Source organism: Moraxella boevrei DSM 14165, assembly GCF_000379845.1.
GTDB classification, from domain to species: Bacteria; Pseudomonadota; Gammaproteobacteria; order Pseudomonadales; family Moraxellaceae; genus Faucicola; species Faucicola boevrei.
This window is the reverse complement of the sequence record NZ_KB903771.1, coordinates 57,225-114,145: the sequence shown is the minus strand read 5'-3', so window position 1 is coordinate 114,145 and position 56,921 is coordinate 57,225. Positions and strand designations below refer to the sequence as shown.

Annotated in this window: 60 protein-coding genes and 1 pseudogene (2 of these 61 cut by a window edge); 38 read left to right on the top strand and 23 right to left on the bottom strand. The window is 40.1% G+C overall.

Annotated elements, in window-relative coordinates:
- The 3 genes and pseudogenes from A3G3_RS12935 to A3G3_RS0101755 all read right to left on the bottom strand — a co-directional run.
- Nucleotides 1-689: pseudogene (locus A3G3_RS12935) on the bottom strand (Rpn family recombination-promoting nuclease/putative transposase); it reaches 120 nt to the left of the window's first position.
- Nucleotides 690-799: 110 nt separating this feature from the next.
- Nucleotides 800-1,741 (bottom strand): pirin family protein, encoded by a 942-nt coding sequence (locus tag A3G3_RS0101760; protein WP_019518828.1) that lies wholly within the window; start codon nucleotides 1,739-1,741, stop codon nucleotides 800-802.
- A 208-nt stretch (nucleotides 1,742-1,949) separates the two neighbouring features.
- A complete protein-coding gene (locus tag A3G3_RS0101755; protein ID WP_228702695.1) occupies nucleotides 1,950-2,744 on the bottom strand; it encodes a MipA/OmpV family protein in 795 nt (264 codons plus the stop codon).
- Nucleotides 2,745-2,971: 227 nt separating this feature from the next.
- Between A3G3_RS0101755 and A3G3_RS12930 the strand changes: the two genes are divergently transcribed.
- From A3G3_RS12930 to A3G3_RS0101740, 3 genes are all read left to right on the top strand, one after another.
- Entirely contained in the window at nucleotides 2,972-4,123 is a 1,152-nt protein-coding gene (locus tag A3G3_RS12930; RefSeq protein ID WP_019518826.1) for a metal ABC transporter solute-binding protein, Zn/Mn family, read from the top strand.
- 56 nt (nucleotides 4,124-4,179) lie between these two features.
- Nucleotides 4,180-4,971 (top strand): metal ABC transporter ATP-binding protein, encoded by a 792-nt coding sequence (locus tag A3G3_RS0101745; RefSeq protein WP_019518825.1) that lies wholly within the window; start codon nucleotides 4,180-4,182, stop codon nucleotides 4,969-4,971.
- A 181-nt stretch (nucleotides 4,972-5,152) separates the two neighbouring features.
- A complete protein-coding gene (locus A3G3_RS0101740) occupies nucleotides 5,153-6,067 on the top strand; it encodes a metal ABC transporter permease (protein ID WP_019518824.1) in 915 nt (304 codons plus the stop codon).
- 192 nt (nucleotides 6,068-6,259) lie between these two features.
- Here the strand turns inward: A3G3_RS0101740 and A3G3_RS0101735 are convergent, their stop codons facing one another.
- Nucleotides 6,260-6,601, bottom strand: coding sequence for a YbeD family protein (locus A3G3_RS0101735; RefSeq protein WP_019518823.1), 342 nt, complete (start codon nucleotides 6,599-6,601; stop codon nucleotides 6,260-6,262).
- Between the two features lie 128 nt (nucleotides 6,602-6,729).
- Nucleotides 6,730-7,311 (bottom strand): FxsA family protein, encoded by a 582-nt coding sequence (locus tag A3G3_RS0101725; RefSeq protein WP_019518821.1) that lies wholly within the window; start codon nucleotides 7,309-7,311, stop codon nucleotides 6,730-6,732.
- A 173-nt stretch (nucleotides 7,312-7,484) separates the two neighbouring features.
- Between A3G3_RS0101725 and ruvC the strand changes: the two genes are divergently transcribed.
- The 12 genes from ruvC to A3G3_RS0101660 all read left to right on the top strand — a co-directional run bounded on the left by ruvC (nucleotide 7,485) and on the right by A3G3_RS0101660 (nucleotide 19,301).
- The gene (gene ruvC, locus A3G3_RS0101720; RefSeq protein WP_019518820.1) at nucleotides 7,485-8,084 is read left to right on the top strand and encodes a crossover junction endodeoxyribonuclease RuvC; all 600 of its coding nucleotides are present in this window, start codon (nucleotides 7,485-7,487) and stop codon (nucleotides 8,082-8,084) included.
- On the top strand, nucleotides 8,081-9,436 hold the full coding sequence (locus tag A3G3_RS0101715; RefSeq protein WP_019518819.1) for an MFS transporter: 1,356 nt from the start codon (nucleotides 8,081-8,083) through the stop codon (nucleotides 9,434-9,436). The genes ruvC and A3G3_RS0101715 overlap by 4 nt, the downstream gene beginning before the upstream one ends.
- 119 nt (nucleotides 9,437-9,555) lie before the next feature.
- Entirely contained in the window at nucleotides 9,556-10,659 is a 1,104-nt protein-coding gene (locus A3G3_RS0101710; RefSeq protein ID WP_019518818.1) for a calcium:proton antiporter, read from the top strand.
- A 164-nt stretch (nucleotides 10,660-10,823) separates the two neighbouring features.
- Nucleotides 10,824-11,321, top strand: a complete 498-nt coding sequence (lysM, locus tag A3G3_RS0101705) for a peptidoglycan-binding protein LysM (RefSeq protein WP_019518817.1) — start codon at nucleotides 10,824-10,826, stop codon at nucleotides 11,319-11,321.
- Nucleotides 11,322-11,554: 233 nt separating this feature from the next.
- A complete protein-coding gene (locus tag A3G3_RS0101700; protein WP_019518816.1) occupies nucleotides 11,555-12,061 on the top strand; it encodes a hypothetical protein in 507 nt (168 codons plus the stop codon).
- Between the two features lie 31 nt (nucleotides 12,062-12,092).
- On the top strand, nucleotides 12,093-14,786 hold the full coding sequence (gene topA / locus A3G3_RS0101695; RefSeq protein ID WP_019518815.1) for a type I DNA topoisomerase: 2,694 nt from the start codon (nucleotides 12,093-12,095) through the stop codon (nucleotides 14,784-14,786).
- Complete coding sequence (locus tag A3G3_RS0101690; RefSeq protein WP_019518814.1) at nucleotides 14,779-15,636, top strand: NgoPII family restriction endonuclease; 858 nt, start codon at nucleotides 14,779-14,781, stop codon at nucleotides 15,634-15,636. Before topA ends, A3G3_RS0101690 begins: the two co-directional genes overlap by 8 nt.
- Nucleotides 15,633-16,613, top strand: coding sequence for a DNA cytosine methyltransferase (locus A3G3_RS0101685; RefSeq protein ID WP_019518813.1), 981 nt, complete (start codon nucleotides 15,633-15,635; stop codon nucleotides 16,611-16,613). The genes A3G3_RS0101690 and A3G3_RS0101685 overlap by 4 nt, the downstream gene beginning before the upstream one ends.
- Before the next feature lie 9 nt (nucleotides 16,614-16,622).
- Nucleotides 16,623-16,922 (top strand): DUF3817 domain-containing protein, encoded by a 300-nt coding sequence (locus A3G3_RS0101680; RefSeq protein WP_019518812.1) that lies wholly within the window; start codon nucleotides 16,623-16,625, stop codon nucleotides 16,920-16,922.
- A gap of 34 nt (nucleotides 16,923-16,956) precedes the next feature.
- Nucleotides 16,957-17,535, top strand: coding sequence for a hypothetical protein (locus tag A3G3_RS0101675; protein WP_019518811.1), 579 nt, complete (start codon nucleotides 16,957-16,959; stop codon nucleotides 17,533-17,535).
- A 23-nt stretch (nucleotides 17,536-17,558) separates the two neighbouring features.
- Nucleotides 17,559-18,608, top strand: coding sequence for a tRNA (adenosine(37)-N6)-threonylcarbamoyltransferase complex transferase subunit TsaD (tsaD, locus tag A3G3_RS0101670; protein WP_019518810.1), 1,050 nt, complete (start codon nucleotides 17,559-17,561; stop codon nucleotides 18,606-18,608).
- 195 nt (nucleotides 18,609-18,803) lie between these two features.
- Nucleotides 18,804-19,301, top strand: coding sequence for a hypothetical protein (locus A3G3_RS0101660; protein ID WP_019518808.1), 498 nt, complete (start codon nucleotides 18,804-18,806; stop codon nucleotides 19,299-19,301).
- A gap of 63 nt (nucleotides 19,302-19,364) precedes the next feature.
- Here the strand turns inward: A3G3_RS0101660 and A3G3_RS0101655 are convergent, their stop codons facing one another.
- The 5 genes from A3G3_RS0101655 to A3G3_RS12925 are packed head-to-tail and all read right to left on the bottom strand — an operon-like array spanning nucleotide 19,365 to nucleotide 22,893.
- Nucleotides 19,365-19,889: a hypothetical protein gene (locus A3G3_RS0101655; RefSeq protein ID WP_019518807.1), complete on the bottom strand. Its 525-nt coding sequence runs from the start codon at nucleotides 19,887-19,889 to the stop codon at nucleotides 19,365-19,367.
- A 39-nt stretch (nucleotides 19,890-19,928) separates the two neighbouring features.
- Complete coding sequence (locus A3G3_RS0101650; RefSeq protein WP_019518806.1) at nucleotides 19,929-21,287, bottom strand: DUF2868 domain-containing protein; 1,359 nt, start codon at nucleotides 21,285-21,287, stop codon at nucleotides 19,929-19,931.
- 14 nt (nucleotides 21,288-21,301) lie between these two features.
- Nucleotides 21,302-21,709 (bottom strand): type II toxin-antitoxin system VapC family toxin, encoded by a 408-nt coding sequence (locus tag A3G3_RS0101645; protein WP_019518805.1) that lies wholly within the window; start codon nucleotides 21,707-21,709, stop codon nucleotides 21,302-21,304.
- A gap of 9 nt (nucleotides 21,710-21,718) precedes the next feature.
- Nucleotides 21,719-22,003 carry an AbrB/MazE/SpoVT family DNA-binding domain-containing protein gene (locus A3G3_RS0101640; RefSeq protein WP_019518804.1) on the bottom strand — a complete coding sequence of 95 codons (285 nt, stop codon included), beginning with the start codon at nucleotides 22,001-22,003 and terminating at the stop codon, nucleotides 21,719-21,721.
- The gene (locus A3G3_RS12925) at nucleotides 22,000-22,893 is read right to left on the bottom strand and encodes an ATP-binding protein (protein ID WP_051076908.1); all 894 of its coding nucleotides are present in this window, start codon (nucleotides 22,891-22,893) and stop codon (nucleotides 22,000-22,002) included. The genes A3G3_RS0101640 and A3G3_RS12925 overlap by 4 nt, the downstream gene beginning before the upstream one ends.
- 320 nt (nucleotides 22,894-23,213) lie before the next feature.
- On the opposite strand from A3G3_RS12925, the gene modA reads away from it, so the two are divergent.
- Nucleotides 23,214-24,140, top strand: a complete 927-nt coding sequence (modA, locus tag A3G3_RS0101625) for a molybdate ABC transporter substrate-binding protein (protein ID WP_228702694.1) — start codon at nucleotides 23,214-23,216, stop codon at nucleotides 24,138-24,140.
- Nucleotides 24,141-24,172: 32 nt separating this feature from the next.
- Here modA and A3G3_RS0101620 read toward each other — a convergent pair whose 3' ends face one another.
- Entirely contained in the window at nucleotides 24,173-24,595 is a 423-nt protein-coding gene (locus A3G3_RS0101620) for an HIT domain-containing protein (protein WP_019518800.1), read from the bottom strand.
- A 127-nt stretch (nucleotides 24,596-24,722) separates the two neighbouring features.
- Here A3G3_RS0101620 and xthA point away from each other — a divergent pair, with 127 nt between their 5' ends.
- Entirely contained in the window at nucleotides 24,723-25,535 is an 813-nt protein-coding gene (gene xthA / locus A3G3_RS0101610) for an exodeoxyribonuclease III (protein WP_019518798.1), read from the top strand.
- Nucleotides 25,536-25,553: 18 nt separating this feature from the next.
- Here the strand turns inward: xthA and A3G3_RS0101605 are convergent, their stop codons facing one another.
- On the bottom strand, nucleotides 25,554-25,961 hold the full coding sequence (locus A3G3_RS0101605; protein ID WP_019518797.1) for a hypothetical protein: 408 nt from the start codon (nucleotides 25,959-25,961) through the stop codon (nucleotides 25,554-25,556).
- A gap of 203 nt (nucleotides 25,962-26,164) precedes the next feature.
- Here A3G3_RS0101605 and hemE point away from each other — a divergent pair, with 203 nt between their 5' ends.
- Together hemE and argC are read left to right on the top strand one after the other, a co-directional pair.
- Nucleotides 26,165-27,250 carry a uroporphyrinogen decarboxylase gene (gene hemE, locus A3G3_RS0101600; RefSeq protein WP_019518796.1) on the top strand — a complete coding sequence of 362 codons (1,086 nt, stop codon included), beginning with the start codon at nucleotides 26,165-26,167 and terminating at the stop codon, nucleotides 27,248-27,250.
- Nucleotides 27,251-27,273: 23 nt separating this feature from the next.
- Nucleotides 27,274-28,350, top strand: a complete 1,077-nt coding sequence (argC, locus tag A3G3_RS0101595; protein ID WP_019518795.1) for an N-acetyl-gamma-glutamyl-phosphate reductase — start codon at nucleotides 27,274-27,276, stop codon at nucleotides 28,348-28,350.
- A gap of 53 nt (nucleotides 28,351-28,403) precedes the next feature.
- Here the strand turns inward: argC and rsmA are convergent, their stop codons facing one another.
- The gene (rsmA, locus tag A3G3_RS0101590) at nucleotides 28,404-29,243 is read right to left on the bottom strand and encodes a 16S rRNA (adenine(1518)-N(6)/adenine(1519)-N(6))-dimethyltransferase RsmA (RefSeq protein WP_019518794.1); all 840 of its coding nucleotides are present in this window, start codon (nucleotides 29,241-29,243) and stop codon (nucleotides 28,404-28,406) included.
- 286 nt (nucleotides 29,244-29,529) lie between these two features.
- Here rsmA and ychF point away from each other — a divergent pair, with 286 nt between their 5' ends.
- From ychF to A3G3_RS0101540, 9 genes are all read left to right on the top strand, one after another.
- Nucleotides 29,530-30,621, top strand: coding sequence for a redox-regulated ATPase YchF (ychF, locus tag A3G3_RS0101580; RefSeq protein WP_019518792.1), 1,092 nt, complete (start codon nucleotides 29,530-29,532; stop codon nucleotides 30,619-30,621).
- A 9-nt stretch (nucleotides 30,622-30,630) separates the two neighbouring features.
- Nucleotides 30,631-31,308: a lipoprotein-releasing ABC transporter ATP-binding protein LolD gene (lolD, locus tag A3G3_RS0101575; protein ID WP_026212782.1), complete on the top strand. Its 678-nt coding sequence runs from the start codon at nucleotides 30,631-30,633 to the stop codon at nucleotides 31,306-31,308.
- 117 nt (nucleotides 31,309-31,425) lie between these two features.
- Nucleotides 31,426-31,812 carry an SCP2 sterol-binding domain-containing protein gene (locus tag A3G3_RS0101570; protein WP_019518790.1) on the top strand — a complete coding sequence of 129 codons (387 nt, stop codon included), beginning with the start codon at nucleotides 31,426-31,428 and terminating at the stop codon, nucleotides 31,810-31,812.
- Between the two features lie 28 nt (nucleotides 31,813-31,840).
- Nucleotides 31,841-32,197, top strand: a complete 357-nt coding sequence (locus A3G3_RS0101565; RefSeq protein WP_019518789.1) for a hypothetical protein — start codon at nucleotides 31,841-31,843, stop codon at nucleotides 32,195-32,197.
- A 164-nt stretch (nucleotides 32,198-32,361) separates the two neighbouring features.
- Nucleotides 32,362-32,919, top strand: a complete 558-nt coding sequence (locus A3G3_RS0101560; protein WP_040631063.1) for an LPS-assembly lipoprotein LptE — start codon at nucleotides 32,362-32,364, stop codon at nucleotides 32,917-32,919.
- Between the two features lie 38 nt (nucleotides 32,920-32,957).
- Nucleotides 32,958-34,007 carry a DNA polymerase III subunit delta gene (gene holA, locus A3G3_RS0101555; protein WP_019518787.1) on the top strand — a complete coding sequence of 350 codons (1,050 nt, stop codon included), beginning with the start codon at nucleotides 32,958-32,960 and terminating at the stop codon, nucleotides 34,005-34,007.
- 245 nt (nucleotides 34,008-34,252) lie between these two features.
- Complete coding sequence (gene putP / locus A3G3_RS0101550) at nucleotides 34,253-35,764, top strand: sodium/proline symporter PutP (RefSeq protein WP_019518786.1); 1,512 nt, start codon at nucleotides 34,253-34,255, stop codon at nucleotides 35,762-35,764.
- 8 nt (nucleotides 35,765-35,772) lie between these two features.
- Nucleotides 35,773-36,813, top strand: coding sequence for a tetraacyldisaccharide 4'-kinase (gene lpxK, locus A3G3_RS0101545; protein WP_019518785.1), 1,041 nt, complete (start codon nucleotides 35,773-35,775; stop codon nucleotides 36,811-36,813).
- Nucleotides 36,814-36,863: 50 nt separating this feature from the next.
- Nucleotides 36,864-37,916, top strand: a complete 1,053-nt coding sequence (locus tag A3G3_RS0101540) for a threonine aldolase family protein (RefSeq protein WP_019518784.1) — start codon at nucleotides 36,864-36,866, stop codon at nucleotides 37,914-37,916.
- Between the two features lie 37 nt (nucleotides 37,917-37,953).
- Here the strand turns inward: A3G3_RS0101540 and A3G3_RS0101535 are convergent, their stop codons facing one another.
- Nucleotides 37,954-39,246, bottom strand: coding sequence for a glutamate-5-semialdehyde dehydrogenase (locus A3G3_RS0101535; RefSeq protein WP_019518783.1), 1,293 nt, complete (start codon nucleotides 39,244-39,246; stop codon nucleotides 37,954-37,956).
- A gap of 159 nt (nucleotides 39,247-39,405) precedes the next feature.
- Nucleotides 39,406-39,618 carry a PspC domain-containing protein gene (locus A3G3_RS0101530; protein WP_019518782.1) on the bottom strand — a complete coding sequence of 71 codons (213 nt, stop codon included), beginning with the start codon at nucleotides 39,616-39,618 and terminating at the stop codon, nucleotides 39,406-39,408.
- A gap of 255 nt (nucleotides 39,619-39,873) precedes the next feature.
- Between A3G3_RS0101530 and nadR the strand changes: the two genes are divergently transcribed.
- The 3 genes from nadR to A3G3_RS0101515 all read left to right on the top strand — a co-directional run bounded on the left by nadR (nucleotide 39,874) and on the right by A3G3_RS0101515 (nucleotide 43,001).
- Nucleotides 39,874-40,965: a multifunctional transcriptional regulator/nicotinamide-nucleotide adenylyltransferase/ribosylnicotinamide kinase NadR gene (gene nadR / locus A3G3_RS0101525; RefSeq protein ID WP_323806851.1), complete on the top strand. Its 1,092-nt coding sequence runs from the start codon at nucleotides 39,874-39,876 to the stop codon at nucleotides 40,963-40,965.
- A 226-nt stretch (nucleotides 40,966-41,191) separates the two neighbouring features.
- The gene (gene adk / locus A3G3_RS0101520) at nucleotides 41,192-41,848 is read left to right on the top strand and encodes an adenylate kinase (protein ID WP_019518780.1); all 657 of its coding nucleotides are present in this window, start codon (nucleotides 41,192-41,194) and stop codon (nucleotides 41,846-41,848) included.
- Between the two features lie 109 nt (nucleotides 41,849-41,957).
- Entirely contained in the window at nucleotides 41,958-43,001 is a 1,044-nt protein-coding gene (locus tag A3G3_RS0101515) for a type I glyceraldehyde-3-phosphate dehydrogenase (RefSeq protein ID WP_019518779.1), read from the top strand.
- Nucleotides 43,002-43,071: 70 nt separating this feature from the next.
- On the opposite strand, the gene A3G3_RS0101510 is transcribed toward A3G3_RS0101515, so the two are convergent.
- Both A3G3_RS0101510 and A3G3_RS0101505 read right to left on the bottom strand, forming a co-directional pair.
- Nucleotides 43,072-44,283 (bottom strand): HmuY family protein, encoded by a 1,212-nt coding sequence (locus tag A3G3_RS0101510; RefSeq protein ID WP_019518778.1) that lies wholly within the window; start codon nucleotides 44,281-44,283, stop codon nucleotides 43,072-43,074.
- A gap of 25 nt (nucleotides 44,284-44,308) precedes the next feature.
- Nucleotides 44,309-46,390, bottom strand: coding sequence for a TonB-dependent receptor plug domain-containing protein (locus A3G3_RS0101505; protein WP_019518777.1), 2,082 nt, complete (start codon nucleotides 46,388-46,390; stop codon nucleotides 44,309-44,311).
- A gap of 216 nt (nucleotides 46,391-46,606) precedes the next feature.
- Here A3G3_RS0101505 and mfd point away from each other — a divergent pair, with 216 nt between their 5' ends.
- From mfd to A3G3_RS0101480, 5 genes are all read left to right on the top strand, one after another.
- Complete coding sequence (gene mfd / locus A3G3_RS0101500) at nucleotides 46,607-50,206, top strand: transcription-repair coupling factor (protein WP_019518776.1); 3,600 nt, start codon at nucleotides 46,607-46,609, stop codon at nucleotides 50,204-50,206.
- Between the two features lie 75 nt (nucleotides 50,207-50,281).
- On the top strand, nucleotides 50,282-50,440 hold the full coding sequence (locus A3G3_RS14430; protein WP_019518775.1) for a hypothetical protein: 159 nt from the start codon (nucleotides 50,282-50,284) through the stop codon (nucleotides 50,438-50,440).
- A 171-nt stretch (nucleotides 50,441-50,611) separates the two neighbouring features.
- Complete coding sequence (locus A3G3_RS0101490) at nucleotides 50,612-50,944, top strand: WG repeat-containing protein (protein WP_019518774.1); 333 nt, start codon at nucleotides 50,612-50,614, stop codon at nucleotides 50,942-50,944.
- Complete coding sequence (locus A3G3_RS0101485) at nucleotides 50,944-51,132, top strand: oxidoreductase-like domain-containing protein (protein ID WP_019518773.1); 189 nt, start codon at nucleotides 50,944-50,946, stop codon at nucleotides 51,130-51,132. Before A3G3_RS0101490 ends, A3G3_RS0101485 begins: the two co-directional genes overlap by 1 nt.
- Nucleotides 51,133-51,189: 57 nt before the next feature.
- Nucleotides 51,190-51,558 (top strand): 5-carboxymethyl-2-hydroxymuconate Delta-isomerase, encoded by a 369-nt coding sequence (locus A3G3_RS0101480; RefSeq protein ID WP_019518772.1) that lies wholly within the window; start codon nucleotides 51,190-51,192, stop codon nucleotides 51,556-51,558.
- Nucleotides 51,559-51,575: 17 nt separating this feature from the next.
- Here the strand turns inward: A3G3_RS0101480 and A3G3_RS0101475 are convergent, their stop codons facing one another.
- Together A3G3_RS0101475 and ccoS are read right to left on the bottom strand one after the other, a co-directional pair.
- Nucleotides 51,576-52,412 carry a sulfite exporter TauE/SafE family protein gene (locus tag A3G3_RS0101475; protein WP_019518771.1) on the bottom strand — a complete coding sequence of 279 codons (837 nt, stop codon included), beginning with the start codon at nucleotides 52,410-52,412 and terminating at the stop codon, nucleotides 51,576-51,578.
- 50 nt (nucleotides 52,413-52,462) lie between these two features.
- A complete protein-coding gene (ccoS, locus tag A3G3_RS12920; protein ID WP_019518770.1) occupies nucleotides 52,463-52,687 on the bottom strand; it encodes a cbb3-type cytochrome oxidase assembly protein CcoS in 225 nt (74 codons plus the stop codon).
- Nucleotides 52,688-52,968: 281 nt separating this feature from the next.
- Between ccoS and A3G3_RS0101465 the strand changes: the two genes are divergently transcribed.
- Nucleotides 52,969-53,286, top strand: coding sequence for a rhodanese-like domain-containing protein (locus tag A3G3_RS0101465; protein ID WP_019518769.1), 318 nt, complete (start codon nucleotides 52,969-52,971; stop codon nucleotides 53,284-53,286).
- A gap of 40 nt (nucleotides 53,287-53,326) precedes the next feature.
- On the opposite strand, the gene A3G3_RS0101460 is transcribed toward A3G3_RS0101465, so the two are convergent.
- Complete coding sequence (locus tag A3G3_RS0101460; protein WP_019518768.1) at nucleotides 53,327-53,935, bottom strand: AAA family ATPase; 609 nt, start codon at nucleotides 53,933-53,935, stop codon at nucleotides 53,327-53,329.
- Complete coding sequence (pnuC, locus tag A3G3_RS0101455; protein WP_019518767.1) at nucleotides 53,881-54,573, bottom strand: nicotinamide riboside transporter PnuC; 693 nt, start codon at nucleotides 54,571-54,573, stop codon at nucleotides 53,881-53,883. The genes A3G3_RS0101460 and pnuC overlap by 55 nt, the downstream gene beginning before the upstream one ends.
- A gap of 230 nt (nucleotides 54,574-54,803) precedes the next feature.
- Here pnuC and prfA point away from each other — a divergent pair, with 230 nt between their 5' ends.
- Nucleotides 54,804-55,886 (top strand): peptide chain release factor 1, encoded by a 1,083-nt coding sequence (gene prfA / locus A3G3_RS0101445; protein ID WP_026212778.1) that lies wholly within the window; start codon nucleotides 54,804-54,806, stop codon nucleotides 55,884-55,886.
- A gap of 425 nt (nucleotides 55,887-56,311) precedes the next feature.
- Here the strand turns inward: prfA and A3G3_RS0101435 are convergent, their stop codons facing one another.
- A complete protein-coding gene (locus tag A3G3_RS0101435) occupies nucleotides 56,312-56,515 on the bottom strand; it encodes a helix-turn-helix transcriptional regulator (protein ID WP_019518763.1) in 204 nt (67 codons plus the stop codon).
- Between the two features lie 280 nt (nucleotides 56,516-56,795).
- Nucleotides 56,796-56,921: the 3' portion of a hypothetical protein gene (locus tag A3G3_RS0101430; RefSeq protein WP_019518762.1), read on the bottom strand. It continues 165 nt past the right edge of the window; 126 of the gene's 291 nt are visible here — the last part of the coding sequence; its start codon lies off the right edge, out of view; it ends in the stop codon at nucleotides 56,796-56,798.

Below are 56,921 nucleotides of genomic sequence, written 5' to 3'. Positions count from 1 at the left end.
ATATCTATCCGTTGCTAAATTATCTCTATAAGTCTTTAAACTGTATTCATACTTTTGCCATTCTTCACGGTTCATGTTGGCGATTTGGGCGGTTTTAAAGGCTTGTTCAAACACTTCGTTGCCTTGAAATACTTGCGGTATCATCTGTAAATCCTTTAGGTTCTTGATATAAAATAACCATTTGTCAAGATTGGTTTGTAGTTCATTTTCGCTCTTGTCAAATTTTGGCATTTCAAAATAGACAAGGGTAAATTTATCATAAAAAATCTGATTGTTTTGGTCTTTGAGTTGTACTTTGTGAATGACTTCGTTGTCATCACTAAAGCAAAAATCCAAAATACTGATACAGTAAACCGCTTTTAATTCATAGTTCCAGTTGCCTTTTTGGGCTTGTTCGTTAATGGGAAAACTTGAGTAAAAAAGCGTTCTGTCTTTAAAATAATCTTGTTTGGTGCGTTGTAGTTCTACGATAAGTTTTTCGCCTGTGATGCTTTCGCAAAAAATGTCATATATTGCTTTTGTGTCTTGGTCGGTTTGTCCGAGTTTTTTGGTATTTTTAAAGCTTAAATCCGATATTTGGTGATGGCTTGGTAATATGCTGTTGAGAAAATCAATTAGCAAGGGTTTATTGACTGCTTCGCCAAAGGTTTTTTTCCGTAATCGGTAAATAGGTTGATAAAGGTTTGCATAGAGTTAAACTGTGATAAACGTGAATACTTTTATGATAAAACAAAACCGATAATTTTGCAATTATCGGTTTTGGGATTGAGTTAGTGTGGTATTTATCAAACATATTGGATTAAGCCACTTGCCCAAATTTACCTGCGTTAAAATCCATAATTGCTTGATGGATTTCTTGTTCAGTATTCATGACAAATGGTCCATAGCCCACGATTGGCTCGTTTAACGGCACGCCACTCATTAACAATAATTCCACGCTATTATCCGCCGTGATAAAACGCACATAATCCACGCCTTGACTGCCTTTTTCGGTTTCAAAACATACCAATTCACAGGCGTGAGCTTGATATTGCACTTGGTTAATGCCCACTGAACCTTGACGCACAAGCACCAATAAATTATGCGTGCGTGGAATTGCCAACTCAACCTGTGCATGGGCGTTTAGCTGAATATCCCACAGGTTAATCGGGGTAAATGTTGTACCAAGTCCTTGTGTGGTTTTGGCTTGTGTTTGTTGAGTTTGTTGGGTGAATTCACCTGCGATTAGCCGAGCTTTTCCCACGTTTTCATGTGTATCATTTTGCAATGCCACGACAGGAATATCCGCATTGGCAAGGTGTTGATATTTGGCAGACGTGCCTTTGTCTTTGGTAGGTAAATTTATCCAAAGTTGCACCATTTCAAAATCACCACCTGTTTCGCTAAAGGTTTTGGAATGAAATTCTTCGTGAATAACGCCGTTACCTGCGGTCATCCATTGTACATCGCCTGTACCGATCGTGCCACCACCACCGCTTGAATCACGGTGTGTCACTTCGCCCATGTAGGCAATGGTGACGGTTTCAAAACCTTTGTGCGGATGTTGTCCCACGCCACGAGGCTCGGCTTGGTTGGGAGCAAAATACTGTGGTGAAGCGTAATCTAACATCAAAAATGGGTCAGTACGTTTGTCAGCGACCATGTGGTTAAACATCGGATTGACATGAAAACCGTCGCCAACCCAATGTGGGCTTGGGGCGTTGTGGATTTGGCTGACTTGGCGATAAGTTTTGTTGTTCATAGGATAGTTCCTTATTTATGCTTGGTATGATAACTATCATGGGGTTTTGATTTCTATTTTCAAGTTATTTTTATGATAAAAGTGTAATTGTTAATTTTTGCTAAATTTTAAGCGTGGTTTCAATGGTTGATTATTTGTTGCATACGTAAAAAAATGTGCAAATCATTATTCTTTACACATTTTATTTTTTTATTAAAAATTTATTTAATTAAAATTGATAATTAAACCCAATTTTCGTTTTACTTTCCACATCATCGTTAACCAGCGGACTGTTTTTTTGTTCACTGCTCAAAAACGCCAATGATTGACTGACAAAACCGCTAATTTTTGGATGAAAGGCATAGCTTGCACTCACATTCACATAAGGATTAACGCTACTATCCACTTGATAGGCAGTAACGAGCGTTCGGCGACTTTCATCGGCAGATACGCCATAATAGTATTGGTTATAATCACCATTATTCCATTGCACGCCCACTTCAGGATACACAGTCAATTTATCATCAGCAAATTTAAATCGGCTTAAATGAGCGAGTTTCACGGTTGTGCCGTCATTGCGACCGAGCAAATCGGTTTCAGCGTGGACTTTAAAACCGCCATACGGCGTAATTCGCATGTAACTTGAACCCAGCATGACCGACCAATCTCGCTCATTCATGCCTTTTAATTGGGTGTTTTCGCTGTTGGCAGGGTCAAAATGACGGCTGTCATAACCGAGCGTGGCACGCCATTCGTTTTTGGCATCCTTGTAGGCGTACACACCTGCTTCCGCCCCTTCAATGTACACACGGTTATTATCATAAAACGCCTGTGGCATCACGGTAATTTCGTGGTCTTGGTCATATGCGTATTGGTTAAATGACGCATTTGCCCCAACTTTTAACGTGGCATTACGATTAATTGGTAATGAATTGTTAAAAAAACTTTGAGCAAAGCTCGGATTGCTCAGCAACATCGCAACACTTGCGGTCGTGTTGATGAAAATCAATTTCAAAGTTGGCATCATGCAGTTACCTTTTATGTTAAGTTACCTTTTATTTAAAAAATGTTAAAAATCTTCGCTATTATCGCATAATTTTCACAAAACAGTTGTAAATTTTTGCGATGTTTTTGGGTTTGCTTAAGAGGATTTGGCAAAATTTTGGTTGAGCCTTTGAATAAAATGTTATATTATAACGAAATAATTTTTTAACTAATTTGTTATTTTTAAATAAATTAAAAGGTACTATAATGAAAATTAATCAGACTGTAAATTTTGGTAAAATTTTTGGCATGACTATTGGTATGAGTATGGGCTTGCTAACCTTGACCGCTTGTCAACAAAATGCCACACAAGCGACTGATGCTGATGAAAATGCAAGCACCGCAAGCGTAGCAACGGCAACCCAAAGCACCAATAACGCCGATAAAATCAACGTCTATACATCAACCAATGTGTGGGGTTCTATCTTAAAAAATGTCGGTGGTGAACACGTCAATGTTATCGTTGCGGTGAATGATGCCAGTCAAGACCCACATGATTACCAAGCCACCGCCCAAGACAAACTCAACATTAGTCAGGCAAAATTGGTGTTAGTCAATGGGGGTGGTTATGATGATTGGGCAACGAGTTTGGCAAAATCGGTGGAACATCAGCCTGTGATTATCAATGCGGTGGATTTATCAGGGTTAAAACCTGCCAATGCTGATAAACACGAGCATGAACACGATCACCAAGACGAGCATGACGACCACGACCATGCAGGGCATCAACATCATCATGGCGAATTTAACGAACACGTCTTTTTTTCATTAGACACTGCCAAAAAAGTCGCCGAAGCAGTCGCCAATCAGCTTGCCCAAACTGACCCAAGCCACCAATCAAGCTATGAACAAAATGCCAAAGACTTTATCGGACAGCTAAACCAACTGCAAGCCACCGCCCAAACTATTGGTAAAAACAAAACCTTATCTGCTTTTGCAACCGAGTCTGTGATTGGTTATTTGCTAAATGATATGGGCATCAAAAACGCCACGCCACCTGACTATATTAAACAATCGGAAACTGATGCAGGTGTATCGGTAAAAATACTAGACGACAGCAAAAATTTGTTGAAAAACAAACAAGTATCGGTGTTAATCGTCAACGCCCAAACCGAAGATGCGACCGCAAAACAGTTGGTAGAAATTGCCAAACAAGCAGGATTGCCGACCGTTTCGGTAAACGAAACTTTCCCAACAGGCGTGGATAATTATGTGGATTTTATGCAAAAAACCATTGACGATTTTGCTAAAGCAGTTAATATGCCAACAACGGCTGTCGCATCTACCGCACCAACGATTGAACATCGACATGACAATCATGAGCATGAACACAATCATGAGCATGACCATAAACATTAAACATTTATTAAAAAATAGGTTAAAATGTGAAAAAAATTTGATAAAAAAGTGAATTTATGACCCAAGTCAATGTTGCAATGCCGTTAACGCCTGTTAATCAAGGGGTTAAGTCGCCTTTAATCCTGCAAAAACCTGACTGCCAAAAAATCATGACTGCCCAAAATGCTACCATGCACTTTGGGCGACGTGTGCTTTGGCAAGCGGTGAATTTTGAAATTTTAACAGGGGAATTTGTGGCATTGTTAGGGGCGAATGGCACAGGAAAAACCACGTTTTTTCACAGTATTTTGGGCTTAAATCGTTTAACTCAAGGTAACATTCATCTAACAGACGGTGTAAAAATCGGCTACGTGCCACAGCTAAAAAATTTTGACCCAAAACTGCCCATTCGTGGGCGAGATTTGGTGCGGTTAGGATTGGATGGCGAAAATTACTTGTTTGGCAAATTTAGCCGAAAAAAACTGTTTGGCACGCATTGGCTTTCTAACAAACAAAAAAATTATCGTGTCAATAAAGCCATTGACGAAGTGGGCGGTCATGCCTTTGCCGATGCCCCTTTACACCTATTATCGGGCGGTGAACAACAGCGAATGCGGATTGCACAAGCGTTGGTGGCTGAGCCTGATTTGTTATTACTGGATGAACCGTTGTTAAGTTTAGACGTGGCAAGTCAATATGTGGTGTGTGATATTTTATCGCACCGCAAAACCTTTCACCATACCGCTATTTTGATGATTAGTCATGAATTAGTACCAATTAAACCCTTGATTGATAAAGTAATTTTGTTAAAAGATAGCACTGCCCAAGTGGGTGATGTGGCATTATTACAGCTTTATCAGGGTTTTTAACGTAAAAAAAATTGGCAAAATATTAAATTTTATTAAAAATTATTAATTATTTAAGCAAAATTATTTGATAACCTGAAATCTTGTAGGGTGGGTTAGCTTGAGTCAACCACTAAAAATCAGATTATAATTTAAATCTATTCAACTACTTGGTTTTTTATTTGATTAAAAAAGTAGAATATTCATGTTGCTAATGACAGGGCTAGACCTGATTATAAATTTTGACAATTTTTGGCAATTATTACCACTCGTGTATTCGTCTATCGTTGCCGCCATGATTTTGGGCGTGTTGGCAGGGTTAATCGGTCCGATGATACAGGCTCGTGATATGGCATTTGCGGTACATGGTACGGCGGAATTGTCGTTTGCAGGAGCGGCGTGTGCGTTGTGGCTTGGCAGTTCGGTAACGCTTGGAGCGGTAATCGGCTCAATGTTGGCAGGCACAATATTGGCAATCATGGGTTTGGACGGTAAAAATCGCAATGCGTTAATTGGTATTATGTTGCCGTTTGGGTTGGGGCTTGGTGTATTGTTTTTATCGCTGTATCAGGGGCGTTCCTCCAATAAATTTGGGTTGTTAACAGGGCAAATCGTGGCAGTTACCCCTGCAGATTTGCAAGCGATGCTCGTGGTGGCAGGGATTGTGCTTTTGGTCATGGCAATTTTTGGCAGGCGGATGTTTTTTTCGGCAATTGACCCCCAAATTGCCCAAGCTCAGCATATCTCCTTACGTTGGCTTTCGTTGTTATTTATGTTGGTGTTAAGCCTTGTGGTGGCAGTGAGTGTGCAGTTAGTGGGGGCGTTGTTGTTGTTATCGTTGTTAATTACCCCAACGGCGGCAGCATCACAGATTACGGCTAGACCGTTGTTTTTATACGGATTTTCTATGTTGTTTGCCATGATTGCAGGGGTCGGTGGGATTTTGTTATCACTTGGGCCAGGTTTACCGATTTCACCCTATATTACCACGATTTCGTTTTTGATTTATTTACTTTGTTTGGGGATTGGTTTGTTGCGTAAAAAATCAGGCTGGCAACATCGTATTAGCCAAGCGGGTAATCAGTTGACTTATCAAATGGATAAAAAAGCAAAGGGATAAAAAATTTGACCCACCAAAAATCCCACATTGGTAGGATTTTTTGGTTCAAAATATCACATTTCTTTCTAAATTAGAGTTTACGTTCGTGGTGAGCCTGTCGAACCATAATCCAAACCCAGAAAACCGACCCTTCGACAAGCTCAGGGCGAACGGTTTTCTTTAAAATTAACCGTTTAGAAAGAGGTCTATTGATTAAAAAACGGTTCTTACTGTTTCTGCTTTATCCAACATTTCATAAAGTTGGTTAATTTGCTTGGCTTCGGTCGCGTACACATTGGCACGCACCGAATGAAAACGCCCTGTTTTTGACGCATTGACTGTCAAAGTCGCCAAATCAAATTCAGGAAATAACGTTCCTAAAATTAATTTGACTTCGTTTAACAACGTTTCTTTATGTCCTTCATGTCCGATAATGCTCATCGGATAATCCATTGGAAAATTCCATAATTCAGGATTTTGGATATCGGTGCGTTTGCCGATAATAGGTTTGGCAAGACTGGCATCAAGCGGATTTACATTAATGGTTTTTGTCATGATTATTCCTTATGATAAACGTTTACTCATCTGTAAAAAATTGTCTGTTGGGAACAATGGGGGGCAAATGCGGTGTTTTCAAGCCAATCAATATGACCCATTTTGTCATTTAAAATAAATGTGAAATATTAGTCATCATTTGCTGATTTGATTTTTTTCACATCTTTAACAGTTTTTGCTGTACCATCAACCGTTGTGCCACCGCCCATACCCCCAAAACCGCCGAACGGATTATTGGTGCCAAAGGGATTTTGCCCACCGAACGGATTAGCCCCACCGAACGGATTTTGACCAGCCATACCGCCCATTTTGCTTGTCATCATTTGCATAAGTTTTTCAGGGTTTTTGGTGGCATAGTCTTTGGCATAATTTTTGGCTTTGTTCTGTAAGGCAGGTAACATCACAAGTAACGCCACCAAGTCGCTTAAAATCCCCGGTAATGCCAATAATAAGCCCGCAAACATTAACGCCACCGCTTTGACAACGGTGTTTTCTTGGGGACGTAGGGCAGGATTTAACATACTGGCTTGGGCTTGTCCTGCTAAGGGTTTTAGAATGCTTGTGCCTTTTTTCATCAAGGCAATGCCAATCACCCCTGCCAAAATAAACCAGCCAAACACCCACCAACCGCTCACAAATTGGGCAATCAGATACCATAGCAACATTTCAATGATAAACCACACAATCGCAATGCCGAGAATATTTCCCATAATCGTCAAACCTTTTATTCAAAATCTTGCAAAAATGCTAAAAAAATGGTTAAAAATAATACATCCCATTGTAAAGGATTTCGGTATATAATGGGGAACTTTTTTGCAAAAAAAACGCTGATTTGACAATTTTTTGCAATTTTTCTAAAAAATTTAAAAAAAATGGTTGCTTTATGACAATTTTTATTGGGATTGACCCAGGTTCTCGTATGACTGGCTATGGCATTATTCGCCATGTGGGGGATAAGTTAGCGTTTTTGGATGCAGGGACAATACACACGCAGTTGAATTATGAGAGCGAAACCATGCCAGAGCGGTTAAAGCGGATTTTTCAGGGGGTAACTCGGATTGTGGAGCATTATCAAAAATATACCGATGAGCCGATAACAACAGCGATTGAGCAGGTATTTATGGCGACAAACCCCGACTCAGCGTTAAAACTGGGGCAGGCTCGTGGGGCGGCGATTACGGCATTGGTTGCCAAAGATTTAGAAGTAGCGGAATATACCGCACGTCAGATTAAGCAGGCGGTGTGTGGCTACGGGGCGGCGGATAAAGAGCAAGTGCAAGCAATGGTGATGCGGTTACTTAATCTGTCGGTATGTCCCCAAGCGGATGCGGCGGATGGTTTGGCGTGTGCGATTTGTCATGCCTATCACCACCATAGCTTAAATAAAATATTAAATAATTTAAACAAAAACAGTGCGACGGCTTTATCTCGTAGTAAGAAAAAAGGGCGTTGGCGGTTAAGCGAAACGGATATTTTTAAATGAAACTTTCCGCCAGTCATTCCAAAAGTCTTGCTTTATTACTCACGTTATATCTAGCACAAGGCTTGCCTGCAGGTTTTATCACCCAAGCCTTGCCTGCCATTTTACGCCAATATCAGGTATCTTTGGTAGCGATTGGTTGGTCGGGTTTGATTTTGGCACCGTGGGCAATAAAATTTTTGTGGGCGACTGTGGTAGATAGCCATTATAACGAGCGTATGGGGCGTTCTCGTACATGGATTTTACCATTGCAACTGTTTTCTTGCGGTGTATTAATCGTTATTGGGCTATTTGACCCCAATCAATTATCGCAATCTACATCGGTCTTTCGTTTGTACGTCTTGTTGTTTTGTTTAAGCATGATAGGGGCGACCCACGATATTGCTACGGACGGTTTGGCAACTCGTTTGTTAAAATCATATTTTTCTCAAAATAGCCTAAGTAATAATACTGGTGGTAATTCTAAACACTTTCAACAACAAAATCAACACCAACAAAGCCAAGGCAACGCCATTCAAGTGATTGGCTATCGGCTGGGTTTGATTTTGGGGGGTGGCGTGTTGCTAATGTCGTTAGAAAATTTGGGTTGGCGGTATAGCTTTTTGGCAATGGCGATGTTAATTTTTGTCAATACCTTACCGATTATTTTTTATCAAGAACCAACATTTGTCAGAGCACATCTAGTCAAAAAAGATAACCCACAAAAATCCGATAATTTTTCCCAAAAGACGCTTACTTATATCAAAAAACATTACCAATATTTTTGGCAAACGCCTGAAATGCTCGCTTGGTTAGCAGTTTTACTCAGTTTTAAATTAGCAGACGGCTTATCAAGTGGTATGGTAAAGCCGATGATGGTAGATTTGGGCATTGGTTTGGAGAAAATTGGGTTTTGGGCAACGATTTTAGGGTCAGGGGCATCGTTATTTGGGGCATGGGTGGCGACTTTGTTTCTCAAAAAAATCAGCCGTTTTGTGGCGTTAATCGTATTTAGTACCTTACAAGCCTTAACAACAGGGCTATATGGTGTGGTGTTTTATGGTTTTGAGCATCAGCGATTACACAGTTTTGGGTGGGTATATGCGGTGAATGCGTTAGAGCATTTTTGTTCAGCGTTAGCGTTGATTGCGATGATGACAACCATCATGCACTACGCACGCCACGAGCAGGCGGGTAGTGATTATACTTTTCAGATGTGTTTGCTCACCGTAGTGAGTGGCTCACTACATTTTGCCAGTGGTTATTCGGTGGATATTTGGGGTTATACCACGCATTTTTTTGTGAGTATGGCGTTAGGCACGATAAGCTTGTTTACGATAATTTATTGGAGAAAAAGCTTTTTTTATGAAAAATAATTTCATTATTATTAATAATATAAAAAAATATTGCGTTTTTAGATATTTTTATGCTATTATTGCTTTTTCACAAATACAAACATCATTTTGAAAAAATTTTGTAATATAAAGGGGTGTTTATGGAAAAAACAATTTTTCTTAAACAAAAGTTTAATCTTAATTTGCCTGTATGGACGGTGGTCGCCCCATTGTTGGCATTACTGTTGCTTGCAGGGCATTTAGCAGTCCACCCAACAGGTATGGTGGTAGAAGCCTTGACAGGGTTTGGGCTGATTGGGGCGGTTTTTTCAGCGGTATATCATGCCGAAGTAATTGCCCATAAGGTGGGTGAGCCGTTTGGGACATTGGTATTGGCGGTAGCGGTAACGATTATTGAAGTCGCCTTAATCGTGGTGCTGATGAATAGCAGTTCGCCAGAAGATAGAGCGGTATTGGCACGAGACACGGTGTATTCGGCGGTGATGGTGGTATGTAATGCGATTGTGGGGTTGTGTTTGCTAACAGGGGGCTTACGCAATTATATTCAAGACTTTGAATTAGAAGGCGTTAAAAAAGCCGTTAGCGTATTGTTAATTTTGGCATTAATGGTCTTTATGTTGCCCAATTTCACCACGTCCTTAGGTGGTGGTAGTATGCTAAATTCCCAGCTAATTTTTGTGGCGATTTGTTGTTTGGTGATGTACGGGGCGTTTATTTTTACCCAAACCATTCGGCACCGTAATTATTTTGTCACTGAAACCGAAACCCAAAGCCATCATAGCGATAATCTCTTAACGGTTGCCAGTAGTGGGGTTTTGTTGTTAATTGGCTTGGTAACGGTGGTTGGTTTAGCAAAAATGTTATCGCCACTTATTGAAAGCACGCTTGTCATGTGGGGTTTGCCAAAGGTGATGTTAGGGATTATTATTGCTAGTTTGGTATTATTGCCTGAGTCTATTGCAGCGGTGAAAGCGTCGTTTAACAACCAACTGCAGAACAGCCTAAATTTAGCACTTGGTTCAGCATTAGCGAGTATTTCACTCACTATTCCTGTGATTGCAATCTATGGGGTGATGACAGGGAGCGAGCTAATTTTAGGGCTTTCGCCAAAAGATGACATGATGCTTATGGTAACACTGTTGTTACTCATGAATACCCTTAGTACGGGTAAAAGTACCTTTTTGCAAGGCGTAATGCATTTGGTGATGTTTGCCACCTTTATCTTCTTTTCAATTGTGCCTTGACAATATGATTGCAAAAATTAACAGATTTTAACGTAATTTTTCCAAAGATTTTGCTATACTGATGTCAACTTACCAAGCTGGTTGTTAAAATTTTATCAGAACAAAGTTTTAAGTTTTAACAACTGTGATAAATTATGCCAATCGAAATAAAAGTGAGAAAATATATGGGAATTTTTAGTTTTGCTAAAGATATTGGTGACAAAATATTTAACCGTGACAAAAAAGAAGAAACCCCTGCTTCTACCCTAGCCCCAGTTGCACCGACTGCACCTGTTGAACCATCAGCTCAAGAAATCGCTAACTTGCTATTGGCTCGTATCCAAGCCAATGCCAAGATTGATGGCTTGAGTGTTAACTACAATGGTGACACCGATACCGTGAATGTATCAGGCACAGCAAGCAACCAAGCAGAACGTGAAAAAGCAATCTTGGCAGCAGGTAATGTGCAACATGTTGCCACAGTCGTTGACAACATCAGCGTGGTAGTACCAGAGCCAGAATCTCGTATGTACACGGTAAAATCAGGTGACACCTTGTCAAAAATTGCCAAAGAAATGTATGGCAATGCCAATGACTACAACAAAATCTTTGAAGCCAATCAGCCATTGTTGAGTCACCCTGACAAAATTTATGTCGGTCAAGTATTGCGTATCCCTGCCTAATATTTTATTTTTATAAAAGTATTTTGTACGAATTACATATATTTACTTAATAAAATCATTAATTAATGTCATAAAAACGCATCAAGTCGGTGCGTTTTTTTATGGGGTTTTGTTAAACTTTTGTATTATCAAAAATTTTTATCATTACTTTTACTTTACATTAAAAAATAAAATGATTATGATAACCGCCATTTTATCGCAATCGCATTGCTTAACATAAAATTGGTAAGATTATGGCAACTTGGATTATCATTGGTACGATTTTATTTATTGTAGGTGGGATTATGGGCTTAAAGCCGTCCGCCAAAGAGACCCGCCTTGACAACTTACGCATGACGGCACGTAAAGTTGGCTTGATGCCAAAGTTGGTGGCTTGCCCTGCTTGGCTGACAGGCAAAACGGGTGAGCGTGGTAAAGGCATGATAGCTCAATATGGGTTGATTTTGGAAGACGGCACATTGCCACCTTGTGATTTTCAAATTATTGATGGTGAATGGCGACCAATGACAGATAATTTTGCAGCCAATTTTGCTCTTGATAAGAAAGTGGTAGATTTTGGCGAAAATATCACGCCCACTGTTCAGGGTTTAAGTTGCAAGGCGAATTTTATCTGTGTCTATTGGTATGAAAATGGCAATATGGGCAATCCTGCAATCCTTGAAAATACCGAAAAAGACCTAATTTTATTAAAAAACACATTGCAAAATCTAGCCGATTTGGTGCAAAATAGCAAAATTTAATCAAATTCATTTAACCTTTTTTGAGTAACTTATGGCAAAAACACCTGCAACAAAAACCACAAAACAAACTGCAAAAGCAACCAAAAAAAACACTGGAAAAACAACGGAAAACACTGCTAAAACTGGTAAGGCAAAAGCCCTTGTCATCGTAGAATCCCCTGCCAAAGCCAAAACCATCAATAAATATCTAGGCAATGATTATATCGTGCGGTCTAGCGTGGGGCATATTCGTGATTTGCCAGTCTCTTCACAAACAGCAGGCGGTGCGGACAAATCCAAAAAATCCACCCAAGCTGATGGCGAAAAACTGTCTCGTGAACAAAAAGCCCAACTAGCCTTAGTGAGAAGAATGGGCGTGGACCCAGAACACGACTGGCAAGCGGTGTATGAAATTTTGCCTAATAAAACCAAAGTTATCAAAGAGTTAAAAGCACTTGCCAAAGACGCCGATGTCATTTATTTGGCGACCGACCTTGACCGTGAAGGCGAGGCGATTGCGTGGCATTTGCGTGAGGTCATCGGTGGCAAAGACGACAAATACCGCCGTGTGGTGTTCAATGAAATCACCAAAAACGCCATCAAAGACGCCTTTGACAATCCGTCCGATTTGAATATGGACAGGGTAAACGCCCAGCAAGCACGCCGTTTTCTTGACCGTGTCGTAGGCTTTATGGTTTCACCGCTTTTGTGGGCGAAAGTAGCAAGGGGTTTGTCGGCAGGGCGTGTGCAAAGCGTGGCAACTCGCCTTGTGGTGGAGCGTGAGCATGAAATCCGTGCCTTTGTGCCAACCGAATTTTGGCAAATTCACGCTGACACGCATACCCAAGACAAGCATACCCAAGATACGCACCCCATTTACCTAGAAGCGGTCAAAAATAATGACAAAGACTTGATATTGGCAAACGAAACACAAGCCCTTGATATTGTAAAAATTCTAAACAATAATCCCTTTATCGTGGCGGACATTGAACAAAAACCCACCCAATCTAAGCCATCTGCTCCTTTTATTACTTCTACGCTACAACAATCAGCCAGCACTCGGCTTGGCTTTAATGTCAAAAAAACCATGATGCTTGCCCAGCGTCTGTATGAAGCAGGGTACATCACTTATATGCGTACCGATTCTACTTTTTTGAGTAAAGATGCGGTGGATAGCGTGCGTGGCTATATTTTGGACAACTTTGGCGAAAAATATCTGCCCAAAACGCCCAATGTTTATGGCAACAAACAAAACGCCCAAGAAGCCCACGAAGCGATACGCCCAAGCGATGTCAATTTGACAGCCAATCGCCTAAACGATATGGAGCAAGACGCCAAACGCTTGTACGACTTGATTTATAAGCAGTTTGTGGCGTGTCAAATGACCCCTGCCAAATACCAATCGGCAACGCTTAGCGTCAAGTCTGGCACGGTACAACTCAAAGCAAAAGGGCGTGTGATGGTGTTTGACGGCTACACTCGGGTCAATCCCCCTGCCAAAACTGACGATGTGCTTTTGCCTGATGTCAAAGTGGGCGATGTCTTAACGGTCAATGAAATTATCCCAAGCCAGCATTTTACCAAACCGCCTGCTCGCTACACCGAAGCCAGTCTTGTCAAAGAGCTTGAAAAACAGGGCATCGGGCGGCCGTCCACCTATGCGTCTATCATCTCCACCATTCAAGAGCGTGGCTATGTCAAAACCGAAAACAAACGGCTGTTTGCCGAAAAAATGGGCGACATTGTTACCGACCGCTTGACCCAAAGTTTTCCTGATTTGATGGATTATAGTTTTACCGCAAGCCTTGAAGATAAACTGGACGATGTGGCAAATGGCGAACAAAATTACAAAAAAGTGCTGGACAACTTTTATAAAGATTTTAAAGAAAAACTAAATAATGCCAAAAGCACAATGCGACCCAATGACCCCACCAATGTGCCAGATGTGCATTGCGATTTGTGTGCTCGCCCAATGCAAATTCGCACAGGCGGAACAGGGGTGTTTTTGGGCTGTACAGGGTACAGTTTGCCCCCAAAAGAACGCTGTAAAGGTACCAAAAATCTGATGCCAGTAGAAGCCTTTGCCAGCCAAACGGCAGACGATGAGACTTTTGAAGTACAAGCCTTATTAGAAAAAAAGCGTTGCCCTAAATGCCACACAGCGATGGACGGCTACATTGTGGACGGCGGATTAAAATTGCACATTTGTGGCAATAATCCAGATTGCGATGGCTATGTATTAGAAAAAGGCGTGTTTGAGACCGCCAAAGATGACGCTCCCCACATTGATTGCGACAAATGCGACGGACAAATGACTCTAAAAACAGGCAGATTTGGGGCGTATTTTGCTTGCAACCAGTGCGACAACACCAGAAAAGTACTCAAAAATGGACAACCTGCACCGCCTAGAATGACCCCCATTCATATGCCAAGTTTACGCTCACAAAAATTTGACGATTATTATATTTTGCGTGAAGGAGCGGCAGGACTGTTTTTGGCGGCAAGCAAATTCCCCAAAGTGCGAGAAACTCGCCCGCCCAAGGTGAGTGAATTAAAAACCGTGCAAGGGGAGCTTGACCCCAAATTTCATTATTTGCTACAAGCCCCAGAGGCTGATACAGACGGCAATCCGACCATTGTACGCTGGTCTCGCAAAAATAGCGAGCAATACATCGGCTCAGAAAAAGACGGCAAAGCGACTAAGTTTGCCTTGGTGTACAATGGGCAGGGGTGGGTGAATGGGTAATAATATCATCAACGCCATTATCCATTTAATCCAAAACCCAGTGATTGATTTGCAAAATAGCTATTTGGGTAAAAATCGCATCAATAATGTGGGCGATGCCTTAGAACGCTATGTGCAAGATTTATTTATTGACGGTTTTGATTTGGATGAAAATGACAGAAACATTCAAATATCAAAGCATTTTTCTTATTTGGGAAATTCTAGCAATCCGCCTGATATGATGCTAAAAGGGGGCGACGCCATAGAAGTTAAAAAAATAGAAAGTAAAAATTCGGATTTGGCATTAAATTCTAGTTATCCCAAAAACAAATTATTTGTCGACAATCCAATGCTGACAACCGCTTGTAAATTGTCCGAAAATTGGATAGCCAAAGATATGTTGTATGCTGTGGGCGTGGTGAATAAAAATAAATTGACCGATTTAATTTTTGTCTATGGCGATGATTATTGTGCAGATAATGCGATTTATGAAACCATTAAAAACAGAATTAAAACAGGCGTAGAAACCATTGAAGGTGTAGAATTTACTCCAACCAAAGAGCTTGGCAAAATTAAAAAAATAGACCCACTGGGCATTACCAATTTGCGAGTGCGTGGAATGTGGCACATTGAAAATCCTTTTAAGGTTTTTTCTTATATATATCAAAGAGATTTTAGTTATTTGTTTAATCTTATCGCAATTATCAATGATGAAAAATGGCAATCATTGAATAATAAAAATGAATTGATTGAGGTGGCTAAAAATAATCAAAATATTCAGATTTTAAATATTAAAATAAAAAATCCGAATAATCCTGCAAGATTAAAGCCTGCCAAACTTATCCAGTTCTTTATTGGAGAGAATGAATGAATGTCATTAGTTTGTTTGCAGGGGCAGGGGGAATGGATTTGGGTTTTCAAAAGGCAGGATTTGATATTGTGATTGCCAACGAATACGACAAATCCATTTGGGCAACTTATGAAAAAAACCATCAAAACCCATTATTAAAAGGCGATATTCGCAAATTTAGTGCCGATGATTTTCCTGATTGTGATGGCATTATCGGTGGGCCACCTTGTCAAAGTTGGAGTGAGGCAGGTTCGCTTCGTGGCATTGACGATGAACGGGGGCAATTATTTTTTGATTATATCCGTGTTCTAAAATCCAAACAACCCAAATTTTTTGTGGCAGAAAATGTCTCTGGAATGCTTGCCAAACGCCATAATCAAGCGGTGCAAAATATTATGGCGTGTTTTGAAAATGCAGGTTATGATGTTTTTATAAAAATGCTTGATGCTTATGATTACGGCGTGGCTCAAAATCGCAAGAGAGTGTTTTATGTCGGTTTTAGAAAAGATTTAATGGTTGATGATTTTAAATTTCCTTTGCCACTAGACCATAAATTTGTTTTGCAAGATGTGATTTTTGATTTAAAAGACAATGCAATACCTGCTTTAATCAATAACAAAACCAATGGCGATAATTGTATCATTGCCAATCACGAATATTTTGTTGGTGGTTATTCGCCTATTTATATGAGCCGTAATCGTGTGCGTGCGTGGAATGAGCCGTCTTTTACCATTCAAGCCAGCGGACGCCAAGCCCCACAACATCCCAATGCCCCAAAAATGACCAAAATTGGCGAAAATGTATTTGCATTTGATAAGCACAGCCCATATCGGCGGTTGTCGGTGCGAGAATGTGCTAGAATTCAAGGCTTTGATGATGATTTTGAATTTGTCTATGACAATCTTAATGACGGTTATAAAATGATTGGCAATGCCGTGCCTGTCAATTTGGCTTATGCGGTGGCAAAAGAGATTTATCAAGTGTTAAATAATTTATAAGGCAAAACAATGACCCCGACTCACCTACGCATTATCAGCTTTTTAGAAGGACTATCCTTTATTTTACTAGGTATGGCGATGTATATCCGCTACACTAACTACGACTACAGCTATCTGGTACGCTATGCTGGTATGACGCACGGTATTTTGTTTATGGCTTTTATGGTGATTTTGCTCATCGTTTGTCAGCGTCAAAAATGGTCGCTTGTGGTATTTTTACTAGGATTAGTGGCATCCGTCATTCCATTTATGCCGTTTATGTTTGAACGCTACATTTATAAAAAAGAAATTAGCGAAAATAAGCTTTAATCACAATAATTCACTTGAAAGACTTGGGGCTTTTATGTTAAAAAAACAACCAATGATTTGGCTTATTAGCTTATCAATAATGACATTATCTGCTTGCCAAAAAAATGAGCAATCTCAATCCGTTAGCACAAATATAGCGAGCCCTGCTGAAGCCATTTCTTCATCACCACAAACCGTACAAACTACCCAAACGCCACGAAAAGTTGATTGGCAATTATTAGCCAATGATGTTGTGTCCGTGACTGAAGAAAAATTTAATTATCCGTTTAAATTAGATAGTGAACCTGTCAAAATTTATGCAAAATCCTATCAATTAGACCTACAATCTGCAAGACATCAAATGACAGTTGGGATGGCGAGCAATGAACTTTTGTCAAAATTACTTGACCAATTAGGCGAAGATTATGTGTCGCACGAAATAACCACCGATAAAAACCCAGTTTTTATCGTACATACCACGCCAAACGTTGAGCCAAGTCAAGGTAAATACACTTTTAGCGACCCATTTGCCGAGGGATTGAGCATTGATGTGAGCGTTATCAATGACGGCATCAAAACACCGTCAATCAATCCGCACACAATGGATGAAAATTTAACCGATATTAAACAATAAATAACAACACGCTTAGGAAAAATATGAAAGTATTGGGCTTAGAAACTTCTTGTGATGAAACAGGTTTGGCGATTTTTGACAGTGAACAACGCCACAGCGACAATCAAGGTTTAATCGGACAAGTGCTATACAGCCAAACTGAACTGCACGCCACTTATGGTGGTGTTGTCCCAGAATTGGCAAGCCGAGATCATATTCGCAAACTTATTCCCTTGTTAAATCAGTTGCTTAGCGAATGTCAATTGCAAAAAACTGACATTGATGCGGTGGCCTTTACCAAGGGGCCGGGCTTGGTTGGGGCATTGATGACAGGGGCGTTATTTGGTCGCTCGCTCGCCTTTGCCTTGGATATTCCTGCGATTGGCGTGCATCACATGGAAGGGCATTTACTTGCACCCTTGCTTGGTCGTGACGCTCCTGAATTTCCGTTTGTTGGCTTATTGGTGTCTGGCGGGCATACCTTATTGGTGGCAGTGCAAGGTATTGGACGATATGAGATTTTGGGAGAAAGTATTGATGATGCGGTGGGTGAATGTTTTGACAAAACCGCAAAAATGTTAGGTCTTGCTTATCCGGGTGGACCTAACGTTGCCAACCTTGCCGAAAATGGTAATCCACACGCCTTTGATTTGCCCCGCCCAATGCTCGGCAAAGGTTTGGATTTTTCCTTTAGTGGCATGAAAACCGCCGTGCATAACTTGATTAAAGATAATCCGACCGACATTGATAACCCTGACCACGCCCAAACACGAGCTGATATTGCGTCTAGTTTTCAGTTTGCAGTGGTGGATACGCTTGCTAAAAAATGCGTGAAAGCTTTGCAACAAACGGGTTTTAAACGGCTTGTCATTGCGGGGGGTGTGAGTGCCAATCTTGAATTACGCCAAATTTTGGCAACCCAATTGGCAAAAATCGGTGCAACCGTGCATTACGCACCGCCCGCCTTGTGTACCGACAATGGGGCGATGATTGCGTTTGCAGGCTGGCAACGGCTGAACGCAGGGCAAAGTGATGATTTGGCAGTGAGTTGTCTGCCACGTTGGACGATGTCGGAATTGCCAAAAGTCAGTTAAAGTCAGCTAAATTTTGGTAAAATTTCACAATTTTGTAAAAAAAATCTTAAAAATTACCAAAAAAGCTACAAAAAATTACCCGTTTTTGCAAAAAATACTTATACAAGTTGCCAAAAACACGTTAAAATATTGTTAAATTTTTTGATTATTTATCAATCATTGTTTATTTTACCATTAAATTTACAGGAAAATCCTATGTCAAACGTAGAACAGTTGCCAAAAAGCATTGACCCAAATTTAAATCTTGAAAAAGTCAGAGTAGAATGCGAAGAGTTGGTTAAAAAACAAGCTAAAATCTCAGCAGGCGTGGCGATTATTCCTGTCCCAATGTTGGATGTCGCGGTGGACGCAGGGCTTTTAACAAAACTGTTACCAGAAATTTCAGCACGCTTTGGATTGGAAGAAAAATCTGAACAATCAACCACAAGCTCAAACTTTGAGCAGTATAAAGACCGTGCGGTGGAATTTGCAGGCTTAGTAGCAACACGTAGTATTGCGAAAAAGACTTTCCAAGGTTTTGGGAGTCGTATCATCGCCAAGCAAGTAACAAAATTCGTCCCCTTTGGCGGTCAGATTGTGGCAGGTACGATTGGCTATTTTATGTTTAAGAAAATTGCTGATGAGCATATTGACAAATGCTACCAAACTGCCAAAAAGTTACAACGTGAGCATCATGCAAAAACTGTTAATTAATCATTAATGATAGTTTAAACGAACTTAAAAAAAGTTGGGCGACAAACCCAACTTTTTTATCATTTACTCAGCTGTTTTCGCCAACGCTACTTTAATAATATTAAAACTTTGTTCGGTTTCTGGATAGGCTAACCAGTCTTCATAAGTAGTTGTTTCGCCGAGTCGTGCTTCGGCTTTTTCATCAAAATGGGTTAATAAACAAAGGCTTGTGGAAAAAGTTAGCTGATTGCTATTATCGTCTTTTTGCTCAAGCTTGCTTAATGCCAACCAATAATCCAACATCTCCATGATAAGCAAAATCTCATCGCTGGTAGTATGCGGATAGTTTTCACCCATTGCCCACATAATATCGTCAAGTTTTGCTAAGGCGTCATCAATCACATCAGTTTGCCAAAGATTGTCATTAATTTGATTAAAAATCGTTTGGTAGTGTGCTTTTTCGCTGTCAAGTTCACTATCAAGCCAGTTATTTGCTAAATTTTTGCTAAATTGATAAATTAGATTTTTAACAAAATAAAGCTGTTGGTTTAACGTTAATTTAGCGATTTTTGCATGGATAAAATTGGTAACTTGGTCATAACTTTGCATAGTTTTTCTTGTATTTTTCTAAAATTTTATCGTTTTTTGTTAACGAATAAGCGGAATTTGTCGCTCGGCGAGAGCGGTTTCCCATTGCTCTTTACGCTGTTTTAATTGAGCGAGTTCGCTTGGATTTGGTAAAAAATCTTGTTTAAAATCTAATAGTTGTACAACTAAACCACCTTTGGCAAGGCTTGCGATTTGGTCAAGTTTTCGCATCGTACCACGGTCAGGCAGGGATTGTGGTGGGATACCGATAAGCACTTGGACGTGATGGTTTTGTAGATAGTTGTTTAGTTTTGCCATATCATCACGGTCATCTAGCACGCCAAAATTTTCTAAATGGTTGGCATTATTGGCACTGTCGGTTAAATTATCTCCAACTGCAAATTGATACCAAAACTCATCATTATAAGGATATTCCATCAACGCCACGAGTTTTTTGGCTTGGCTGATTTCGGCAGGCGGAGCGACAGGTTTTTGCTCGGTGGGACTGTTGTCAGGGTCAATGATTTGTCGTTGCCAAAACTGAACAATTTTTTGGTAATAAGGATTATTAAGGTCTAATTTTAAGCGTTTGGATTTGAACATTGTCAAACACAATAGCCATAATGCCAAACGGGGCAAAATCCCATACATCAACACGCAACCGATTAAAAACATCGCCCAACGATAGGCAGTAGTAGGATTGGCGGTGGTTTGCAAAATGTCTTGTTCGGTGGGAATGGGAAAGCCGACAAGATTTGGCAAATAAGCCATGATGTTTACGATATTGGCAACTTGATATTGGCTTAATAGCGTGGATTGCCAAACAAAATTATAATTTTTTACCAAAAATAATGCTACTAACGCCAATAGCATTCCCATTAAACTCGCTAACCAAAATTGGTGTGTTAATCGTCCAAAAAACCATTTTTTGCCTGTGCGGTTGAGTTGGTCTTGATAGAGTTCAACGCTGGTTAGGCTGATGATATCGGCGTTTCGCATTAGGGTTTTGGGTTGCAAAAAGTTGCTAAATAACGGTGTTTTGTCCTGTGGGGCGAACATTAGCCAAAGTAACCAAACGACTAACATCACGCTATTGATACCCAAAATACTGGCTAACACATAAAAAAAGTTGATGGTTTGGTTTTGCATAATGCCGAATAAACCGACAAAACCAACCAATAACCACACCAAGGTTAACGACCAAATCACGCTATTCATGCGATTGGCGAGTATGGCTAAGCGCTTAGCAAGTTTGCCGTTACTGTCAATGCGGTTGGCTCGGTGGGAAAGTTTGGTGCGTGGGTCGCTCGGTTCTTTTTGTAGTTTTTCGGTGATGAGTAGCGGGTCAGCGGTGAAGATGTGGTTTTTTTCTTCAAGTCGGCGGACAAGTTCGGTGAGTTGGTCTTGCGGTGTGTACATTTTGGATTTTCTTTTTATGCAGGTTCTTTGGCAGTTAAATGCGGTGATAATAATGCAGATTTTTTAATAAGATTTTTATCAAATGTATAAAAATTATCGCATTGTTGGGTTTTTAACAGATGAATTGTATCGGCAAAATCCATACCTTGGGCATATAAACGAATTGGCAAATAAACTATTTCAGGGCTTTCAAATGTAACTGTGCGTAAATTATGAAGCGTGGTTAAAATCGTAATAATATCTTCTTTTGGTAATTGATAAACTTTTTTTATTATCCAAAAAAATTCCATGATAACTGTTAAAGCAATGTAGCTTGGTTGTATGAGTAATTTTTTTGCAATTAATGGCTGTTTTTGGGCTTCTTTATCATTATTATCCTCAATAAAAAAGCGGGCTAAAATATTAGTATCCAAGGTATTCATTATAATTTCCTATTCATCTTCATCAAAAAGTGGTACATAATCTGCGATATCAATATCAAGTAGGTTAAAGCCTTTTGGTATATTAACTTTTACCATGCCAAATGCTTCATTGATTTGTTGTTCAATTAAATCTTGTTTTTGAGTGTTAAATAATGCTACTTTTTTTGGCAATAACATAACCCCTTGATTTAATTCTACAAGGTCAACTTCACCGCCGTGTTTTACCCCCAAAGATTGTAAAATCGTTGGCGGTAAATCCATTTGACCTGTTTTAGATATATTCAATGTTATCATAATTTATTCTTAATATTTCCCAAACCTTTTAAGCCAATAAAATGCCGACTAAACTGATACGCCACCCGTCCCGACCGTCCACCACGCTCGCTTGCAAAACGCAGGGCCGTTGCTTTAGCATCATCATCAAACGCCAAATTTGCCTTTGTCAAATAATGTTCACAAATTTGCAAATAAATCGGCTGTGACATCGGATAAAAAGCCACCCATAAGCCAAAACGGTCGGACAACGATACCGTTTCATCAATCGTTTCATATGGATTGACTTCATCGGTTTGCCCATTATAAATACTCACATTATCTTTCATCAACTGGGGCAACAAATGTCGGCGATTGCTCGTGGCATATACCAATAGCTTGTCCTGCTCGCTGTCTAATGCCCCGTCAAGCGCACTTTTGAGCGTACGATAATTCTCATCTTGCCCATTAAATGCCAAATCATCGCAATAGATCACATAATGACACCCATGATTTGGCAAACGTTCCTGCAACACTCGCACCGCTTGGCGGATACTGTCAAGCATCACCAAATCATCACGAGCCACTTCAATAATGCGTAAACCGTCATCTTTAAATGTCGTTAACAATGCCCGAATTAGTGATGATTTGCCCGCTCCACGCGTGCCTGTCATCAACACATGATTGGCAGGTAAATTTGCCAAATATTGCCGAGTATTTTGTACGATTTTGGCTTTTTGTGTGTCAATGCCGATTAAATCATCTAAGCCCAACCGCAAATCCACCGTTAACGGCAACAGCTCTCCGCCACTTGTATGGTTGTTAGATTGCCAACGATATGCCAATACTGTTGGGTCAAGCTCTATCGGTTTTGGTAAAGATTGGCTTAAAAATCTTTCTAATAAATCTTGTAGATTTGGGTTTAAAGTCAGTTCGTTCATCATTGTTTTTTGTTTGATTGATAAAGGATTAAAGGCACATTTTAGCATAAATATTCATGGATTGATGGGCGGTTTGGTGGTATTTTGTTAATAAAAACATAACCAATTATTTACACTTTGCTACAAACTTTTTTGGTTATTCGTATTATCATATTTGCTAGATTTATGGCTAAGTGGTTGCATTTATTGATTTTTTTGACAATTAAATTTGAAAGCTTGTTAGAAAAATTAAAATGTGGGCTTGGTCTTTTTATGTCTTTGCAAAATTAAATTTTATTTTACAATTATTTTTTAACAAATTTTGATTGGTTATGATGTATCGTTTTTCTTTAAAGATGTGCTGTGGATTGTTAGGTGGGGCGTTGTTAACCGCGTGCCAACCTAATCCGATTGCCCCTGAAGAAAACCAATCAACCCCAAAAAGCCAGCCCCAAGTCGCAAGCCAACTTGCACCGCCGAAACCAAGCTATCATCTGCACCTTGCAGTAACGCCAAATTTAAAACTGGCGTTGCCTGTGATTGTCAATGAATTTCAGAAAAATAATCCTGATGTAAATATTACCTATAAATTTGACATAACGGTAAATATTTTTAACGAAATTGTGCAAAATAACGACCGTTATGATATTTTTTTGGCGGGTAATCAAAAATATCCGTATGAATTATCCAGACAAACAGCTAGTAAACCGAATGAGCGTAAATATGGACAACCGTTCACTTACACACGGGGGCAACTGGTGGTGTATAGCAAAAAATATGATATGAATAGCAATCCGACGGTGATGTTTGATGATTTGGTGTTGGAAAATAAACCATTTAGCATTGCGGTGGGTAATATGGAAACCTTGGCATACGGCATGGCGACCAAAGAATGGCTGATTAACCAAAATCTGTATCAGAATGTTGAGCCATACTTAATAGAAGTGGATAATTTTGAAGAAACGCTTGGTATGGTGGATAAAGGCGAAGCGGATTTTGGTATTGCCAGCCTTGGGCAAGTGCTTGACGATACGCACGCCTTAAGCCTAAAAACCGTGCAACAACAACATAGCTATGCGATTTTACCTGAACATAGCTATCCTGCGATTTACCAAGACGGCATTGTCTTGCGTCCTTCTGAACCCAGTCAACGTTTTGTTGACTATTTACAATCGGCAAAAGCCCAAGATATCTTAAGTGATGTAGGGTTTTTGCCAATTTGTCAAACCAGTAATTTATTACCTGCCTGCAAAAACTGATTTAGTCATATTAATTTAGCAAGTTTTACCAATTAATTGGCAATATTTTGAGCGATTGTACTCGCTAATCGTGCCAATTTTTCATGGTCTGCTTTCCCTGTTTCGTGTTCGCCCAATGCTTTGATATGGGTGGGGATTAGATGTACATGGTAATGAAAAACCGTTTGCCCTGCCTCTGGGTGATTGAGTTGCATTTGTACGATGCCTTGGGTATTTAGGGCGATACGTTGGGCTTGCATGACTTTTTGGGCGGTACTAAAAACGGCAGTCAAATACTCGCTTGGCATGGTGCTAAGTTCTACCGCTTCGCATTTTGGAATGACCAACACATGACCTATCGCCATCGGCATGATGTCCATAAATGCAAGGGTTTTGTCATCTTCATATACTTTATGGCAAGGGATTTCACCACGGATGATTTTGGCAAAAATATTGTGGCTATCGTAGTTTGTCATTGAGTTCTCCTTTGGCTAATGGTGGGTTTTATTGTACTATATTTTTTTGATTATGGGGTTTTTATTTGGTATTTTGCCAAAAAAATGCTATCATTTCGCCAAATTTTTTGTAAAAACAGAGTAAATTATGTCACGTTTTGTCAGCTTTAATATTAACGGTATTCGTGCCAGACAACACCAATTAGAAGCCCTCACCGACGTTATCGCCCCTGATATTATCGGATTACAAGAAACCAAAGTGCATGATGATGCCTTTCCGCTTGCTGATGTGGAAAAACTTGGTTATCATGTGGAATTTTTTGGGCAAAAATCGCATTACGGCGTGGCGTTATTGTCAAAAACTACCCCGATTTTTGTACAAAAAGGTTTTATCGGTGCGAGTGACGATGAGCAAAAACGCCTAATCCACGCTCGTTATGATTTTAATGGGACCCAAATTGATGTGTTAAATGGCTATTTTCCGCAAGGTGAAAACCGTTCGCATCCGACCAAATTTCCGATGAAACAATATTTTTATCAGCGTTTAACTGATTATATTTTGGCATTAAAGGATGAAAATCGCCAACTTATCGTTATGGGCGATATGAATATTGCCCCACAAGACAACGATGTGGGCATTGGTGAAAAAAATGCCAAACGCTGGTTATCGCAAGGCACTTGCTCGTTTTTACCCGAAGAACGTGAATGGTACAAAACTTTACTCAATACCGATTTGCACGACACCTATCGGCATTTGCATGCAGACGGCGATGCGTTGAGTTGGTTTGATTATCGTTCCAAAGGTTTTGACGATACACCAAAACGGGGCTTACGCATTGACCATATTTTATGTTCGTCAGATCTTTTACCAAGCGTGAAAGCATCAGGGGTCAGCTATGAATTGCGTGGCATGGAAAAGCCGTCCGACCATGCCCCTGTTTGGGTGGATTTGGCGGTTTAATTATTTAGATTGGTTAACTTATCGGTTCATTTTTGGCAAACGTTTTAATAAAATAAATAAAAAAATGTTTGCCAACATAATCAAGCAAAAATCAATCAGCCAAGCCAACATTCCCCACCAAAACCCTGCAAAACCGTGTAAAAACACCATAAAACCGCTTGCTCCTGCATAAACTAACAGCAAAATACTGACAAAAAGTAGGGCGTAGGGGCTTTTGCCTTTGATGATAAATTGTGTACAACATAGGGCAGGTACGAGCCAAATCGTTTGCCAAAACATAATGGCGACAAGTGATGTGGGTTTTTCTGCCAAACCAAAATATAAGAGAAGTGCGATGCCAAAACTGCGAAAAATTAACCATGTGATATAGCTGATGCTTAGGGATTTATGAATGGGGTAAATCGGTTTGGCGGTGGATTGTTGCATAATTGTTGCCATGTTTTAAAAATCAAGCTAACTATGATAGCATATATCCTAGCAAAATTCGTGGTATTTTTGCGGTAAAATCTGAGTAATAACACATAATAAATTCACTTGATTATTTAACTTAATTGATTGCAAATATGTTAAAATAGATTAATTTTTAAAATTAACAAAAACTTTTACCAAAAATTTTATAGGAAAGCACCATGTCAACGTCAACCCAAAATTTCCCAACCCTAAAAAATGACCGTTTGCTAAAAGCCATTCGCTTTGAAAAAGTGGACACCACACCTGTGTGGATGATGCGACAAGCGGGGCGATATTTGCCAGAGTACAAGCAAACCCGCAGTGAAGCGGGGGATTTTCTGAGTTTGTGCAAAGACGTTGACAAGGCGACCGAAGTTACGTTACAGCCATTTCGCCGATTTGATTTGGATTGTGCGATTTTGTTTAGTGATATTTTGACCGTGCCTGATGCGTTGGGATTGGGCTTATATTTTGAAACAGGCGAAGGTCCAAAATTCAAAAAAACCGTACGTAGTCGTGCCGATGTAGAAGCCTTGCCAACAGTGAATATGGCGACCGACCTGGATTATGTGATGAAAGCGGTAACCAGTATTCGCTATGCGTTAAATGGGATTGCCCCTTTGTTTGGTTTTTCGGGCAGTGCCTGGACGTTAGCGACTTACATGGTGGAAGGTGGTAGTTCCAAAGAATTTCGTCATATCAAAGGCATGATGTACAGCGAGCCTGAGACGTTGCATGTGTTGCTTAATAAACTTACTGATGCGGTGATTGATTATTTGGTTGCCCAAATTGATGCAGGAGCCCAGTTAGTACAAGTGTTTGACAGTTGGGGTGGGGCGTTGGCACACCGTGAATTTGTGGCGTTTTCGCATCAATATAACCAAAAAGTCGTGCAAGGTGTCAAAGCCAAATACCCCGACGTACCAGTGGTGGTGTTTACCAAGGGTGGCGGTCTGTGGTTAGACACGCAAGTGCAAAATGGGGCTGATATGCTGGGTTTGGATTGGACGATATCGTTGGCAGACGCTCGCAAAATCGCCCTTGCATCATCAAAACCGATTGCACTACAAGGTAATCTTGACCCTGCGACTTTGTACGCAAGCCCTGAAAACATTCGCAAACACACACATTTGATGTTAAATGATGCTTACAGCGTGGGTGAAAAAACGGGCTATGTGGCAAACCTTGGACATGGCATTCAGCAATGGGTTAATCCTGAGCACGCCAAGGCTTTTATTGATGCGGTGCATGAGTTTCAGCTTTAGGTTTCAGTTTAAAAAGGAAAAACATGAAAAAAATTAAAGTCGCTATCGTTGGCGGAACAGGCTACACAGGTGTTGAGCTTATCCGTTTGCTTAGTCAACACCCATATGCTGATATTCAATATTTAACGTCTCGCACCGAAGCTGGCAAGCGAGTGGACGAATTTTTTCCAAGTTTGCGTGGTGTGGTGGGCGATTTGGCATTTAGTGATTTAGATGAACAAAAATTGGTAGAATGCGATGTGGTATTTTTTGCCACGCCACACGGTGTCGCCATGCAACACGCTAAATATTTAATCGAAAAAGGCGTGAAAATCATTGACTTAGCATCCGATTTTCGTTTGCAAAATTTGGTAGAATTTGAAAAATGGTATCGGCTTCCCCATACTTGTCCAAATTTGCTACAACAAGCGGTGTACGGCTTGCCAGAGATTAACCGTGAACAGATTAAAACCGCGAATATTATTGGCAATCCAGGTTGTTATCCAACCACGGCAATTTTAGGTTTAGCCCCCATCATTAGCCAACAAAATTTGACCAATCAGCCAATGATTGACCCTTATATCGTGATTGATGCCAAATCGGGTATTTCAGGGGCAGGTCGTCAAGGCAAGCTAAATTTAATTTTTAGTGAAACAGCGGATAGTTTTTCTGCTTATGGTGTGGCAGGGCATCGGCATTTACCCGAAATTGAGCAAGGGATTGATAAATTAATCAATAAAAACAACCAAGTACAACAGCACTATATCCGTTTTGTACCTCACTTAGTGCCGATGATACGGGGAATGTTTAGCACTATTCATTTGCGTTTGACCGATGTTGGGCAAGCGAGTGATTTGCAACAATTATACACTGATTTTTATCAAAACGCATATTTTGTGGACGTGTTGCCGAGCGGTCAATACCCTGATACTCGCGGTGTGCGTGGCAGTAATCATTTACGTATTGCGGTGCAAACATTTACCGATAGTCCAATTGCAACGATTTTGGTGGTGCAAGACAATCTTGTAAAAGGGGCATCAGGGCAAGCGGTGCAAAATATGAATATCATGTTTGGCTTAGATGAAACAGCAGGTCTAACGTTTGTGCCAATTTCACCATGAGGTTAAATATCATTTTAATGTTTATTAAAAAATTAATAAATAATGGTGTCGCTTTAGGTTAAATTGGCGATACCATTGCTCAATTTGACGAAATCTGCCACGCTTAACGTTTCTGGGCGTGCGGTAGGATTCATTTGCCAGTCTATCAAATTTTGTTCGCTAATTGGTGGTAATAAAGCGTGTTTTTTGAAAATCGCACGCAACGTTTTACGTCGGTGATTAAAGGCCTCTCGCACCACGAGAGCAAACAATTTTTCATTATTGGCAACAATCGGCTTTTGTTGATAAGGCGTTAAACGGAATACCGCACTGGTGACTTTTGGCGGTGGATTAAATGCCCCATTTGGCACGGTCAGCAAATAATCGGTTTCACAAAAATACTGCATCATCACCGACAAACGCCCATATTCTTTGCTATTGACTTCGGCAGTAATCCTATCCACCACTTCTTTTTGTAGCATAAAGTGCATATCTTGTATCACATCGGCGAAAGTCAACAGATGAAACAGTAATGGCGTGGAAATATTGTAAGGTAAATTACCGACAATCCGCATTTTTTTGCCACAAGGATTGTCAATCTGGGTAAATAATTGGCGATAATCCACGTCCATGGCGTTGGCTTTGACAATCTTCAAACCGTCATTGCTATTTGCCCCAATCCGAATGCGTAAGCTGTCCGCCAGGTCGGTATCCAGTTCTACTACGGTCAATTTATCCACTTGAGCCAACAATGGTTCGGTAATTGCCCCCATGCCCGGTCCAATTTCTAGCATAATGTCATCTTTTTGACAATGGATAGTGTCAATGATTTGGCTGATGATAGCTCTGTCGTGTAAAAAATTTTGCCCAAAACGCTTTCTAGGCTGATGTTTTAAAAAAGGAGAATTTGTCACAGTTTTTCCTAAAATTTTATGATAAAAATAGGTTATTATAGCATTTTTATGGGGTTACAGTTGATGAATTTTTAAGTAATCAACCACTTTTTTATCCAACTGCTTTTTAAGGACAAAATCAGTAAATAGATTGACAAAAATATTGATACAAATCTCCTTAGATTTGAGATGATTATCAGCGTTATTCACTATTTTGCTAACTTTTTAAAATTGTTTGATGATAACAATGACAGAATTTGCTATAATAAATGCCATTTATTTTTCATTTTTTCAAAGGACACACTTTATGGGCTTTAACTGTGGTATCGTAGGTTTGCCAAACGTAGGCAAATCCACCCTTTTTAATGCATTAACCAAAGCAGGCATCGCCGCCGAAAATTTTCCGTTTTGTACCAAAGACCCAAACACAGGCATTGTCCCTGTGCCAGACCCACGCTTAAAGCAACTTGCTGAAATTGTCAAACCTGAACGTGTGTTGCCAACCACCATGGAATTTGTGGATATTGCAGGGCTTGTGGCAGGTGCATCAAAAGGCGAAGGCATGGGCAACCAGTTTCTTGCCAATATTCGTGAAACAGATGCTGTCGCCCACGTGGTACGTTGTTTTGATGATGACAACGTCATTCATGTGGACGGCCGTGTTAATCCGTTAAGCGACATTGAAACGATTAATACGGAGCTTGCCTTGGCAGATTTAGAGGCGGTGAGCCGTGCCATTATCAACGTTGGCAAAAAAGCCAAAGGTGGCGATAAAGATGCTAAAGCAATGCTTGATGTGTTTAACAAAATTGAGCCGTTTTTGGCGGATGGTAAGCCCGCTCGTATGGCAAATCTTGATGACGATGAGAAAAAACTCATTAAAAGCTATGGACTGATTACGCTAAAACCTGTGATGTACATCGCCAACGTTGCCGAAGATGGGTTTGAAAATAATCCCTATCTTGAGCAAGTGCGGGAATTTGCCAAAAATGATAATGCCATTGTTGTGCCACTTTGCAATCAAATTGAAGCAGAAATCGCCCAACTTGACGATGATGAAAAAGCTGAATTTTTGGAAGGTATGGGTATGACAGAAGCGGGGCTTGACCGTGTGATTCGTGCAGGTTATGAACTACTGAATATGCAGACTTATTTTACCGCAGGCGTGAAAGAAGTGCGCGCGTGGACAGTGCCAGTTGGGGCGACTGCTCCGCAAGCAGCTGGCGTTATTCACACCGATTTTGAGCGTGGTTTTATCCGTGCAGAAGTCATCGCTTTTGATGATTTTATAGAATATGGTGGTGAAAAAGGGGCAAGTTCCGCAGGTAAAAATCGTCTAGAAGGCAAAACTTATATCGTGCAAGATGGCGATGTGATGCATTTTAGATTTAATGTATAATTGATTGATATGACAAATATTTTACAAGCTAACCACATCACAAAGGTTTACCAAGACGGCAAAAACACCACCACCGTGTTAAACGGTTTGGATATTTCGGTGAACACAGGGGAAAAAATTGCGATCGTCGGTACGAGTGGCTCAGGCAAAAGCACGTTGTTGCATATTTTGGGTGGATTGGACGTACCGACCACAGGCGAAGTGTGGCTACAAGGGCAACTCATTAACACGCTAAACGAAACTAAGCGTGGGCAACTGCGTAATCAGCATTTGGGTTTTATTTATCAATTTCACCATTTATTGGCGGAATTTAGCGCAATTGAAAATGTTGCCGTGCCGTTGCTAATGCGAGATGATGTGCCGATTGCTCAGGCTCGTGCCGCTGCGATTGATTTGTTAAATAAAGTTGGTTTATCGCATCGGTTGGAACACCGTCCGAGCGAACTATCAGGCGGTGAACGTCAGCGAGTGGCGATTGCACGGGCGTTGGTAACCAAACCGTCCTTGATTTTGGCGGACGAGCCGACAGGTAATTTGGATTATGCCAATGCCCAAGCGGTGTTTGAAATTTTAACAGAACTACAAAAAGATTTTAACACTGCTTTACTAATGGTAACGCATGATAGACAGCTTGCGAGTCTTGCTGATAAACAGCTTGAGCTAAAAAGTGGCGAATGGGTGCATTAATTTTGTTAAAAGTTGTTGATAAAATTTAACAACTATCTTTAAATTTTGCAAAATTACCTCATTAAACAAAACGTGTTTTTTTAAACAAACCTAACTATTTTTAAAAGGAAATATATTATGGCAAAATTTTTAACCCAAGATTGGTTTAACCAAGTTAACGACTTAACCACTAAAGCAGGCGATTTAAGCTTGCCACCTGCGATTAAAAATTTGTCAATTAACCTAAATGTCACAGGTGCGGACGGCAATGTAAGTGCGTCATTTTGTGACGGTACAATTCACCAAGGCACAAAAGATGGGGCATTAACCACCTTAAGCCTTGATGATGAAACCTTGCGAAAAGTGTTTTTGGAACGTGATATGAACCATGCCATGCAAGCCTTTATGGAAGGTAAAATCCGTGTGGACGGCGATATGGGGCAGTTGATGTCTATCCAAACGGCAACGCCAAGTGCAGAACAAAAACAATTGTTTAAAGATATTTTGGCAATTACTGAAGTGTAAACGCTAAAAGCTAAAAAAGGTTAAAATCATGAACCCAATGCTCCAAAATCGTCCTGATGTCAGCCAAACCCCAAAAGGTAAAACCATTAATATGCTAAGCAACCTTGCTTTGTTGTTAAATTTTGTCGTAGGGGCGTTGCTCGTGCATTGGGCGGTGATTGTCGTGTTTGTCATTGCTCATGTGGGGTTGCGTTTGGCATATATTAAGCTAGAAGATCAAGCGATAGCCAATTTGACTACCAGCACCGATAGTGAAAATACCCCAGCACCGAGCCAGCCTGCGAGTGTGCGAAATGTGGCAACTGTGGTTACCATGCTCGTGATTGCTAATCTGTTGTATTGGCTTGGGTTTGGATTACGGCAGGGTATTAATGCTTTTATGTAATCAATCTTTTTAGTATTGTTAACCTGTTCTTGGTGTGAGAAGCATTGTTTCTCAAGACGTAGCATAGCGAAGTGGTTTTACGACACTTCGCCCCAACTCAGGGTGAACGGAAAGCTTTATAAAATATTTTATCTCTTTATTTGTTTAATAAAAATGGGTGCGATATGCGACGACAGTGTTCAATACAGAGGGCAACACAGGCTCTTTTGCGTGGCTGTGTCATGGCAGTTTTGGCGGTACACTTAACGGCTTGTGGCTTTCATTTGCGTGGTTATGCGTCGCCGATGTCGGTCTTTATTCCGACCACATCGCTGATTTTTGGCAATAGCTTAGCCGATGTGTCGGTTAAAAATGCGTTAAATGATAAATTTAGCCTGTTGTCGGTTAAAACCAATACCGTCACGCCTGTGTCAGCTAATAGCAGTCAACCGAGTATCCAAGTGCAAAATATCCGTTTACAAAATTTTCAATTACGGGGAATTTTGACCGAAATTCGCATGGTGATGTCGGCGGATGTTACCTATAACACGTTGCAAAATGGTAAAATCGTTAGCCAAACCAACACCATTCAAGTACAACGCAGTTATCAATACGATCAAGCCAGCGTTAACACCGACAATCCACAAGCGGAACAAATCCAAAATTGGCTGTATGATGCCCTTGCCGAGCGGATTGCCGACCAATATATGGCATTGACTTTGCCAAAAGTGGCTGCTGAATAACGTTGTTTTTTTAAATCTGTTTTTAGCTATTCTAATCTATGCACCAAACCTTTTTGCAAGTCTATCAGCAAGCCCAACACGCCAAAACCCCTGTTACAGGGCTATGGCTGTTGCACGGTGATGAGCCGTTATTACCACAATGGCTGATTGAAGCGTGGCAACCGTATTGGCAACAGGCGAATATGAGCATTCAACGCATGGATATTACCAGTGCAAAATCTTGGCAAGATATTTTAGCAGAGCTTAATAGTTTATCGTTGTTTGATGATAAAAAAGTGGTGATTGCTCAAGGCAACTATAAACCTGATAAAGAAATTTTAAACGAGTTAAACGTTTTTTGCGAAACCACAAAAGCCGATGTAGAACAAGGGGAAGACGGTGCAAATTGTTTAATTATTTTAATGGATAAATTTGACAAAAAAAGTCAAAAAAGCGTGTTTTTTCAATTATGTGAACAATGTGGCATGGTGGTAGATTGTCAACTGTATCAAGAACGCCAACGCCATGACGTGCTACACAGTCAAGCCCAAAAATTTGGTATTAAACTTACCCCAAACGCATGGCAACAGTTGATGAGCCATACCGAACATAACTTGTTAAGTGCGTATCAAACCTTGTGGCGATTATCTTATTTATATAACCCAACTTTACAGCAAGATTTTACAATGGTGGATGAAGTTGCGTTGCAAGACGGCTTGGTGAGTCAGTCGCATTTTACCACTTTTGATTTGTCTGATGCGATGTTGGCAGGAGACGTGGCAAAAGTGGTAGAAATTTTACAGCATTTAAAACATGCCCAAGAGCCTGAAACGCTTGTGTTATGGGTGATTACCAAAGATATGCGAACCCTGCAAGCATTGGCGAGTGGACAAAGTTTTGCAGAATTAGGCATTTGGCAGAGCAAACAAGGTCTGTACCAAAATGCGTTAAATCGGCATTTGCACCATGAACAGAACTTTGCTGAATGGACGGATTTGGCGTATCGCTGTGATCAAGCGGTGAAAGGCTTAACTCAGCAACCTGCATGGGAGCTGTTATATCAGTCGGCGTTACAACTGGCAGGTGAGCCGATATTTCATTCAATTTAACCCATTTAAACCGATGAAAGTTAATTGTGTGCTTATTGTCAGTTTGTGCAAAAAGATGTTAAAATAAATTGCTAGGTTTTTCCATAAATAAATCTAGCAATTTTATTTTGGGCGGACGATTGGCAAACAAAAGTATAAAATTAAAATCTTAAATATCAGTGATTTAAAAAAATATTGATAGGTTGTTGATTAGTTTTATCAATGGGCGTGATTGTTTGGTGAAGGATAGGTTTAAGGATAAATATATGTTTAGTAATCCAGTATATATTACCTTTGCTTTGTACTTGATTATGGTACTTGGCATTGGTTTTGTGGCGTATTTTGCCACTCGCAGTTTTGATGATTATATTTTGGGTGGGCGTAGTTTAGGCAGTTTTGTAACGGCGATGTCTGCAGGTGCGTCCGATATGTCAGGCTGGCTGTTGATGGGCTTGCCCAGTGCGATTTATTTAAGCGGTTTGAGTGAAGCGTGGATTGCCGTTGGTCTGGTGACTGGGGCGTATTTAAACTGGCTATTAGTTGCAGGGCGGTTGCGTATTTTTACCGAGTTTAATAACAATGCTTTGACGTTACCAGAGTATTTTTATCATCGTTTTGGTGGTACACAAAAGGTGATGAAAATCGCTACCGCAGGGATTATTTTGTTTTTCTTTACCATTTACTGTGCAGCAGGTGTGGTGGCAGGTGCAAGGCTGTTTGAAAGTTTGTTTACAGGCATGAGTTATGAGACGGCTCTCTGGCTTGGTGCGGGTGCGACCATTATCTACACCTTTGTTGGTGGTTTTTTGGCGGTGAGTTGGACGGATACCATTCAGGCAAGTTTGATGATTTTTGCGTTAATTCTTGCCCCTGTGATGGTGTATCTCAATCTTGGTGGCATGGGCGAAATCCAATCAGCACTAGCATTGGCAAGCTCGGCAAATAATGTGGAATATGACAGTTTTTTATTTGGCACAAGTTTTATCGGCATTATCTCGGCGGCAGCGTGGGGCTTGGGTTATTTTGGACAACCGCATATTTTGGCACGTTTTATGGCGGCTGAAAATGTGAAATCGCTTGATAACGCACGCAGAATTGGCATGACGTGGATGATTTTATGTCTAGGTGGTGCGGTTGCGGTCGGCTATTTTGGCTTGGCATATTTTACCACGAACCCTGAATTAACCGCTCAAATGCAAGATGCCACAGGTACGGTAAATAGTGAACGTATTTTTATTACTTTGTCGCAAATTTTGTTTAACCCTTGGATTGTGGGCATTGTATTATCAGCGATTTTGGCGGCAGTGATGAGTACCTTAAGTTGTCAATTATTGGTTTGCTCTAGTGCGATTACCGAAGATTTTTACAAAGGCTTTATCCGCCCAAACGCCAGCCAAAAAGAGTTGGTGTGGATTGGGCGTTTAATGGTGCTGTTGATTGCCTTGATTGCCATTGTCATCGCTTATAATCCTGAAAGTAAAGTATTAGGCTTGGTGTCAAATGCTTGGGCAGGCTTTGGTGCATCATTTGGGCCTGTGGTGATTTTGTCATTATTTTGGCGAAAAATGACCGCACAAGGGGCTTTAGCAGGTATGATTATCGGTGCTTTGACGGTTGTGGCGTGGAAGCCTTTAACAGGCAGTAGCTTATACGAAATCATTCCGGGTTTTATTTTGGCAACATTGGCAATCTATGTCGTCTCCATGCAAACCAAAAATGGCAATGACGTGGAAAACCGCTTTGTTGAAGCAAACTTTGCTTATCAAGCCCAAAAATAAGGCAAAAAATGCAAGCAATCTTTTTAAAAGCGTGGCAAAAACAAGCCCTGTGGCTGTGGTTTTTGCTACCTTTAGCATGGCTTTATGCTATGTTAAGTTGGTTAAATAAAAAGTTGTATCAACACGGTTTAAAAAAAGTCTACTATCCGTCTGTACCTGTGATAGTGATTGGCAATATCACGGTGGGCGGAAGTGGCAAAACGCCATTGATAATTAATTTTGTCCAATACTTGCAACAAAAAAACATCAGGGTTGGCGTTATCAGCCGTGGTTATGGCGGTGATAGTTCGCTTATGCCACGTCTGGTAACCTTATTTGACACGCCAAAACAAGTCGGCGATGAGCCATGTTTGATTGTGCAAACAACAGGCGTAGCGATGAGTGTTTGCCCAAATCGTGGGCAGGCGATAGATTTATTGTTGCAACATTATCCAGATTTGCAGATTATTTTGGCAGATGACGGTTTGCAACATCACGCCCTAGACCGTGATAAAAACTGGATTGTGGTGGACAGCGTGCGTGGTTTTGGCAATCGGCAACGGTTACCAGTTGGTTTTTTGCGTGAGCCGATAAGCCGTTTACATGAGCCAAATACCAGCGTGATTTATCATGTGAATGACAATACCAAACAAAATTTTATTAATGTCTGTACCATGCAACTAGCCGAACAGCCTTTACAAGGACTATTTGACAAACAACAAACATTAGCACCGCAACAGGTTATTGCAATGACAGGTATTGGCTATCCACAGCGGTTTTTTAATAGTTTAGAAAAATTGGGCTTTGATTTGCTAAAAAAACCATTGCCAGACCATCACGATTTTAGTCTAAGCGATTTTGACAATTTGCCAGATTTACCCATTATTCTGACTGAAAAAGATGCGGTAAAAGTACGATTATTATTACAAGATATACGATCGCAAAATCAAGAAATCTGTAAATTGGCAAACAGAATTTGGGTATTGCCTGTAAATGCCGTGTTAAATGATAAAGTTTACCAAATTTTGGATAAACAATTAAATGATTTGCTTGGTGATAAGGTATTATAATTTTTGCAATCATTTTTTATTTTTATGATAGTTTAAATTAAGGTTAATTAATGAAAATTTTACATAACCCTGAACATTTTACCTTTGCATCGGATAACTATTCGGGTGTGCATCCTACGATTTTACAAGCGATTGCACGGGCGAATGGTGGGCACGATAAAGCATATGGGCATGATACCTATAGCGTGGCGTTAAAGCATTTGATTAAATCAAAATTTGGCGAGCAGGCGAGTTGTTATTTGGTGTTTAATGGCACTGGGGCGAATGTGTTGGGCTTGCAGTCGCTGTTGCCACGCTGTGGGGCGGTGATTTGTGCCAAAGAAGCCCATATTAACAATGATGAAAGCGTTGCCCCTGAATATATCGGTGGCATGAAGCTGTTGGCGGTGGACACGCCTGACGGTAAGCTGTCGGCAAGTGGGTTGCATGATTTTTGTTATCATCGCAATCAAAGCGAACACACGGCAAAAGCTAGCGTGGTGTATATCAGCCAAACCACCGAGCTTGGCATGTGTTATACCCTAGATGAAATCCGTGAAATTGCCAATGTTTGCCGAGAATTTGGCTTGTATTTATATTTGGATGGGGCAAGATTGTCCAATGCCTTGGTAGCGTTGGATGCTGATTGGTCGGATTTGGCAAATTTGGGCATTGATATGCTGTCAATCGGCGGTACAAAGAATGGCTTGATGATTGGTGAAGGCTTGATTGTGCTAAATCCGAGCCTTGACGAGCAAATGCGACGTTTGCGAAAAAGTAATATGCAGCTGGGCTCAAAGTTGCGTTTTGTCGCATCACAGTTTTTGGCGTGGTTTGAAGATGATTTGTGGCGAGAACTGGCAAAAAATAGCAACGATATGGCAAATTATTTATATCATGAAATCAAAAACTTAGATGGCGTTGAAGTTTTGTACCCTGTTCATGCTAATGCAGTATTTGCCCGCTTTTCACCCGATGTAGTAAGCCAATTACACACCCAGTTTGAGTTTTATGATACCGATATCAAAGCAGGCGAGGTGCGTCTGATGACGTCATTTGACACCTCCAAAGAACAAATTGATGCGTTGGTAACTGCGATTAAAAATTTGTTACCAACGTCTTGATTATTAAATAACAGGTGAAAATGACAGTATAATGCAGTTATTTACGAATTTCTCCATGCCCAAACACCACCCACTTTTGTGATGTTAAGCCATGTAAACCAACAGGTCCACGAGCATGGATTTTGTCGGTGGAAATACCGATTTCCGCCCCAAGTCCGTATTCAAAACCATCGGCAAATCGGCTAGAAGCATTCACCATAACCGAACTTGAGTCCACTTCTCGCATGAATTTTAGCGATTGTTTATAGTCATTGGTCAAAATCACGTCAGTGTGATGACTGCCATAATGATTAATATGGGCAATCGCTTCATCAATATCTCTCACGATTTTTACCGCCAAAATCGGTGCTAAGTATTCGGTGTGCCAGTCTTCTTCATTTGCTTTAGTAACATGATTTTGCAAATATACCAAGGGTGTTAAAATAGCAAAACTGTTTTCACACACACGCAGTTGCATGGCGTTGTCAGCTTTAACCATGGCTTCACTAACTTTTGGTAAAAAGTCATCGGCGATTTTTTGGTCAATGAGTAGCGTTTCCATCGTGTTACACGTACCATAACGACTGGTTTTGGCATTGACACAAATGTTGATTGCCATCTCAAAATCAGCAGAGCTTGCTACAAAGGTATGACAATTACCATCCAAATGTTTAATCACAGGAATGCGAGCATCTCGGCTAATGCGTTCAATCAGCCCCTTACCGCCACGTGGGATAATCACGTCCACAAAGTCGGTCATGGTAATGAGTTCGCCCACTGCTTCACGCTCGGTAGTGGCAATGACTTGTACGCACTCAGAGGGTAAGTCTGCTTTAATCAGACCCTCCTGCACGCATTTGGCAAGGGCTTGATTGGAATAAAACGCTTCCGAACCACCACGCAAGATAATGGCATTGCCTGATTTTAGGGCAAGGCTCGCCGCTTCAATTGTAATATTTGGGCGACTTTCGTAGATCATACCGACTACGCCAAGCGGTACTCGCATTTTACCAAGCTGAATGCCACTGGGGCGGTAAGTCATATCCGTAATCTCGCCGATAGGGTCAGGCAGATTTGCCACATCTTTTAGCCCTTGCAACATGGCATCAAATCGGCTATCGGTGAGTTCCAAGCGGTCAAGTAATGCACTATCTAAGCCTTTTTCACGTCCATTTTGCATATCGGTGGCATTGGCGGATAAAATCTTATCTTTGGCGGATTTTAAACTGTCAAAAATCGCAAGTAGAGCGTTGTTTTTGTCTTTAGTAGTGGCGGATGCTAGAGCAGAGCTAGCAAGGCGAGCCGATTTGCCAAGATTTTGCATATAAGTTTTGGTATCGGTGATATTCATTTGGCCATCCTTTTTATTTTTAATCAAATTGATTTCTGAGCATTTTTATTATACTTAAAAACATACAAAAAAAATACCCTGATATTATATCAGGGCAGGAGGAAACTGGGTTGAATTCTGTATTGTCGTTATTTTTTAAATTAAGTATTTGTTAATAATTTAAGCGTATGAGCTAGGCGTTGCATTTGGCATCACCATCCACAGCACCAAATAAATCAAAATCCCCGGTACAGCAGCGCTGGCACACGATACGATGACAAACAGCAGTCGCACCATATTCGGACGCCAGCCCAAATATTCAGAAATACCACCCATCACGCCTGCAATCATACGGTGATTGATGGAGCGGTGTAATTTGGTAAGTTTTGCCATGTTAGGAGTTTTCCTTTTGTCAAAAATTTAGAAAGTAAAATAACAAATTTTTTGATAAGCATTTGATTTGCTATGAATTTATTATACAAAAATTTTTGCAAAATTGGGTTGTTTCTTGTGTTGCTTTGGTAACAAAGTTTTAGCAAAAGTTACACAATTAATTAACCAGTTACTTAAGCAATTTGATTGTTTTTTGCATGGTTTTTTTTCACAGCATTTTGCGGTACAATGGCGTTAATTTAACAAATAAATATTTTGACTAAAAGGTTGTGTATGAAAAAAATCGGTGTCATGATTGGGCATTTTGAGCCGTTGCATTTGGGTCAAGTTCGTAGTGTGTTGCACGCTTGTGGGCAGGTTGATCAGTTATTTTTGTTGGTAACACCGCACCCACAGCCCAACCCTGATTTTAACATTGCGTTAAAAGATAAGGCTCGTTGGTTAAGTATGGCGTTTGCCGATTTGCCGTTTGTGAAAGTGGCACTGTTGCCAAATTTGGTAAAACCAACTTTTGATGATGTCTTTGATAAAAACCATGATGATTTAGATGTAGCGGAAGTGAATGCAGTATTGGGGCAGATTTTGCAAGATTTCCCACAACTTCGCCAAGGGTTAGCCGATGATGAACCGCCGATTTTATTTGTGGATGAAGCTCACCCATTTGCTAAGTTGGATTTGGCGTTACCTGTGATGACGACACCCTATCAATTTGGGTTTGACAGCACCAAAATCCATGCCAATCCTGCGTTGTATTGGGATGTTATCCATCCGCAAGCTCGCCCTGACTATACCAAAACCATTGCGATTGTCGGTGGTGAAAGTTCGGGAAAAACCACGTTATTGCATAAATTAGCCAATTATTATGGGGCGAGTTTTTCGCTAGAAATGGGGCGGATTTTTGTGGAAACGGATTTGGGTGGGACGGAGCTTGGCATGCAATACAGCGATTATCCGCTGATGGCAAGCGACCATGAACAAGCCATTCGCCACGCCAAACAGCTTGCTACCGCACCGTTAACCTTGGTGGATACCGATTTTGTTACCACGCAGGCGTTTTGTGAAGTATATGAAGGCAAAACGCACCCATTTTTGACGGCGTGTATTGATGAATTTCGCTTGGATTATACGCTGATGTTAGCGAGTAATGTGGCATGGGTGGCGGACGGTATGCGGTCGCTTGGCAGTGATAATGAGCGTCAAAGTTTTGAACATCGGTTAAAAAGCATTTTTACTCGGCATCAGATTTCGCCGTTTTATATTGATAATCCTGATTATCATCAGCGTTTTTTGCAAGCGGTTGATTTTATTGATAAAGTGGTGTTTAAGCGTTACACTGAGAAAGGCTAAATTATCAAAGGTTTCGGCTTGAGCTTGTCAAAACATAACGGCTTTGTCAGGTCTCCACAGGCTCGGTGTGAACGGAGAAATTGGGATAATTTTGTAAAAATTTTTAAATTGGTAAATTTAAACCATAATTTCACAAAAAACACTTGCCATTTTTAGCGATTAGGCGTATTGTTGTCAGATTGTTTGTTGTTTGGTTTTTTATTTTAACTGTTAATTGGAGTTTTGCATGAAACGCATTATTTTGTTAGGACCACCTGGGGCGGGCAAAGGTACACAAGCTCAAGTGATTACCAAGACCTTTAATATTCCACAAATTTCCACAGGTGATATGCTTCGCTCGGCGATTAAAGAAGGCACAGAGCTTGGTAAACAAGCCAAGAGTGTCATGGATGCAGGTGGTTTGGTGTCGGATGAATTGATTATTAATTTGGTAAAAGAGCGTATTGCTCAGCCAGATTGTGCCAATGGCTGTATTTTTGACGGTTTTCCACGCACTATTCCACAGGCTCAAGCCCTTGCCGATGCAGGCGTGAATATTGATAATGTGATTGAAATTGCTGTGCCTGACGAGCAGATTATTCAACGTTTGTCGGGTCGCCGTGTGCATCCAGCATCTGGACGTACTTATCATACTATTTATAATCCACCAAAAGTTGCCGATGTGGATGATGAAACAGGCGAGCCACTTATCCAACGTGATGATGATAAAGAAGCGACCATTCGTGAGCGTTTGGTGACTTATCATAAACTGACTGCGACCTTGGTGGGTTTTTATCAAGATTTGGCAAAATCAGGCGAAAATGCCCCACGCTATGCCAGTTTTGACGGTACGCAAGACATTGCGAAAGTTAGCGAGCAAGTATTAGCAGAATTAAATAAATAATTCTTATGCTTGTCAGCTTGTTAAAATCCCACGCAAGTTTTTAACTTAATTGTGTGGGATTTTTCTGTTTAAACATTAAGTATTTAAAAATAATATTGAGTAATGATTGATGCGAACTTTGGCAATCAATGGTTTTGGGCGGATTGGGCGAAATGTGTTGCGTGCGTATTTACAACGTTTGGCAACCAATCGTCCGCAAAATTTTTGCATTGTGGCAATTAATGATGTGGCAGATGCCGAAGTTTTGTTGCATTTGTTAAAATATGACAGTACGCATGGTCGCTTAAACAGCCGATTTGACGTGGCTATTTGCCTAAAAAATCAACAATTTCACATTCATGTAAATGGACACTCATATACGATTGATGTGTTGCAACAAGCCGACCCAAAAAACCTTGATTGGCAAGGGCTTGGCGTGGATATCGTGCTAGAAAGCACGGGGCATTTTCGCCGTTATGACGATGCGCATCAGCACATTCACGCAGGGGCAAAACAGGTGATTATCGGCTCTGCACCGTTTGACAAAGTCGATGCTAGCATCGTGATTGGGGTCAATGAGCAACAATTAAGCTGTGATAAAGCGATTATTTCTGGGGTGTCGTGTACCACACAAGCCTTAGTGCCATTGCTTGCGGTACTGGATAGGGCGTTTGGGGTCAAAACGGCGATGCTGACGGAAATCCATGCGGTAACTGCCGACCAAAATGTGCTTGACCAAGTGCATCGAGATTTACGCCGTGCTAGGGCGTCTGGTTTTAATATTATTCCAACCACATCGAGTAGCATTGGGGCGGTAGAGCGGGTATTGCCAAGTATGCAGGGTAAAATTAACGGACATTCGATACGAGTACCGACCCTTGACGTGGCAAGTATCGATGTAACATTGGTGTTTGACAAACCCACTGATATCAATGGCATTAATCAAGTGTTAAAACAAGCGAGCGAGCAGGCATTTTTTGGCATTATGGGTTATAGCGATGAGCCGTTAGTGTCTAGTGATTTTGTGCATGAGCCGTATTCGCTGATTATTGACAGTTTGCAAACTATGTCGGTCGGTAACGGTGACCATCAACAATTTAAAGTTTTTGCTTGGTATGATAACGAATGGGGTTATGCCAATCGGATGTTGGATATGTGTCAAAAATTAAGTTAAGAAGCTGTATGCTGTAAACAAATAGCCTATAAAGATAGGCTATTTTTGAATATTAAATTGATAATACAGGTTATTTTGGTTGAATGTCAAATTCAAACTTCCAAATATTTGGCAATGCTTCATTAGATTGGTATTGAATATCTGTCAGATGCATACGAGCATAGCTGTTCCCTTCGCCTGAGCGTAATAACGCACCTTGGGTTGTTTCCTCTGTTTTTACCGCAATTTTATGATTGGTTGGGTTATAAGTGTACCAACCAAAATCCAGTAGGTTTGGATAACTGCCTGTATAGGTAGGATTTAACACCGAACTTTGGCTATCAGACACCCATTGACGGGTGGATGTTGGTAGTTTATAGTTAGCTATATCTTTTAGGTCAGCTAGGCTTTCATCGATATTGTTTTTGTTAAATTTATCCGCAATCGCTTTGCCATTGTCATCATAGTAGCCTGTTGGTGTTTTTGCTAAAAAGCCTGCTACTTTTTTGCTACCGCTAACACCGCCGTTTAATTGTACATTAAAACGATTTAATGCGATATGCCAATCACCGTCTTTGGTTGTGATTTCACCTGTTTTTAGGTTAATGTATTGTGTGGTTGCTGATGCATCAAATGTTTTGATTTTTACATCATTTGGCGTAGCAGTATCAATCCAACGTAAGGTTGGATGCCCTGAAGCCCCTGCTGTATTATAATAATTGATAATTTGTACCGCAAAAATTGGCATTTGTACCGAACTGGTAGTCGTTGGGTTTGTGCTATCAGTGGTAATTAAATACACACGGTTATTTGGTTGTAACTGGTGATTTGTTGCGTTGTACTCATACCAAGCTTGTGTGCCAAAGATACCACTTGCTGTATCGGTCAAATAACGATTAGCAATATTTTGTTTGCTTACAGGGTCAACGGTAGCAGTAGCATAAGTTTTTAATTCTGACCATTTGAACAAGCCTAATGCACCGCCTTGACCTTTGCCACTAATACCGCTATTTGACCATAGACTTGGCGTACGCCCTGTGGTATCAAATTTTAAATCCCAAGTTGTAGTATCACAGCTGACTTCTGCCTTACTGTTAAAGTCATAACAATACACTTTTGGCATGGTTATATTCAAAGAGCTGACATTACTGTTGACTGTCCAAGTTGCCGAATCGCTAAAAGTTTTGCCTGAGTCAGGATTGGCGGTGTTATTGGTATTGGTTGTATTGTTACTTGAACCGCCACAAGCCGTTAAAGTGATACTGAATAAAGCTATTGATAGTAGCGTTAATTGATGTTTCATGATGATTTCTCCTGTTGTTAAAAATCTAAAATTGATAAGTTGCACCGATTAACCATTGACGATTATCAAGGTTACTTTGGTCATCTTTATTTGTTACATCTCGCTGTTTATCTAACACATTATTAATGGTGGTATAGAACCTAAGTTTTTGATTTACTTTATAATTTAATCGTGTATGCCAAGTCCACCATGCAGGTGAATAGCTGTTGCTATTCGTATCTAGCAAATGTTTGTCTTCATAATTAAGCTGATTAATCCACGTTAATGTCGGTGAAATATCATAATTTGCAATTAAGCCAACTTTATGTTTTGGGCGTTTAGTCAATGGTGTATTGGTGTGCTCATTGAGCGTATGTACATAGCCATAATTCAGCTGTAAATCCATGTTATTACGTGGTTGCCAATGAATCGCTACATCACCGCCATAGGTTTTGGCATTAGACACATTTTCATATTGATAAATAGCAATTGCCCCATTATTTTCATAATCAATTGGTCTTGTGGCATCGGTTTGAATTAAATTTTCAATATCATTATAAAAAAAATTAATAGCCAGTGATAAATTTGGCTTTAAATCGCTTTGATACCCAAGCTGATAACTTGTGGATGTTTCAGGCACAAGTTCAGGATTGCCACGTACTTTATAGCCTAAATTACTATGGTCAAACAGATAATAACGCTCTTTTAAATTTGGTACACGATAACCCTCACCAACGCTCGCTCTCCAAATATGGCGAATGCCTGTTTTACCAAGCTGGTTATATTTCACCGAAACTTTTGGGGCGAGATGTTCACCAAAATCGCTGTCATGTTGATATCTTGCACCTGCTAAAATTTCCCAATTTTCACCGATTAACCAATCGTCTTGTACATAAAATTCCTGTACATCTCGTGTTACATCATTGTTGCTAAGTTCGCTGTTACCATTATTAGTTTGGAGCAAACTATCGTGTTGATAATTGATACCTAACTGCACCAAATGTGCGTGGTTTTCCCATTGAATACTTGGCAAATCCAACTGTAACTGAGTCAATTTGGTATCAATTTTAGCATGGCGTTGTACCGTATTTACCCCAAAAACCGACGTATTTGACGAGCTATCATATTTTTCTGATAAGATTGAGCCTTGCAGTTTTGAACCTTTTAATCGATTGTTTAAATCATTAAATTGGTGGCTAAACCCTGTGGAAAATCGTTGTTTATCAATCTCTTCTTCACGTAAATTTGGATAAGTTATTGGGGCTTTAAATTCGCTAAAACGACTGATATCTGATTCTTGATAATTGCCAACTTCAAACCATACATTTTGCAAATATTTAGGTTGGATTGGTTTGTATTGCAATTTGGTGGTAACTTGGGTTTGTTTGGTACTATCTTTGAGTCTGTCCCATTCATGATTATCCACGCTCAAGCCCTTATCATCAAGCTGTGATGCTGAAATTCGAGCCATCCAATCACCCTGTGTGTCAAGTTGGATATCGCTACTGAATCCAACAAACCGATAATTATCATCCAATGATTTATCAGACGGATTCTGCGAAAAATTCGTACCAATATCTGTAGAAAGATGCCCTGTTATCCGTTTGTTGTCATTCGGTTTTAACCGTTTGGTAATCACATTAATCACACCGCCCATTGCTGAACTACCATATTGTGCTGATGACGCACCTTGAATCACTTCAATTTGTTCAACATCCACATTCAAATATTGACTTAAATTCACCGTTGAGCCTGTACTTGCCGTAATTGGCAAGCCATCAATCAGCACCAATACTTGATTGCCTTCAAAGCCTTGCATCACTACTTCATAACCCGTCTTGCCATGTAAAGGGCGAAGTTGCACTTGTGGCAATAACTCTAAGGCTTGTTTTAGCGTGCGTGCTTGATGCTCTTCGAGCTGTTTTTTACCAATGACACTAATCGGAATAGGGGCTTCTTTCATTCCTTTTTCGGTACGGCTTGCAGTAATTACAATCGTATCAAGCGTTGCCGTTGGCGTATCATTGACGTCGCTAGTTTGGGCAAAGCCAACTTGATAAGACAACCCAATCGTTGATAAACCGAGCAATTTAACCGTGGTGTACAGTTTACTTTTTGGAATTAGCATAAGTATTATTTAATTTTTAGTGAAAATTTATGAATAAAGAGATAAGATTTTTAAATTTTACTATAAAAAATAAATGATAATCAAGATACAAATAGAAATAATTATTATTTAGATATAAAATTTGTGTAACGTTACAAAAACAACGTGATAAAATCTTTAAAAATGAACCAAAATAACTCATAATAGCGATAAAATTATTTATCAGATAAAAAGTCAATGAAAAGCACAATTAACCAATTATTTCATACGATTAATCAACAAACCTTTGCCAATCCAATCAAAGCTACCGAAAAACGTTGGCTTGGCAATTTACAAGGCATGAGCGAAGCCCTATGGCTTGCCAGTTTAAACGAGCCTAGCAACGAACAACATAACCGCCTAAAAGTCGTGGTTACCCCTGACCAAAACCGTGTCAATCAGTTAGAGACCGAATTACGTTTTTGTGGCGTGGACGCTCATGTTTTTCCTGATTGGGAAACCTTGGTGTATGACGAGCTATCGCCCCACCAAGATATCATTGCCGAGCGTATTCGCCTATTAACACAAATGCCAACACAAGGGATTTTGTTAATCAGTGTACAAACGTTAGCTCACAGAGTAGCCCCAATTCAATGGCTAATTGGGCAACATTTTGATTTATCCGTTGGCGATAAATTTGAAATAGAAACCGAACGCCAACGCCTAGTACAAGCAGGCTATCATGCGGTGGATAATGTGTTTGAACCAAGTGAATTTGCCGTGCGTGGTAGCGTGATTGATTTGTTTGCGGTGGGGCAACCGTTTCCTGTTCGTATTGAATTGTTTGATGACGAGATTGACAGTATTCGTTTTTTTAATCCCAAAACCCAACGCAGTTTGACCCAAAATGATATAGAAGAATTGCGATTAGATGATCCACATTTATATGCAGAGTTTAACAAATTTTTTAAAAAAACTGATAAAAACCAATCGCCAATTTTGGGTAAAATATCCAGTTTTCAGATTTTACCTGCTAAAGAATTTCCGCTAGAAACAGGCAAAGAAACTTTCCGAGCCAATTTTGCCAGTACGTTTGACACGGTGAGTGCCAGAAAAATTGAATTTTATCAAGATGTGATGAATGGCTTATCGCCGTCAGGCATTGAATATTATCAACCGTTATTTTTTGAAAAAGAAATATGGCAATCTGGTAGCGATTTTTTTAATTATTTACCCAAAGATAGTTTATTTATTATTGATAGTCAGGCGGAAACGGCTTATCAACATTGTTGGCAACAAGTCAATCAACGCTACCACGACCGCAGATACAACGTGGAAAAACCGATTTTAGCCCCGAATATGCTGTATTTAGCGGAACATATTTTTTATGAAAAATTGGCAAACTATTCACGAATTTTGATAAGTGAACAAAATTTTGCCGAGAAAAATGGTGTGATAAATGCTGATACCCAAACACCACCCACGTTAAATATTGACCATAAATTAGCCGAACCGTTGCAATATTTGTTAAATTTTATTCAAGAAATTGATTTGCCAGTATTATTAGTGGCAGAGACGGCAGGCAGGCGAGAGATTTTGACCGATTTGTTAAAAAATAAATTAACTGTCAAAATCGTGGCGAACTTGGGCGAATTTTTACACCATTTATCGGAACAAAAAATCGCTTTAACCATTGCTCCGATTGAGCGTGGCGCATGGCTTAGCGATAAATTTGTGATTATTTCAGAAACACAAATTTTTGGTAGGCAAGTGTTGCAAACTCGCAGACGCAGACAAAGTGATGTTTCGGACGAATTTTTGGTAAAATCTGTCAGCGAGATGAATGTTGGCGACCCTGTGGTGCATATTGATTTTGGCGTGGGGCGTTATCAGGGTTTGATTACCCTTGATATTGACAAACAAATGCAGGAATTTATTCACCTGACCTATGCTGATGATGCCAGTATTTATGTGCCTGTGGCAAATTTGCAACTGATTAGCCGTTACGCTGGGGGCGATGTGGCGACTGCACCACTTCATAGTATTGGTAGCGGAAAATGGGATAAAGCCAAACGAAAAGCCTTAAGCCAAATTCATGATGTGGCGGCGGAATTGTTAAATGTGCAGGCTCGCCGTGATGCAAAAGTGGGGATAAATTTTGCCTTTGACCAAATTCAATATGATTTGTTCGCCAGTCAATTTGCCTTTGAAGAAACCCCAGACCAAGCCAATGCGATTGAAGCGGTTATTCATGACATGAAACAAAATAAGCCAATGGATAGGCTGATTTGTGGTGATGTGGGTTTTGGTAAAACGGAAGTTGCCATGCGGTCGGCATTTATTGCGGTGCAGTCAGGTTATCAAGTGGCGGTACTAGTGCCAACCACGCTGTTGGCAGGGCAACATGAAGACAATTTTATGGACAGATTTGCAGATTGGGCGATTCGCATTGAAAGTTTGTCTCGTTTTGGCACCAAAAAACAACATGATAAAATCATTGCGGATTTGGCGGACGGCAAAATTGACATTATTATCGGTACGCACCGATTGTTACAAAATGATATTAGGTTTAAAAAATTGGGCTTGATGATTATTGATGAAGAACACCGTTTTGGTGTGCGTGATAAAGAGCGGATAAAAGCCATGCAATCGGACGTGGACGTACTTTCCATGACCGCAACGCCCATTCCACGCACGCTCAATATGGCGTTGTCAGGTATGCGAAATATGTCAATCATCGCAACCCCACCTGCTAGACGCTTGGCGATTAAAACCTTTGTCATGCAAAAATCGGATAACTTGTTAAAAGAAGCCATGTTACGAGAATTGTTGCGTGGCGGGCAAGTGTTTTTGTTGCATAATGATGTGGCAAGTATTGAACGTATGGCAGAAACCGTGCGAGAATTGGTGACAGAAGCCCGAGTTGCAGTAGCTCACGGACAAATGAAAGAACGAGAACTAGAACAGGTCATGCAATCTTTTTACCATAAAAAATATAACGTACTTGTGTGTACCACCATTATTGAAACAGGGATTGATATTCCCAATGCCAACACCATTATTATCAACCGTGCTGATAAATTTGGTTTAGCACAACTTCATCAACTGCGTGGGCGAGTAGGGCGTAGTCATCATCAAGCCTATTGTTATTTGCTTGTGCCATCTATCAAAGGCTTGACCGCTGATGCCCAAAAACGCCTTGATGCCATTAGTAAAGCTAATACATTGGGGGCTGGATTTATGCTTGCCAGTGAAGATTTGGAAATTCGTGGGGCAGGCGAGCTACTGGGTAAACAACAAAGTGGCAATATGCAAGCAATCGGTTTTAACCTATATATGGAAATGCTAAACCGTGCCACCAAAGCAATCAAAGCAGGCAAGCAATCTGACCTAAATACCCCACTTTCACTTACCAGTGATATCAATTTACATCTATCAGCGTTAATTCCTGATGACTATCTGGGTGATGTACATCAACGCTTGCTATTTTATAAAAAAATTAGCAATGCCGAAGACTATGACAGTTTGATTAGTATCCGTAGCGAAATGCTTGACCGTTTTGGCAGTCTGCCCGAGCCGACTAAAAATCTGTTCGCCATTCATCAATTACGATTAATGGCTGAACCGCTAGAGATTAGCAAAATCGATGGTAATGAGCGGTCAATCAGTTTTGAATTTTCGCCCAATACGCCAGTTGATGCGATGACGATTATTGGGCTAATTCAGTCAAATCCGAGTAAGTTTAAGATGAATGGGGCAACAGGGCTAAAAATGATGGATGAAAAGGCACTTGCTACCCCAGAAGGGCGGATTGAAGCGGTGAAAAATTTGCTTGAGCAGTTGGCAATTAGAGCTTGATTGGTAGGGTGCGCGATAGCATAACCCACCGATTTTAAAAATCTATTTTAACAAAATGAGACTAACAGGATTTTTATGAAATTTGGCTTTGTTGTGTCTTTACTTGCTATGATTACCTTGCATCAAGCGAATGCCCAAGACTTTGGCTATTTAACCAAAAGTGATGAGTTGTATTGCAAAGTTGATGTACTTTTTCCCAAAGAAAATGCAGATAAAGATGGCTGTGTTTTTTAGATATGCTAAACATAATAATTATATAGGCTACGCGACAACCAAAGGAAAAATTATCATTCCCCCTATTTACCAAGTGCTGTCGGATACTCGGCAAATCCCGATTATCTAGTTACAACGAAATATATTGGTGTATCTCAAGGTAACCTGGATGAACGCAAAGGAAAGTATGGCATGTTGGATAAAGCCAATCATGTTATTATTGCTTTTGAGTATGATTTGATAGAAAAAATGCAAAGTAATAATTTATTTATTGCGACAAAGGGCGATTGGAATAATGACGAAAAAAATGTTAAATCAGGTGTTTATAATGCCAAAGGTGAATTGATTGTACCCGTTGAATATTTTGGCGGTATTAATGTGATTAAAGGTAAAATGCAAGATTTTATTTTAATCATGGTTAATGGGAAATATGGCACTATGAATGATAATGGCAAGTTTATTTATCAGCCTAAATATACGTTTGAAGAAATTAACCGAATTGCAGAAAAACTAAGTGATAGCTAATGACTAATCAACCAACAAATTGCGAACCGTTACTAGAAGAACCCACATACCCCGAAGACTGGGAATGTTGCAACAACGGCTGTGAAGAAATGTGTGTTTACGAACTCTACCGAGTACAAAAACAAGCCTATGACGACCAGCAAAGACGCCTAAAACAACTCAACGAATTGGCAAAACCTGCCGATTAATTTTTAAATTATTTTTTCAAAATTTGTTAAAATAAACTGTGTAAAAAAGGAAAAATCATGCCACACATTATCATTGAAACTAGCCAAAATATCCAATTAAGACAAGCGGATACCTTGCTAAAAAAAATTAACGAAAATCTTTGGCAAACAGGCGAATTTGATAAATCGATTGCTATTAAATCCCGTATTTACAAATCAGCACACAGCCTAATCGGCATACAGCCGAGCGAAGATAGCTTTATTGCGGTGCAATTTTGTTTGATGAGTGGACGAGATGAAGCTACCAAAGCTAAGCTGGTTCAGCAAATTTTTGACAGTATCGTGCATCATGTCAAACACGTCGAGCAGATTAACACCGCCGAAAAACTGCAAGTTACCATTAATACCACCGAATTATCACCACAATATTTTAAACAATCTATTTAATTTAAATTTATCTTAAATTAATGATTGTGGTTTGCTGAGCCGTGTGAATGTTGGTGTGAATGCTCATTAGATTTAGTTGGCATTGGCATGCTGTGATGGTTCACATCATGCATTCGGCTATGTTCGTGTGTGAGTTCTTGCGTGGAATGGGCGTTTGGCATTTCGTGGTGATGACTGTGTGAACCGTGGTGCATTGCCATTGGTAAAAAAATCACCGCAAGCCCTGATAATGCCATAATGATGCCATTGGCTTGGCGTAAGCGAAAGCGTTTAATCCGAGCCTGTAACGCCACTACCGTGCCTTGCGTGGCGAGTAACATCGGCAACGTACCAAGCCCAAACGTAAACATCAACATCGCCCCTGTCAAGGTATCACGCCCAACGACCGCCATCAGCAATGCCCCATACACTAAGCCACACGGCAAAAATCCCCACAACAGTCCTGCAATTAAGGCTTTTGGCACGGTGTTTAATGGAAAGATTTTTTGGCGAATGGGTGACATTGATTGCCAAATTTTTGCCCCTGCTTTTTCTAATTGGGTTAATAATGGCAGTCCAAGCATGGACAAACCCACCAAAATCAACACACCACCGATTAACAGTCTTGGCAAACTATTGCCGACTAATATCGGTTGTAACACGGTCGTACCAATCAGCCCTGCAATCACGCCAAGCAATGCATAACTCAGCAATCGCCCAAAATGATAAGTCATAATTAGCAAGCTTTTTTGTGATGCCGAAAGCGACTGCATGGACAGCCCAAATGCCGTAACAATGCCCCCACACATTCCCAAGCAATGGGGTGAGCCAAAAAAACCCATACCAAGTGCCATTAATAATAATGCAACGGTCATATTTTCTCCACAATTGGCAAATTTTTACAATTTTTTGTGATATTTAATGATTATTTATCTTGATTGTTTTTGTGATTTACGGTATTGTCACTTTGATTATTTGGTGGTGGTGCTTTGAGCTGTTCACGGCGAAATTGGCGGTCATCAAGGATAACTCGCTGAGATTCGTTGTCTAAGTCATCGAATTGGCGAGATTTTATCGCATAATAAATCGCAAAAATCGCACAAATAAACATGACTAAGCTAATCGGAATTAAAAAATAAATACTCTGCATGGCGTACCGCTTATTAAGGCTAGTGTGGTGTTTTGAAATAATTTGATTTTTTGACAAGGTTTTTGGTTACAATTGTTATGTTGTAACATTTTTTGAGTTATTATACGCCAAATTTTTACAAAAAAATACAGAATTTTCACAAGCTTATCAAATTTTTTACATTTACAATCAAGCAATATTTTTTGCTATTTTACAACTTCAAATTTGCAAAATTGTGTTATGATGATCTTGTGAGATAAAGTTAACCTTTAAATTTTTAGTTAAATAAAGTTGAAATAATTATGTTAAAATCTTTAAAAATGTTAAATAAAAAGCGACTATTAACCATTTCTGCTCTTGCATTGGCAGGGGTTTTGTTAATCCCAAACGTACAAGCCAAAACGGTGGTGATTGATGTTCGTACGCCTGAAGAATACCAAATGAATCACCCAAGTGGTGCGATTAACATTCCGCATAGCGAAATTGTGGCAAAAATTGGTAGCCAAGGCGTGAGCAAATCTGACACAATTAAGCTATATAGCGGGGCGAGTAGTCGTGCGGAAAAAGCTAAAAATGACCTACAGTCAGCAGGTTATAGCAATGTGGAAGTACAAAAATAAGTTGGTTTTGTTGGTTTTTTAAAGTTATATTTGATTGATTTTAAATTCGCTTTAATAAATCAACCACCGTTTGTACACGTTGTTGCCGGTTGCCTGAAATAGCAATAAACCCCATGTCAAAAGCATTCAAAAAATTGACAAAGTTTTGTCGCATTTTGTTGTGTCCATGTGGCAAATCTCGCATTCCATCTGCCACCCATTCTACGCCGATATTATCGGTTAACAATACCAAATCATAGCGGTAGTGATTGGCGTGTTGCTTAATTTCGCTTGGGCAAGCGTCAAAATACCAATGGCTGTAGACCATAATTTCAAACAAGCCTGTATCACAAAAAATATAAGGGGATTGCTGTCGTTCGGCTTGGCTAATTGTTTGATTTTCACCAATTATTTGTCCAATCGCAATTGGTAATAAATCCTCCCATTGACACACATAATCCCTCGGTTTTTTTGCCAAATAAGTTCGCATAAATTCGTTAACAATCGGTGCGTGAAAATATATGCCCAAATCTTGGGTGAGTGTGCTTTTGCCTGTGCATTCCGCCCCCAAAATCAGCACTTTTTTCACATGGCTAATCGTAGGTTTTGGAATAGTTAAGCCATTTTGGGTTTTTGGGTTAAGCGTTGTTGCGTTAACAGTTTTTGCCATGACAAATAACCTAAAATCGCCACAAGAGTAAATAAAAAATACTGCACAGAGGTGAAAATCATCCCTTTGTAAAAATATAACGGCACGCTAATCGCATCGGCGATAATCCACACTAGCCAATTTTCAATTTTGCGACTTGCCATCAGCAACATCGCCACCAAAAATAGCCCTGTGGTCAAAATATCCACATAATCCGTCCAAGCAAACTGGGAAAAACCTAAAATAACATTATCCATACTAAAATGATTATTAATAAAAGGTTTAAAATAATACACGATAGCGACAAATATAAAACTGGCAATCGCAATCGAGCCAAGTTTTTGCCATTCTTTAAATGTGGTAGTGGCAATCATTACAAGATTTTGATCTTGTTTGTTTTTTTGCCAATTTATCCAGCCAAAAATCGCCATTGCTGAATAGTAAAGATTAATCAGCATATCGCCAAACAGTTGCCATTGCCACAACAAATACACATACAAACCCGTGCTAATCAAACCGACAGGAAATACCAACATGTTGCCACGCTTTGACAACAATACCGAAATCAGCCCAAACACGCTCGCAATCAGCTCTAACGTTATGAGTAGGGGACTATAATCTTGATATTGGGCGAAAAGCCAGTTGAAAAAATCGGTCATTTTTGGAAAACTGGTAAAAAAAATTGGCGGTTAAGTTTGGTGAAAAATTGCCATAGTGTAACACAAAATTTGGCAAAATTGGTAAAAATGTCCAAACACGTTTAAAATTGCAAAAAATTGGGCAAAAGCCAATAAAATCCATGCAAAATTTCTGATTTTATGGCAAAATAGACGGTCTGTTTTACCAAACATTTTATCTCAAACCTTGTAAAAATATTGAAAAAATAGTTATGAAAGAAAGTTTAAGATTTCGCCTAGACCAAATGGCGGACAGATTTGAAGAAGTTACCGTACTTTTATCTGAGCCAGAGACCATGGCGGACAACAAAAAATTTCGTGAATTGTCAGTAGAACACAGCGATTTATCTGAGTTGGTGGCGACTTGGCACACTTTTACTCAAGCCGAAGAAGATTTAAAAACGGCGGAAGAAATGCTTGCCGACCCTGATATGAAAGAGCTGGCTACGGAAGAAATCCAAGAAGCAAAAGCCAAAATTCATGAATTGACCGAAGTTTTAAATGTAATGATGTTGCCAAAAGACCCGAATGATAAGGCGACAGCATTCTTAGAAATACGTGCGGGTACAGGTGGCGATGAAGCGGGGATTTTTTCAGGTGATTTATTTCGTATGTACGAAAAATATGCCCAATCTCAAGGCTGGACGGTAGAAATTTTGTCTGCTAATGAGTCTGAACACGGTGGTTATAAAGAAATCATCAGCCGTGTGTCGGGTAATGGGGTGTATGGTCGCTTGAAGTTTGAAAGTGGGGCTCATCGTGTCCAGCGTGTGCCTGAAACCGAATCTCAGGGGCGTGTACATACGTCCGCCTGTACGGTGGCTGTCATGCCTGAAGTGGAAATTGATGATACGGTGGAGATTAACCCAAGCGATTTGCGTATTGATACGTATCGTGCGAGTGGTGCAGGCGGTCAGCATATTAACAAGACCGATTCTGCCGTTCGAATTACCCACATTCCCACAGGCACAGTGGTGGAATGTCAGCAAGAACGCTCTCAGCACGCCAATAAAGATAAAGCAATGAAAATGCTGGTGTCAAAAATACAGCAAGAAAAAGTGCAAAAACAAATTGATGCCAGTAGCGATATGAGACGAAATTTGGTTGGCTCGGGTGACCGTAGCGAGCGTATTCGCACCTATAATTTTCCGCAAGGGCGTATGACCGACCATCGTATTAATCTAACCCTATACAAGCTAGATGCCATTATGCAGGGCGATTTAAATGAACTGATTGATAGTTTATTACGAGAACATCAGGCGGATTTGATGGCAAGTGTGGGTGGGGAGAGTTAAGTGAGAATTTAGGGGTAATGAAATGCGGTCATTTACACAAAAATTACCCTAAGCATGAATTTCAAAAAATGTCCTACAAATCAACAGAACAAAAATGTATTGCTTGGTTTGAGTTAATTCACTTAGAATTTAGATCTAAATCTTTACTGAAAGCAGTGCTGGAAAGTTATTGGTTTGATAATGAGAAATAGTACTCATTAAATTACCTGTATGGTTTAAGAAAAATAAAAACCCTTGATTTTTTATCAAGGGTTTGATTTGGTACCAGTGGTCGGAACTGAATAACAAATATAACCCATTGAATTTTATATATTTTATCTTTCAAAAAAATTTACAGGGTGCAATTTGGGGTGCATTCCCAAATCTGCTATCTTTTTTGGCAAAAAAATAAGGCGTAGATATGCTATCACATCTACGCCCTTTTGTCATTCAACTTTCCATTTTTTCGGGTCGGTAAGCCACGCATTGACTTCATCGTTTTTCCAAACCGTTACGCTGGCATTTATTCGTTGCGGTTCAGGGAATTTGCCGTCTTTACATCTTCGCCATAGGGTCGTCCGACCAAATGGCAAAAATGGTAAAATATCTTTGGCGGTGGATAGTCCGCCTTGTACTAATGGTTTACTCATTGTCCTTTCTCCACTTTCTCAAGTTTAATTTCGTTAAAGTATTTTTTGACTTGGCTAGGATAATGGGTTTGTTCAACCCATTCTACTAATCCATTGATTGATTTGCCATGTTTTAAGCCGACTTCACGGCTGGCGTGGTGGCAATAATGGCAAACACAAGATTTTTATTTTGGGTCAAAATAAATCTTGTAACTGGTAAATGGGCTTGTTGTTACTAGATGTTGGTATGGGGTAATTTTCCATTTTAGCGGTTTTGGTTGATAGAGTAGCATTTTTTCACCTATGAATTATCATGCGGTATTGACAAGGTTGCTATTTTTATCGGTGGACTTTCAAGCTCACCACCATAAAACTGCTCAATCTTGGCTTTATTTTCAGGACTGGCTAAAAATACGATTGGCTCAAT

Coding starts and splice junctions, on each gene's coding strand:
- A3G3_RS0101760 (WP_019518828.1), bottom strand. CDS start 1,741: ATGAACAACAAAACTTATCGCCAAGTCAGCCAAATCCACAACGCCCCA.
- A3G3_RS0101755 (WP_228702695.1), bottom strand. CDS start 2,744: ATGCCAACTTTGAAATTGATTTTCATCAACACGACCGCAAGTGTTGCG.
- A3G3_RS12930 (WP_019518826.1), top strand. CDS start 2,972: ATGAAAATTAATCAGACTGTAAATTTTGGTAAAATTTTTGGCATGACT.
- A3G3_RS0101745 (WP_019518825.1), top strand. CDS start 4,180: ATGACCCAAGTCAATGTTGCAATGCCGTTAACGCCTGTTAATCAAGGG.
- A3G3_RS0101740 (WP_019518824.1), top strand. CDS start 5,153: ATGTTGCTAATGACAGGGCTAGACCTGATTATAAATTTTGACAATTTT.
- A3G3_RS0101735 (WP_019518823.1), bottom strand. CDS start 6,601: ATGACAAAAACCATTAATGTAAATCCGCTTGATGCCAGTCTTGCCAAA.
- A3G3_RS0101725 (WP_019518821.1), bottom strand. CDS start 7,311: ATGGGAAATATTCTCGGCATTGCGATTGTGTGGTTTATCATTGAAATG.
- ruvC (WP_019518820.1), top strand. CDS start 7,485: ATGACAATTTTTATTGGGATTGACCCAGGTTCTCGTATGACTGGCTAT.
- A3G3_RS0101715 (WP_019518819.1), top strand. CDS start 8,081: ATGAAACTTTCCGCCAGTCATTCCAAAAGTCTTGCTTTATTACTCACG.
- A3G3_RS0101710 (WP_019518818.1), top strand. CDS start 9,556: ATGGAAAAAACAATTTTTCTTAAACAAAAGTTTAATCTTAATTTGCCT.
- lysM (WP_019518817.1), top strand. CDS start 10,824: ATGGGAATTTTTAGTTTTGCTAAAGATATTGGTGACAAAATATTTAAC.
- A3G3_RS0101700 (WP_019518816.1), top strand. CDS start 11,555: ATGGCAACTTGGATTATCATTGGTACGATTTTATTTATTGTAGGTGGG.
- topA (WP_019518815.1), top strand. CDS start 12,093: ATGGCAAAAACACCTGCAACAAAAACCACAAAACAAACTGCAAAAGCA.
- A3G3_RS0101690 (WP_019518814.1), top strand. CDS start 14,779: ATGGGTAATAATATCATCAACGCCATTATCCATTTAATCCAAAACCCA.
- A3G3_RS0101685 (WP_019518813.1), top strand. CDS start 15,633: ATGAATGTCATTAGTTTGTTTGCAGGGGCAGGGGGAATGGATTTGGGT.
- A3G3_RS0101680 (WP_019518812.1), top strand. CDS start 16,623: ATGACCCCGACTCACCTACGCATTATCAGCTTTTTAGAAGGACTATCC.
- A3G3_RS0101675 (WP_019518811.1), top strand. CDS start 16,957: ATGTTAAAAAAACAACCAATGATTTGGCTTATTAGCTTATCAATAATG.
- tsaD (WP_019518810.1), top strand. CDS start 17,559: ATGAAAGTATTGGGCTTAGAAACTTCTTGTGATGAAACAGGTTTGGCG.
- A3G3_RS0101660 (WP_019518808.1), top strand. CDS start 18,804: ATGTCAAACGTAGAACAGTTGCCAAAAAGCATTGACCCAAATTTAAAT.
- A3G3_RS0101655 (WP_019518807.1), bottom strand. CDS start 19,889: ATGCAAAGTTATGACCAAGTTACCAATTTTATCCATGCAAAAATCGCT.
- A3G3_RS0101650 (WP_019518806.1), bottom strand. CDS start 21,287: ATGTACACACCGCAAGACCAACTCACCGAACTTGTCCGCCGACTTGAA.
- A3G3_RS0101645 (WP_019518805.1), bottom strand. CDS start 21,709: ATGAATACCTTGGATACTAATATTTTAGCCCGCTTTTTTATTGAGGAT.
- A3G3_RS0101640 (WP_019518804.1), bottom strand. CDS start 22,003: ATGATAACATTGAATATATCTAAAACAGGTCAAATGGATTTACCGCCA.
- modA (WP_228702694.1), top strand. CDS start 23,214: ATGATGTATCGTTTTTCTTTAAAGATGTGCTGTGGATTGTTAGGTGGG.
- A3G3_RS0101620 (WP_019518800.1), bottom strand. CDS start 24,595: ATGACAAACTACGATAGCCACAATATTTTTGCCAAAATCATCCGTGGT.
- xthA (WP_019518798.1), top strand. CDS start 24,723: ATGTCACGTTTTGTCAGCTTTAATATTAACGGTATTCGTGCCAGACAA.
- A3G3_RS0101605 (WP_019518797.1), bottom strand. CDS start 25,961: ATGCAACAATCCACCGCCAAACCGATTTACCCCATTCATAAATCCCTA.
- hemE (WP_019518796.1), top strand. CDS start 26,165: ATGTCAACGTCAACCCAAAATTTCCCAACCCTAAAAAATGACCGTTTG.
- argC (WP_019518795.1), top strand. CDS start 27,274: ATGAAAAAAATTAAAGTCGCTATCGTTGGCGGAACAGGCTACACAGGT.
- ychF (WP_019518792.1), top strand. CDS start 29,530: ATGGGCTTTAACTGTGGTATCGTAGGTTTGCCAAACGTAGGCAAATCC.
- lolD (WP_026212782.1), top strand. CDS start 30,631: ATGACAAATATTTTACAAGCTAACCACATCACAAAGGTTTACCAAGAC.
- A3G3_RS0101570 (WP_019518790.1), top strand. CDS start 31,426: ATGGCAAAATTTTTAACCCAAGATTGGTTTAACCAAGTTAACGACTTA.
- A3G3_RS0101565 (WP_019518789.1), top strand. CDS start 31,841: ATGAACCCAATGCTCCAAAATCGTCCTGATGTCAGCCAAACCCCAAAA.
- A3G3_RS0101560 (WP_040631063.1), top strand. CDS start 32,362: ATGCGACGACAGTGTTCAATACAGAGGGCAACACAGGCTCTTTTGCGT.
- holA (WP_019518787.1), top strand. CDS start 32,958: ATGCACCAAACCTTTTTGCAAGTCTATCAGCAAGCCCAACACGCCAAA.
- putP (WP_019518786.1), top strand. CDS start 34,253: ATGTTTAGTAATCCAGTATATATTACCTTTGCTTTGTACTTGATTATG.
- lpxK (WP_019518785.1), top strand. CDS start 35,773: ATGCAAGCAATCTTTTTAAAAGCGTGGCAAAAACAAGCCCTGTGGCTG.
- A3G3_RS0101540 (WP_019518784.1), top strand. CDS start 36,864: ATGAAAATTTTACATAACCCTGAACATTTTACCTTTGCATCGGATAAC.
- A3G3_RS0101535 (WP_019518783.1), bottom strand. CDS start 39,246: ATGAATATCACCGATACCAAAACTTATATGCAAAATCTTGGCAAATCG.
- A3G3_RS0101530 (WP_019518782.1), bottom strand. CDS start 39,618: ATGGCAAAACTTACCAAATTACACCGCTCCATCAATCACCGTATGATT.
- adk (WP_019518780.1), top strand. CDS start 41,192: ATGAAACGCATTATTTTGTTAGGACCACCTGGGGCGGGCAAAGGTACA.
- A3G3_RS0101515 (WP_019518779.1), top strand. CDS start 41,958: ATGCGAACTTTGGCAATCAATGGTTTTGGGCGGATTGGGCGAAATGTG.
- A3G3_RS0101510 (WP_019518778.1), bottom strand. CDS start 44,283: ATGAAACATCAATTAACGCTACTATCAATAGCTTTATTCAGTATCACT.
- A3G3_RS0101505 (WP_019518777.1), bottom strand. CDS start 46,390: ATGCTAATTCCAAAAAGTAAACTGTACACCACGGTTAAATTGCTCGGT.
- mfd (WP_019518776.1), top strand. CDS start 46,607: ATGAAAAGCACAATTAACCAATTATTTCATACGATTAATCAACAAACC.
- A3G3_RS14430 (WP_019518775.1), top strand. CDS start 50,282: ATGAAATTTGGCTTTGTTGTGTCTTTACTTGCTATGATTACCTTGCAT.
- A3G3_RS0101490 (WP_019518774.1), top strand. CDS start 50,612: ATGTTGGATAAAGCCAATCATGTTATTATTGCTTTTGAGTATGATTTG.
- A3G3_RS0101485 (WP_019518773.1), top strand. CDS start 50,944: ATGACTAATCAACCAACAAATTGCGAACCGTTACTAGAAGAACCCACA.
- A3G3_RS0101480 (WP_019518772.1), top strand. CDS start 51,190: ATGCCACACATTATCATTGAAACTAGCCAAAATATCCAATTAAGACAA.
- A3G3_RS0101475 (WP_019518771.1), bottom strand. CDS start 52,412: ATGACCGTTGCATTATTATTAATGGCACTTGGTATGGGTTTTTTTGGC.
- ccoS (WP_019518770.1), bottom strand. CDS start 52,687: ATGCAGAGTATTTATTTTTTAATTCCGATTAGCTTAGTCATGTTTATT.
- A3G3_RS0101465 (WP_019518769.1), top strand. CDS start 52,969: ATGTTAAAATCTTTAAAAATGTTAAATAAAAAGCGACTATTAACCATT.
- A3G3_RS0101460 (WP_019518768.1), bottom strand. CDS start 53,935: ATGGCAAAAACTGTTAACGCAACAACGCTTAACCCAAAAACCCAAAAT.
- pnuC (WP_019518767.1), bottom strand. CDS start 54,573: ATGACCGATTTTTTCAACTGGCTTTTCGCCCAATATCAAGATTATAGT.
- prfA (WP_026212778.1), top strand. CDS start 54,804: ATGAAAGAAAGTTTAAGATTTCGCCTAGACCAAATGGCGGACAGATTT.
- A3G3_RS0101435 (WP_019518763.1), bottom strand. CDS start 56,515: ATGAGTAAACCATTAGTACAAGGCGGACTATCCACCGCCAAAGATATT.